We start from the raw sequence: 57,671 nt of genomic DNA, 5'->3' as shown, positions 1-57,671 counted from the left end.
GCGGCTATCCTGTCACTGGCGGCTTTGCACGCTCGGTGGTTAACTTTGACGCCGGCGCAGTTACCCCCGCTGCGGGTATGTTTACCGCCGTGGGCATTGCCGCTGCCGCCATGTATTTCACGCCTTATTTGGCTTACTTACCCAAGGCCACCTTAGCGGCCACCATTATCGTCGCGGTCTTATCGCTGGTGGATTTCTCCATCATTAAAAAGTCGTGGGGTTATGCGCGCAGCGATTTTATAGCGGTGGTCACCACCCTAGTTGTAACTCTGATCATGGGCGTAGAAACCGGCGTAGCCTGCGGTGTGTTTGCCTCCCTCGGCCTGCACTTATACAAAACATCGGTGCCACATATGGCGGTGGTTGGCGAAGTGCCCGGCACCGAGCACTACCGCAATATCAACCGCCACAAAGTCATCACCCACAGCAATATTCTGTCGCTGCGCATTGACGAAAGCCTGTACTTTGCCAATGCCGGATTTATCGAAGACAAGGTCTACGAACTCGTCGACGGCAATCCCGATATTCAGCACGTTATTTTGATGTGTACCGCAGTGAATGAAATCGACCTCAGCGCATTAGAAGTACTTGAGTCAATCAACCTGCGCTTGAAAGACAGCAGCATCAAACTGCATTTATCGGAAGTAAAAGGCCCAGTGATGGACGTATTAGCCCACACCGAGTTTATGAAGCACCTTAGCGGGCAGGTGTTTTTGTCTCACCACCTTGGGGTGCAGAATATTGTCGCGGCGAGTGCTGAGCAAAAGCCAAGTACTACGCCAAGTTGGGATATCTGAAATATCGCTATATGCTTAATGGGAGACGTAAGACGCAAAGGCCTTGAGCGCTAAAGATTAAGGGAGTGCTTTTGCGTTTCCCGTCTCCCATCAAGTGTTAAGCTTTACCCCGCGGCCAACTGCAAAACCGCCACACACAGCGCCAAGCCAAAAACATACGTGCCACCCGCGCCAATCTGCCGAAGCGGGTTTGGCCGCGCCATAGTTCTTGGAAAAATTAAACCCGCCACTAATATTATGCGACACACCGTTACCAGTATGACCGACCACAGCACCCAAGCCGCCATTTGTGACTGACTTAAGATGTAGATCAACACCATCAACGCCGGTGCAAATTCCACGGTATTGGCGTGGGCGCGAATCACTTTATGCAATTGGCTTTTAGGGTCGTCTGGGCAGCCCGTGCCCTTTTTCTCTTTTATCCGCTGCAGGCTCACCATTATTCCTAAGCCAATACTTAAGGCGCCAAGTATGGCGATACACATAAGTGCGATATTCATCGTAACGTCTCCAAATATAAATTTACCATCAACGCTAAGCCGGCTTAATGAGTTACAAACACCGCAAGCACTATGTAATAACCCAACACGCTCACCAAGCCTATGCCGAACAGATTCAACAACAAACCGGCATGCATCATATCTTTAATACGTAACTCGCCGCTGCCAAATACCACCGCATTAGGCGGTGTTGCCACCGGCATCATAAACGCGCAAGACGCGGCAATCGCGGCGGGAATTACAAACAGCATTGGCGATACCGACTTCGCCACCGCCAGCGCGCCAAGTAAAGGTAAGAAAGTCGCCGTGGTCGCGGTGTTACTGGTGATCTCGGTTAGGAAAATAATCACCGCCACAATTACCAGCACCACCGCAAATAGTGGCCACGCATTTAACAATGCAAAGTTTTGCGCCAGCCACTCCGCTAAGCCAGAGTCTTTAATCATCACTGCCAAAGCCAAGCCGCCACCGAATAATAGCAACACGCCCCAGGGCAATTTTTCGGCGCTCTCCCAGTCGAGCAAGGCTTGGGAATCTGGACCGCCGGAGCGCACCGTAAACAACAGCACCCCCGCGGCCATCGCAATCACCGTATCGCTAACACCCGGCACATAATCGTTTAATAGAGGCCGAAAAATCCACGCCGCTGCCGTGCCCACAAAAATCAGCAATACCCGCGCCTCGGCGCCACTGAGTGGCCCCAATTTGTGCAACTCTGCACGCAGCAAATCGCGACTGCCCGCCGTTTCTAAACCCGCGAAACCCTCGCGACACAGCCACCACCAAGTAAACACCAACATGCCCACCGCCACCGGCAGGCCAATCAACATCCACTGGGCAAAGCCGATGCTAATCTCGTGGGTCTCTTTTAAATACGCCGCCAACATCGCATTGGGCGGCGTGCCGATTAGCGTCGCAATACCACCAATGCTCGCGCTGTAAGCAATTGCCAGCAACAAAGCCACCGCAAAGCGGCGGCGCTCCGCCTCGTTGCCCGCAGGTAAAAAACTAATCACCGACAAACCAATTGGCAGCATCATAATACTGGTCGCGGTATTGCTCACCCACATACTCAAAAATGCGGTGGCAATCATAAAGCCCGCAATTTGCCGATTAGCCTGCTGCCCCACTGCCAACAAAATATTCAAAGCAATACGGCGGTGCAGATTCCAGCGCTGCATCGCCAAACCTAAGAGAAAACCGCCTAAAAACAAAAAGATAATGCCGTTGGCATAGGCATCCGCCAAATCCCCCACCTTGGCAACACCCAACACCGGCACCAAAATTAAAGGTAGCAACGCCGTCGCCGGAATCGGCACCGCCTCTGTTGCCCACCATGTCGCCATCCACAATGCTGCACCTAGAGCCAACCATGCTTCGGTGCTCATACCAGCTGGGGCAGGGATTAACAGGGTTATTACCAACATGGCTGGGCCGATGATTAAGGCTAGCAAAGAGGGCTTGGTGGTTTGGTGGGATTGATTAGTCGTCATTGAGGTTTTTGGTCTTTAGATTAATCGCGAAGATAGGCTTGCAGTATAGACCAGATGCCAGAGGACAAAATAAAACCATCAGGAAAATAAAGTTTCTAAAATAGCCCTCCACAACCTGATTGCTGCCGCCCCAGCTTACTATGGCATATTACTGCCAGCTTCGGTTTCGTCCTCTTGGACGACTCACTTTTTTGCTTGCCCAAAAAGAAAGTGAGTAAAGAAAAGCGGCACCCTGCATCACAGTCGAGGTTAAATGCAATTATTGGTCTAATGTCCGAACGTGGCACTGCAGTTGGTCCCGCTTTTGAACTCACCGAGCATCGCAGAAATTCAATGGGATGCTTTTAGCGAGGACTGTCTGAGCCAAAGGCGAGTTCCGCAGCGATCCCATTGGATTTATGCGAGCGCAGGGTACCCGAAGGGTGAGTGATAGCGGGCGAATTTCTTGCTTACTTCTTTTTTCGTTAAAAGAAGTAAGTCGCCCAGCTGGGCGAAATAAAGCTAGCAGAAACATAGAGATTCTAAAATCGGCCACCATCACCGAACATCATCACCTTTTCCCCAAAACCACCCCAAAAAGTGCCATCATTACGCCTGTCGCTAAGACACCCCCATAAACAAGGCACTACACTGCCTTATATTTGCTACATTATTTTAGTATGACTGTGTAAACCCTATGAAAAACAACTACGCCTGCATTGGCTTATTCAATCCAAAATCTGTTGAGAATGTTGGCTCAGTGATGCGCGCCGCGGGCTGCTACGGGGTTAATTCGGTGTTTTATACCGGCGTGCGTTACGACCGCGCCAAGCCCTTTTACACCGACACCAAAAAAGTATATGAAAAAATCCCGCTGATTAATGTTAAAGACCTAATGGACACTATTCCCCTAGGTTGTGTGCCAGTGGCGGTGGAGCTGGTCAAAGACGCTAAACCGCTAACCACCTACAAACACCCCGCCCAAGCGTTTTACATATTTGGCCCAGAAGACGGCACTTTAAAGAAAGAGATCACCGATTTATGCCAAGACGTTGTTTACATTCCCACTGAAGGCTGCATGAATTTAGCCGCCACGGTGAATGTGGTGCTTTACGACCGCCTCGCCAAGGGCGATGATTTCTCTCATCATCAAGTTGCTCTGCGCAAGAAACCCAAGTGATAAACTCACCCCGAATAACAGAGATGGCAACCTTAGCTTAAATTACGAAATATGTTTTCAGCGAAACCATATTTCCAAAATTATTTTTATACTTTCTAGCCCAAAACAGCCTTTCGCCACGCTCATAATTTAAGCGCATTCAACCCCATATTTATATTCAAAGCGCAGATTCCATAAACTTTCAAACCAATTAATAATTCTAACCAACAAGCTATGCTGTTAACATCGTCACAGTTTTAGCAAACAAACTAAAACAAATCGAAGCTAATACTCAATATTTTGTTTTTATCACAATTTGTGAAGTAGCTAATCGGCCGAATGCCTAAGTGTATATACGTATACCTAGTGCACATCCTTCGTTTTTCGGTACATTGTGATTTGCAGGCCGTGAAATTTAGTAATTATTCTAAAAGTTAATAAACGCCTCCTCCTATAACTAACTTATTGATTATGCTGAAACAGATTTTATAAATCGTTAATAAAGCCAACTTGTAAGCCACGATACTTTAGCTTGGCCAACACCGATTTCTTTAAATTCTGCTAGTGTTTTTAATGACCCATGTTGGGGTCGTAGCTCTAATGGAACCATAACAACACAAGGGGTACATAAAATGAAAACTCAAAAGGGCCCGCGCTACGTCGCGGTTTTAGTGCTTGCCTCCACTGTCTCGTGGTATGCCGCGGCTGATGCCGACTGTGACGCTGAGGTAATGACGCTCAATAATGAAATTGCTGCGCTTAACGGCAGTAGCAGTGATGAAATTGAGCAGGCAAAGCAAATGTTGGATGTGCTGAGTGTAGATTGCGCAAGTGGATCGAGCTTAGCGTCAGTGGCCTCACTCGCGGATTCGATTCGTGAGTTACTGGGCATGGGAGCAAGATCATGAACTATTCCCTAATGAAGAAGACGCGCAGACTCACAAGCGCGGTAGGCTTTTTAATCATCGCAATGTTTAGCGTTGCAGCAAGCGCCCATACAGTTCAAATCTGCTGGCGCGATAATGGCGGCGTAACCACATTTTACGCAGGTACCTATCACGGTCCAAATGAAGCGCCTTCACCAGTCGGTAGTATTATTATTGATGGTTTCGATTACCCCTTCACTGGCTATATTTTGCCAGCCGCGTTACCAGCGGATGCCCATTGCTGGGCCACGCCGAGCTACAGCGGTGGCGTACCGGGAAACCCAGATGGCGTTGTTAAATCAGGTGTCCAGCACTTTCAAACCTTTACCGGTTCATTTGCGAGCGCCTTGCACACATTTTCCTTCACTACGAGCACAGCGGTAGAGTACCCATACCCTGGTGAGACTTTCCCTCCGCAGGTGTTTGGCGGTGGCGCGTGTTCCGACGCCGACTTTGACGGCATCTGTAACGACGAAGACGCCTGCCCACTTGATTCGGCAAACGACGGTGATGGCGACGGCCTCTGCGCTAATAATGATAACTGCCCGCTAAATTACAACCCTGGGCAAGCGGACGTTAACTTTAATGGTCAGGGCGATGTCTGCGAGGGCGTTGTCTGCGGTAATGGCCTATTGCAGGGTTCAGAGCAATGCGACGACGGCAATATTCAGGGCGGTGACGGTTGCTCTGGCATCTGTACCCTTGAAGTATCTGACAACCCACCAATTGCCAATGCAGGCGCCGATTTTTCTGTAAACGAAGAAGATTTGGTGCAACTCAATGGCACCGGCAGCAATGATGCTGACGGCGACGTGTTGAGCTTCGCTTGGTCACAGGTGTCGGGCACTACCGTTACCTTGTCTGATCCGAGTGCGGTGCAACCGAGCTTTACAGCGCCAACTGTAGCGCTGGGTGGCGAAACACTAACCTTTAATTTGCTGGTAACTGCCAACGGACTTTCTAGCAATGCCCAGGTAAGTATTACCGTGGTAAATATCAACCACGTGCCGGTAGCCGAAGCTGGCGATGCACAGGTTGTTGGTGAAGGTTCTCCGGTAAGTTTGGATGGTAGCGCTAGCTTTGATAGTGACAGCGATCCAATCACCTATAGCTGGACGCAGCTTTCTGGCCCAGCAGTAGCGTTGACTGGTGTAAATACTGCAACTCCGTCCTTTACCGCTCCCTTTGTGGATGCCGGTGGCAGCCCAGGTGTTGTGGCAACATTGGTGTTTAATTTAACAGTCGACGACGGCTTCTCGCCCGATGCGGCGGCACCGGGGTATAACATTACCGACAATCAGGCGACGGTTTCTATTGATATTACCAATATCAATAACGACCCCGTTGCTGATGCCGGTAGCGATATCACCATTAACGAAGCCAACCCTTTGCAGCTTAATGCAAACGGTAGTTCCGACCCCGATGGCGACGCCTTGAGCTTCGCTTGGGTACAAGTTGGTGGTATCAGCGTTGCACTAACCGATGCGAATACGCCAACACCATCGTTCACTGCGCCGTTTGTGAGCCCAGGCGGCGAAACCTTGACCTTAGAAGTTACCGTTCAAGACGGCTTTGGCGGTAGCGCAACAGATCAGGTTTTGGTGAATGTTCAGAATGCAAATGATCCACCACTAGTGAGCGCGGCGCAGCCTTCTGTAAATTGCATGTGGCCACCAAACCACAAGATGACCGAGGTCAGCATTCTTGGGGTAAGCGACCCTGAAGACAACGCAAGTATTGTGATTGACAGCGTAACGTCTGATGAGTCAACCAATGGCACTGGCGACGGTGACACTTCGGTAGACGCGATAATCAATGCTAATGGCACCGTGTTGCTACGCGCTGAGCGTTCAGGTAATGGTGATGGCCGTATTTATCGGGTCAACTTCACCGCTACCGATTATGAAGGAAGCGCTTCTGGATCCGTCGATGTATGTGTTCGTCATAACAAGAAACAGACCGCTGTTGATAGCGGACAAAACTATGACGCAACCGAGTAACACTTGGCTGCTGCCCGCTAGGGCCTTAGCGGGCTAATAGTGATACATGCTCCATATTGAAGGCCGGGATTACCGGCCTTTTTTGTGGGTGCTATATTCGCAAAATGGCATTATCGCTAAGCCCCTTGTTGGCAATCCAGAACGGATAGCAGAAATGTGGAGTATTTAGCACAAGACCTTAGACCTAGCGCGGCCGCACCTTTCCTCGCACATCACCGCCACCGTCGCAGCAGTGTTTATTTGCCCATTCTCGCTAAATTCACATTAGGCGGTTTAATCATTGCGGTCATTCCCTATTATGGGCAAGATGTAAGTACGTTATTATTACTTTGCAAGTAATGCACTTTGGCAAGAATTAACTTGCATGGGTCATCTTAACGCTCGCAAAGAGAGCAATCATATAAGATGTGCAGTAGCAGTTTTTCTGCATATCGCATCTCAATTTATCGTAACAATCTCATTTATAAGGATATTAAAAATATCTGTAGCAGCGACACCAATGGGTGACGACGCGGGGTAGATCTGTGCACAAAAAGAGTAGTAAGACCAGTTCAGCAAAACTCGCTTCTGCCAACGCGGCGTTGGCCACTGCCAACTCCGAATTGGCTTTTCAAAACAAAGAAAAGGATAAGCGCGCAGCAGAACTGGATATTGCCAACTCTGAACTGGCTTTTCAAAACAAAGAAAAGGGTAAACGTGCCGCCGAACTCGCAACCGCTAACACCGAACTCGCTTTTCAAAATAAAGAAAAAGACAAACGCGCAGCAGAACTTGCTGCAGCCAATACTGAGCTGGCATTTCAAAACGCTGAAAAAGGTAAGCGCGCCGCCGAGCTTGCCATTGCCAATGCGGAGCTGGCGTTTCAAAATGCCGAAAAAGGTAAGCGTGCCGCTGAGTTGGCGATTGCAAACGCCGAACTGGCTTTTCAGAACGCCGAAAAAGGCAAACGAGCTGCCGAGCTAGCCACGGCTAACACCGAGCTGGCGTTTCAAAACGAAGAAAAAGGTAAACGCGCCGCCGAGCTTGCCGTTGCCAACTCAGAGCTGGCCTTTCAAAACGAAGAGAAAGGCAAACGCGCTGCTGAACTAACCATTGCCAACGCCGAACTGGCGTTTCAAAACGAAGAGAAAGATAAGCGCGCTGCTGAGTTCAATACCCTCGCTTTTTATGATCCACTTACCGGCTTACCCAACCGGCGTCTATTAGTAGATAGACTGCAGCACGCATTGGCTTCTAGCTTGCGCAAAGGCTCGCAGAGTGCGGTAATTTTTATTAATTTGGATAATTTCAAAGATATCAACGACACCCTCGGTTATAGCCACGGTGATTTGCTGCTCGAAAAAACCGCGCAACGTTTGAACTCCTGTTTAAACGACGGAGATACCTTAGCGCGGGTGCGGGATGATGAGTTTGTGGTGATTCTAGAAGATCTAGATAATGAACCCATTGAAGCGGCCGCAATGGCGAAAGCCATGAGCGACACCATTTTCTCGGCACTCAATAAACCCTACCAACTCTATCTTCACAAATATCGCGGCACTGCGAGTATGGGTGCTGTATTTTTTGGGCATGACGGTAAATCTGCAGACGAGCTGCTTAAGCAAGCTGGCATTGCCATTCATCACGCTAAGGAAGCCGGCCGCAATACCCTGCGCTTCTTTAACCAAGATATGCAGGACATTATAAATGTTCGCGCCAGCCTCGAACATGAGCTGCGCATAGCGGTTGATAAATCGCATTTTGAATTGTATTACCAAGTTCAGGTGAACGCGGCCAAGCAAGCCTTAGGTGCAGAAGCATTGATCCGCTGGCCCCACAGAAAACACGGCCTGGTGTCGCCGGGTAAATTTATTCCACTGGCGGAAGTTACCGGATTAATTGTGCCTATTGGTCGCTGGGTTGTTGAAACAGCCTGCGCACAGCTTGGTGAGTGGCAAAAAGACGCACTGACACGAGACTTAAGTCTTGCGGTTAACGTAAGTGCTCTGCAATTTCGGCAGAGTGATTTTGTGACGCAAGTTCAAGCCGCAGTCCAGCGCCATGCTATACCCCCAAGTTTACTCAAGCTGGAATTAACCGAGAGCCTGCTGCAAGAGGACATAGATATTACGGTCGCCACCATGACCGCATTGAAAGAAGTTGGCGTTCAATTTTCTTTGGACGACTTCGGTACCGGCTATTCGTCTTTGCAATACCTGAAGCAACTGCCTCTCAATCAATTTAAAATAGACCAATCCTTTGTCCGCGACATTACGACCAATAGCAGTGACGAAGCCATCGTGAAAACCATCATTTCAATGGCCCAAACCCTCCATATAGAAGTGATTGCCGAAGGTGTAGAAACAGAAGAACAGCGCCAATTACTGTTAGCCTGCGGATGCACCGTTTTCCAGGGGTATTTGTTCAGTAAGCCAGTGCCGATGGATGAGTTTGAAGCCATGCTTCGAGACGACCAGAATATGGATAAAACCCTGTAAAATATCTGCGCACTACCCTACTTTTCTGGATTAGTCTGTTTCAAAACTCCTCTTTAGTATAATGTAATCACTCGCTTTTGAATTGCCGTACGGCTTTCTCGAATTAGCCTTAGCTTGTTCAATACAAGTAGGCCTTGGTGTATAACAACAATAACGTCTAAGCCAAATCACCACCTCGGCCAATATACGGCCACGCACGAATTTATGAGGTAAAAATGGAAATAGCCAATAAGACCATTTGGGTTACTGGGGCGAGCTCGGGCATTGGTATGGAGTTGTGTAGACAACTCGCCGAGCGCGGCGCGCGAATGGTGCTGTCTGCGCGCAGTAAAGACACCTTAATTTCTTTGGCGGAATCACTGCCTGGCGGCCTCAGCCGACATTGGGTTGTGCCCTTAGATTTGGCCAACGCAGATAATCTGCTAGCCGCGGTCGCTGGCCAATTAGCCGAGATAGGCCCCGTGCATGTATTAATTAACAACGGCGGTATATCACAGCGCTCGCTCTTTGTGGATACCGAGCTGGCGGTGTACCGGCAGTTAATGGAAGTTAATTATCTCGGTACGGTGGCAATGACCAAGGCGCTGTTACCGGGCATGATTGCCCAGCAGCAAGGTATGATTGTTAGCATTAGCAGCGTAGCCGGTAAAGTCGGCTCCAAATTGCGCACCGGTTATTCTGGCTCCAAATACGCGGTAGTGGGCTTTATGGATTGCCTGCGCGCAGAAACCGCCCAACAAGGTATTCGATGCCTTACTGTTTGTCCCGGTTCAATTAAAACCAATATTGCAGTTAATGCCTTGAATGGCAGCGGCGAGGCCCAGAATAAAGACGACGAGTCGATTATTAACGGCATGCCGGTAGCAAAGTGCGCACAAGATATTATTAAGGCCATGCTTAACGGCCGCGACGAAATCGTGGTGGGTAAAGGCATTAGCGCCCTCGCCCCCACCATAAAGCGGTTTTTCCCGCGCTTTTTCAACCGTATGTCAGCGCGAATGGAATATCGATAGCCATCGGCTCGCCGCCACTTTTGGGCGGCAAACGCGGATATGCAAGCACCTAAAAATACCTAGCAGCGGTTTGTCTGCCCTTGCGCGAGGCTTTATGTTTCACTGGCCGCCAATAAGGGGCTGTCTGTATGGAATTGTTGCTTGATTATCCGTTTTTATTAGTACCGCTAATCTTTTTTGCTCGGGTTGCGGATGTTTCACTTGGTACGTTTCGCACCATCGTTGTGTTTCGGGGCAATAAACTACTGGCCTCTGTTATCGGCTTTTTCGAAATTATGATTTGGTTAATCGCAGCCAGACAGGTGCTAACCAATCTTGATCACTGGTATTTAGCGGTGGCCTACGCCAGTGGTTTTGCGGTGGGCAATTACGTAGGTATTACGATTGAGAGCCGCTTTGCTATTGGTAAAGAACTTATCCGCTGTATTTCTTTTAACCGCGATGTACTTGCCGATAAACTGCGCGCGACCGGTTATAAAGTTGTTTCTGTAGACGGCGATATGGGCGAAGCACATCCAATTGAGGTGCTGTTTATTATCGAAAAGCGGCGCAACATCGGCGAACTTATTAGCCACATTACCACCCTCGACCCGAGTGCGGTTTACTCCGTGTCTGATATAAAAAGTGTATATGACGGCCCCGAGCTTCTGCCCCGACATCGCTTATTGAGAAAATAGCGCTTAGTAGTTTAGCGATAATCCGATTCGGTCAGATCTCTGAATTATGGTAGTTTAGGCAATTATAAAAATACACCTGAGCCCCGTGGCTCTATAGGAAAACATCAAGCATGCCCCTGTTATTTGAAGAAATTGATAGCCAAGCCTCCGCCCTAGGTGAGATCTCACTGCGCAGACGGCGTATGCCCGCCTTTGGCGATCGGGATATTTATGAGGTTAAGCTAGGCGACGAATTTTTAATGTCGAGCATGTTTGTCGATGCCGAAGAGGCCTTGTCTACCCTCGGTTTAGCGGCAACTCAGGGCGATACGCTGAGTGTGGTTGTGGGCGGTTTGGGGCTAGGCTACACCGCCGTTGCGGCGCTCAAAGACACACGAATTAGCGAGCTACTGGTGGTCGATGCTTTAAACACGGTTATTGGCTGGCATAGAGACGAACTGGTGCCACTGGGGAAAATACTCAACGCCGATACCCGCAACCGCTATGTGTTGGGCAGTTTTTTTGAACTTGCTACTGCGCCGAGCACGGGCTTTGATCCCCAGTGCGCGGGCAAAAAGTTTGATGCCATCCTGCTCGACATAGATCACTCCCCCACCGAATTCTTAAACCCTGCCAATGCGGGCTTTTACACCACCGAAAATCTCGCACTTATGGCTGAACAGCTTAAAGCGAAGGGCGTGTTTGCCATGTGGTCGCAAAACCTGCCGGAACCAAGCTTTGAAGCTTTATTGAAAACTGTGTTCGAGAGCGTCACTTCCCACGTGGTGTCTTTTTACAATCCTTTTCAAAATGGCGAATCGACTAATTCGGTGTATGTTTGCGTAAAGGCTGAGTAACTGTGACCACCTAGCGTTTGGCAAGCCACTGCCGCTGAACCAATGCACGGCGACCCCACCAGATACCGGATAAAGTCCGGTATGACGTATAAGAATTAGTCATTTTGAACCCTCTACATCGTCATTCTGAACTTGATTCAGAATCTGTTGCTACGAAGCCGCTAAGGTGCCGCCCAATGAGATACCGGATCAAGTCCGGTATGACGTATATGAATTAGTCATTTTGAACCCCCAACACAGTCATTCTGAACTTGATTCAGAATCTACCACTACGAAGCCGCCAAGGTGCCGCCCGATGAGATACCGGATCAAGTCCGGTATGACGTATAAGAATTAGTCATTTTGAACCCTCTACACCGTCATTCTGAACTTGATTCAGAATCTGCCACTACGAAGCGGCCAAGGTGCCGCCCAATGAGATACCGGATCAAGTCCGGTATGACGTATATGAATTAGTCATTTTGAACCCTCTACACCGTCATTCTGAACTTGATTCAGAATCTGCCACTACGAAGCGGCCAAGGTGCCGCCCAATGAGATACCGGATCAAGTCCGGTATGACGTATAAGAGCCAGTCATTCTGAACCACCCGCATCGCCACTCTGAATACCGCACACCGTCATTCTGAACTCCCCACACCGTCATTCTGAACTTGATTCAGAATCTGCCGCTACGAAGCGACTAAGCTGCCGCAAGAATGCAACCAATGCCGGAATCTTTCATCTGAGCATGCTGTAGACTCACTTTGATCTTTGCCTGTATAAAAAGGGCAGGCAGAACTCACCTTGGAACTTGGCATGGCGACAAAAAATACAATTGCACGGATGCTCTGGCGCGCTGTACTTATAGTGCTATTACTGAGCGTTGCCCTGGTATTGCCGTTTCGGTGGATCAACCCACCAGTCAGCATGGTAATGCTCGAGCGCAGTTTGCAGCAGCGCGGTAACGACTACCACATAAAGAAGCAGTGGCTCAGTTGGGATGAGATACCCCGCCATGCCGCGCTGGCTGCGGTGGTATCTGAGGATCAAAATTTTCCCAAACATTATGGTTTCGATTTAAAAGCCATTCAAAAAGCCTTTGCTGAGCGTGAGCGCAGAGGCAGCCTGCGCGGCGCTAGCACCATTAGCCAGCAGGTCGCACGCAATATGTATCTGTGGACAGGCCGCAGCTGGGTGCGCAAAGGCTTAGAGGTTTGGTTCACGGGCCTAGTGGAATTGTGCTGGCCCAAACAGCGTATTTTAGAAGTCTATTTAAATATCGCTGAATGGGGCGACGGGGTGTTTGGCGTGGGTGCGGCCAGTCGCTACCACTTTGGAATTCCCGCCGCTAACTTGTCTAGTAGGCAGTCGGCACTGCTGGCCTCTAGCCTGCCTAGCCCGCTCAGATACAATCCCGCTGCGCCGGCACCGCATTTAATTGAGCGCGCCAATTGGAATCTTAGCCAGCAGCGCAGATTAGGCGGAAACTCATGGTTAGCCAGCTTAGAGTAGCTTACAGAAAATAAATGCCTACTCTTAAATCCCCGCTTGGGCAAAAACCTGCAAGAATATTTCCGGTTCCGGACGTACTCGATAGTTATCAGTAAGATCGGCAAACAAAATCTTGCCGGCGGAGTCAGTCATAATCACAGTGGGCATGACGGTGTCGCTGTCATAACCCAAGACCTCCATCCCTAATGGCAAGCCATTGGCCGCGGCGATCCCTAGGCGCTTGGCCATTGCGTTATCTGTATCGACCAAAAAGCTCATAGGTGCTTCAAAGCGCTGCGCCAAGTCAACAGTGTGACTTTGCGACTGAGGGCTAATCAGCATGATCTCGACACCTTTGGCAGCTAACTCTCGATACTGGCCAGCAATCTCTTTAATTTGCGCCATGCACAGCGGGCACCAGTTGCCGCGGTAGAAAATCATGAGCATGGGTTTATTCAATTTGCCGGTTTCGATCTCTTTACCAGCGGCGTCAATAAATTCTAAATCGGGCAGTATTTGACCGACACTGAGTATTTCATTATGTCTCTCGCCAAAGCTGGAGTACCACCACTCGTATAAAACCGTGCCGAGCACCCCAGCACCGAGTATCCAGGCAAGGGCCTCAATAATTACTGGCGACAATACTGCGCCGAGCAAGGTAAACAGCGTAATACCTAAAACTGCTTTACTAGCCACTTGCGTGCGCGCAACATTAAACGTAAATATCCACGCAAAAAATGCTAAGGGGGCAAGCATGCAAAACAGCGCCCAATACCAAGCCGCCGCGCTAGGATCTTTGTAAATAGCCCAGCCACTCCGCGCAGCGCCCAGCATGAGCAACGTCATCCACGCTGATATAAATAGTGATTTTAAGCGGTCCATACCGAATTCCTTTACATTATTAGTTAATTGCACAGTAGGCGCGCATGAGCGTATTAAGCACGGAGCAGATGCGTTAATGCAAGTCGCCCGTTCACTGCAGCACCGTCGTTCTGAACTTGATTCAGAATCGCTTGCTACGAAGCTACTAAGGTGCAGCACGAAGAGATACCGGCTCAGGGGCCGGTATGACCAAAAGAGCTTGTCATTCTGAACTTGATTCAGAATCTCTTGCTACGAAGCTACTAAGGTGCAGCCCGAAGAGATACCGGCTCGGGGGCCGGTATGACCAAAAGAGTTAGTCATTCTGAACTTGATTCAGAATCTCTTACTACGAAGCCGCTAAGGTGCCGCCCGAAGAGATACCGGCTCGGAGGCCGGTATGACCAAAAGAGTTAGTCATTCTGAACTTGATTCAGAATCTCTTGCCGCGAAGCTACTAAGGTGCCGCCCGGAGAGATACCGGCTCGGGGGCCGGTATGACCAAAAGAATTTGTCATTCTGAACTTGATTCAGAATCTCTTACTACGAAGCCACTAAGGTGCCGCCCGAAGAGATACCGGCTCGGAGGCCGGTATGACCAAAAGAATTTGTCATTCTGAACTTGATTCAGAATCTCTTGCTACGAAGCTACTAAGGTACAGCCCGAAGAGATACCGGCTCGGGGGCCGGTATGACCAAAAGAATTTGTCATTCTGAACTTGATTCAGAATCGCTCGCTACGAAGCCGCTAAGGAGCCGCCCGAAGAGATACCGGCTCGGGGGCGGTATGACCAAAAGAATTTGTCATTCTGAACTTGATCCAGAATCCTATACCACTAAACCTATGCACGGCAGCCCAACCTCACATTAGCGCAAGAATTTAAGTACCTCGCACAGTGAATTCAGTAAACTGTTTGTCTGGCACTAACTGCGCCGCCAAGTCTCATCCATGGAGTACACAATGTCGCCCCTGCGCCTGACGGTCCTTACTCTAATGACCATGTTGGCCTTTGCCGCTAATTCGCTGCTGTGCAGGGAGGCTTTGGCGGCTGGTCATATCGACCCATCTAGCTTCACCTTAGTGCGTATCGTTTCAGGCTCGCTAGTGCTCGGTATACTGTTGCTCTTCAAATTCCGTCGCTACACCCTAGGTGGTAGTTGGTTAGCGGCAGCGGCGCTGTTTGGCTATGCAGCGGCATTCTCCTTTGCCTATGTAAGCTTAAGCGCAGGAACTGGCGCACTGCTGCTGTTTGGCGCGGTTCAAGCAACGATGATTGGCTATGGTTTATGGCGCGGAGAACGCCTTAGCCGCCTGCAAATTATTGGTGGTATTGCGGCCACCGGCGGACTCATTTGGCTAATGCTGCCGGGTATCGATACACCACCTTTGCTAGGCGCCCTTATTATGATCAGCGCCGGTGTTTGCTGGGGCGTTTATTCGCTAATGGGGCGACGCACTAGTGAGCCAAGCATTGCAACCGCGGGTAATTTCATACGCGCGATTCCCTTTGCAGTCATCATGCATTTACTGATGGGCAATTCACAGCAAGTAACGAACCTTGGCTTAGCCTATGCCGTGGCATCTGGCGCGTTGGCTTCTGGATTGGGTTACGCCTTATGGTACGCGGTGCTGCCCGCTCTGCCGGCAAGCCGCGCCGCGATGATTCAATTAAGCGTACCAATACTTGCCGCAATCGGCGGCATGCTATTCTTAAACGAGGCGGTAACGCTGCGCTTTGGCTTGGCGTCGCTTGCCGTGTTGGGTGGTATTGCGCTTTTTATAATGAGTAAAAAGCAATCAAAACATGCAGAATAGTTAAAGCCCAGAACACTGACTAAACTATTTTGTGTGGTTTATCGCGCTGAATAAAAAAGCTAATCCTTGGTGTATGACTATGATTTACATTTTTTTGATCAATACCATTGTTGTAGCATTATCTGTCATCGTGCATTACGAGTTCCTGTATCGAATCACACTTCATATTCCAAGAATGAACATAGCCCACCGCTATAGAATAGTGATTGGCGTTTTTGGATCCTTGATCGCACATGCCCTAGAGATTTGGATTTTTGCGGTGGCATATTATTTTATGAATCGCGCTGACGGTTGGGGTCACTTAGAGGGAAACTTCAATGGCTCCTTAATGGATTGCGGCTATTTTTCCTTCACCGTATTTACAACGCTGGGCTTTGGCGATATTCAACCCAACGGCGGCTTGCGTTATTTAACCGGTATAGAGTCTTTAACCGGATTAGTACTAATCACTTGGACCGCGTCATTTTTATACTTTGAAATGCAGCGCCATTGGGGCGATGAGACAAAACTATAACTGCCTAAGCTGCTAAGCAATTTGCTCTGCTCGCGGCCTCAGGTCGCAACCTTACCGCTATTGTCTTCATTTCTTCCTGCTGACACCTGAAGCCTTGCCACCGCCGCTTCTGCACTTTCGAACTCTGAACGTTCACTATCTGAAACTTCTGAATCTTGACGATGCGTGTCACACTCCAAACGCGATAGTATTTTTATAGCCTTATACCACTGTTCATTAAGCTGCTTAATCTCAGTAATAAAGTCGATAGCATTAATCATTTGTTCAAGGCTAATTAGTCCTCTAGTGCCAGTACTCAGCAAATTTTCTTTTAATACATCACGCTCGTTTTTAAGCGCGTGATACGTATTTTCTAATTTTTCAAAATAGAGTTCCGAGTCGGCACTTATTGCGGAGTTAAGAAAATCTCGTGACCTATTGCGGTAGGCCTCGATCTCTTGCTCTAAGGTAAAATTGGGTAAGCGACCTAGCTTAGTTCGAGTTTCCAGCGCAGTGCCCAGCACCACCGCGCAACTCATAAAATACTGATCAACGCGCATCAAATCAGAAAGTTGATGGGTAACTTCTTCACTCAAAGAAGCGCGCTCCAAATTTACTATAAAATTAGAGATTACATTTGAAAGCTGATGAACCGCATTAATTTTCTGTTCAAGGTCGTGATTAGCGATTTCAGTATCTAAGGTTTGCTTTGCAGCATCGCCGATGTGAACCGCAGTGCGCTGCAATTCCAATATCAACGCATTTACTGCCAGCATAGGTGCAGCCGCGGTCGTTCTATCTAGGTATCTTGGCTTAGCTAGAGACTCGCCAACCGTCACAAAACGTTTTTCTAAAAACGTGACTAATCGGTTGTTGAACGGCAAAACCAACAGCACGCCGAGGCAATTAAAAACTGTATGAAATAGCGCCAATGACACACCGACATTGGGTGCCAGCTTCATTATTTCCCGCGCCGCTTCCACCGCGTAAAACATCACCGGTAATAGCAACACCGCGACGATAGCAGTGCCAATATTAAAAATCACTTGGGCAGTCGCTAGTCGTTTGGCATTGGGGGTTGCGCCAATCGACGCCAATACCGCAGTAGAGGTAGTGCCAACATTCGCACCAATTACCATTGCCGCCGCCGCATAGATACCAATCATATTCGCAGAAGCCGCCGATATGGTGATCGCAATTGCAGCGCTAGAAGACTGGGTAAGAATGGTCATCACGATACCGATTAGCAAATAGCCAACGACCTCTGCATTGCCCGCCAAGGTTATGGTGCCGAGATCAAAGTTAGCTACAACACCTTCAAAGGCCTGCTGTAGTGTAGATATACCAAGGAAAAACAAACCAAAACCAACCAGCGCGCGGCCAACACCTAAACGCGGGCCTTTATTTTTGGCCAGCATAATAAACGCGCCAACCCCAATGGCGGGCAGCGCAAAGGCATGAACGTCGAGCTTAAAACCGACCATCGCGACCAGCCATGCCGTCATGGTTGTGCCAATATTGGCGCCGTAGATCACGCCTAGAGCTTGGCGCATCTTGATTAGCTCGGCGTTCACAAAGCCTAAAGACGCCACGGTAACGGCGCTAGATGACTGCACAAGCGCGGTCATCAATATTCCCGAAAATACACCGCGAATCAGGGTGTTAGTCCAATTACTTAGCAGGCGACGCAGTGAATTTCCCGCAGCAAGGGTTAAGCCATCGGTCATTAACTCCATGGCAACCAAAAACAAGCCCAAGCCGCCGAGTAAGGTGGCAATAACGGTATAACTGTCAGACATAATTCAGACCTATAAACCCCGCAGCTAAACAATGTTATTTCATCTTAGTCGATTTTCCTGAGAGCGCAGTTGCGGTAAATCAACTTAACCGTATCTAGTAGTCAATAGAGCCCTAACTAGTTAGCTAATGCGCTCAACTACAATCGGTCTTGTGATCTCATGCTGCACGCTGTCAGTAAAGCAAACCGACACTTGACTTTACGCCTCGCCAATGCGGCAATCAGGTTTTATATTTGCGCCGGTTTAACATGATTTTACTACTGATCTATATTGGCATTGCCTTAGGTGTATCTTTTGTCTGCTCTGTATTAGAGGCCGTGCTGTTGAGTGTTACGCCCTCGTATATTGCCGCCGAAGAGCGCGGCGGACACCGCAATGGTCGCCTATGGCGCGGCTATAAGACTGATATTGACCGGCCTCTTGCGGCAATACTCAGCTTAAACACCATTGCCCATACCGTGGGGGCCGCAGGTGCTGGGGCCCAAGCGACAGCCTTGTTTGGCGAAGTGTATTTTGGCGTTATTTCGGCGGTGCTAACCCTGCTTATTTTAATCGTCTCAGAAATTATCCCCAAAACCTTAGGCGCCCTGTACTGGCGTAAACTCGCGCCAACTTGTGGCCTATTACTGCGCTTTGTGGTGTGGTCGATGTACCCTTTGGTGATTATGGCCAAAGGTATTACGCAGCTAATGTCACGTGGCGGACACGGCCACTCTATTAGTCGCGAAGAGTTTGTCGCCCTTGCCGAGGTAGCCGTAAGCGAAGGGATACTCGACCAAGAAGAGTCTGATGCAGTCACCAGCCTTATTCGCTTTCGCTCACTGCAAGCCCGTGACGTAATGACCCCGCGCCTAGTCATTTTTAGCCTTGCCGAAGACGCCAGCGTAAGAGCGATTGTAGAAGCCGACGGTGAGATTCAGTTTTCTCGCATTCCAATCTACAGCGGCGACGCCGATAATATTACTGGGTACATCCGTAAAGACGAGCTAATGCAGGCGATGATTCGCACGCCAGATGCGCCACTCTCTCAGTTGCGGCGCGAAATATTGGTCGTGCCCGAGACGTTGCCAACACCCGAGTTACTGCAAAACCTAATAGAATCCCGGATGCAGATGACTCTAGTGGTAAACGAATACGGCAGTGTTATGGGCTTAGTCACTGTTGAAGACCTCGTCGAGACGCTACTGGGGATGCAGATCATTGACGAAACCGACACCACCGAGCACATGCAAACCTTGGCTCGGGAACTGTGGGCAAAACGAGCGCGGCGTTTAGGTTTTTTTGACGACGAGAAAATAAATGCAGCAGCGGGTGCCAATTCCGCAGCATTGAAGCCATAAGCGCATTGTTAGTACTAACTAATATTGACCGAATGGCTCGGTAATTTGCCGCACTCCGCCATGCAAGCTACCATTAGGATCGATACTAATAATGTTTCAGGACACACCATGCGCATATTAATTTTACTCCTTGCCGTCACAGCAATGATCTCTATCAGCGGCTGTGAGTCCACGTATTACAACGCCATGGAGAAAGTGGGTGTTCACAAACGTGACATTTTGGTCGACCGCGTTGGCGAAGCCAAAGAAGCCCAAGAAGATGCTCAAGAACAGTTTAAAGATGCGCTGAGTGAATTTAGGTCGGTAGTCAGCTTTGACGGTGGCGACTTAGAAGCCCACTACAAGCGCTTAAACGGCGAATTTGAAGACAGCGAAGCCGCCGCCCAAGAAGTAAGCGACCAGATCAACAAGGTAGAATCAGTAGCCGACGCGCTGTTCGACGAGTGGCAAGACGAACTGCAGCTGTATACCAACGCCCGCCTGCGCAGCGACAGTGCCAACAAGCTGCAAGCCACTAAGCGGCAGTACGCCGCCCTGATCAAATCTATGCGCCGCGCCGAAAAGAGCATCGACCCCGTGCTTAATGCCCTTCGCGACAATGTGCTGTACCTTAAACACAATTTAAACGCCTCCGCGATTGGTGCACTCAAAGGTGAGCTGGCCGGTATCGACCGCGATGTGCAGCAGTTAATTGGCGCGATGGAAAGCGCGATTAAAGAGTCTGACGCATTTATTAAACAGCTGAAGTAGACGGGAGCGGTAGCCGTTAACGCACCAAGCCCGTCATGCTGAACTTGATTCAGCATCTCCAGAACACTGCGCCCACGCTCTGCCGCGCCGCAGAGATACCGGATCAAGTCCGGTATGACGTAATGTTGGAGCCGGTATGGCGTAATGTTAGGACTCGTATGACCTACTCCCTGAACTCCCCCAACCCCGTCATGCTGAACTTGATTCAGCGTCTCCAGAACACTGCACCCACGCTCTGCCGCGCCGCAGCGATACCGGATCAAGTCCGGTATGACGTACTATGACCTATTCCCTGAACTCCCCCCAACCCCGTCATGCTGAACTTGATTCAGCACCTCCAGAACACCGCACCCACACTCTGCCACGCCGCAGAGATACCGGATCAAGTCCAGTATGACGTAATGGTCGGGGCGGTATGACGTAATGTTAAGACCCGTATGAGCGATCCCTGAACTCCCCCCAACCCCGTCATGCTGAACTTGATTCAGCATCTCCAGAACACCGCACCCACGCTCTGCCGCGCCGCAGAGATACCGGATCAAGTCCGGTATGACGTAGTGGTCGGGGCGGTATGACGTAATGTTGGAGCCGGTATGGCGTAATGTTAAGACCCGTATGAGCTATCCCTGAACACCCCCAACCCCGTCATGCTGAACTTGATTCAGCATCTCTAGAACACCGCACCCACGCTCTGCCGCGCCGCAGAGATACCGGATCAAGTCCGGTATGACGTCATGTTGGAGCTGGGAAGACGTAATGGTGGAGCCGGTATGACGGAATCGTGGGGTCGGTATGACGGAATCGTGGGGTCGATATGGCGTAATGTTGGAGCCGGTTTGACGAACAGAGGCGACGTGGGACTGGCATGACTATTACTTAAGCTGTCCGAAATTCTACAGTTATGTCCGCCATGCGCATGGTGGTTTTGGTCTGGCCCTTTAAGATATTGGCTCGTAATTCGCTCTGCACCAAAACAATAATAGGCTACAACTATGACCCATGTTGCGCTAGGTATCCCCAAGAGCTGTATTGAAACTCGCATTATTATTATCGGTACCGGCTTCGCTGGGCTGGGTATGGCCATTCGTTTAAAGGAAATGGGCATTGACGATTTTATTATTATTGAGCGCGCCAGCGACGTAGGTGGCACTTGGCGAGACAATCGCTACCCCGGCGCCGCTTGCGATGTGCCGTCGCACCTCTACTCGTTCTCTTTTGAGCCGAATAACGAGTGGTCGCGGGTTTATCCCACCCAGCCTGAGTTAGAAGCTTATTTACAAAACGTCACCGACAAATGGGATTTACGACCCCACATCCGCTTTGCCCACACGCTCACCGGCGCCCACTACCAGCAAAACAGCGGCCACTGGCTGGTCAACACCAGCGGCGGCGACTTTCGCGCGCGCTTTGTTATAAGCGGCAACGGCGGTTTAGCGGAGCCGAAATTACCCGACATTCCCGGCGTTGAAAACTTTAGTGGCCATCACTTTCATTCCGCCACCTGGGACCACAATTATTCTCTAGCGGGAAAACGGGTTGCGGTGATTGGTACTGGCGCGTCCGCCATTCAATTTGTGCCAAAAATTGCGGATGCGCCCGCGAAACTGTCGGTTTATCAGCGCACCCCAAACTGGATTATTCCCCGCAAGGATCGCGCCTATCACCGTCTTGAAAAATGGCTGTTTAAACGCCTGCCAATCACCCGCAAATTATTGCGCGGCAAAATTTACTGCCAGAACGAAATACGGGTTTTAGGCATGGTCTTACACCCCGCGTTAATGAAGATATTTCGTATGATCGCGAGCCGGCATATACGCCGCCAAGTGACCGACCCGAGCTTACGCACCACCGTAACACCAACATTTCCCATTGGCTGCAAACGCATTCTTATTTCCAACGATTGGTATCCGGCGCTGCAAAAGCCCAATGTTGAAGTGCTAAGCAGCGGTATAAAAGAGATCACCGCCACCAGTATCATTGGCAAGGATGGCAGTGAGCGCGCGGTCGATTGCATTATTTTTGGTACCGGATTTTACGCCACCGACAATCCGATCGCCGCCATGATTCACGGCCGCGACGGCCGCGTGTTGGCCGATGTGTGGGCAAATGGCGAAGAGGCTTATCTAGGCTCTAGCGTGCATGGCTTTCCGAATTTTTTCTTTATTGTTGGCCCTAATGTCACATTGGGGCACAGCTCTATGGTATACATGATCGAAACCCAGATTGCCGCCATCAGCCGCGTTTTAACCGCAGCCAATGCGCTAGCTGCCGATGCCGTAGAAGTGCGCGCCGAGGTTCAGCAAGCCTACAATAAAGAACTGCAGAATCGACTCGGCGGCTCAGTGTGGGCAACCGGCTGCGACAGCTGGTATAAGCACCGCTCAGGTAAAATTACCCAGCTGTGGCCGGGCTTTACCTTTAGCTTTCGGCGGCGCAATCGCGATTTTAAACAAGCCGATTATACTTTCTCTAAAGCGCGCGTAGAGGCAACAATATGACCCAGCACTTTGATTACGATGTGATTATTATTGGCTCCGGTTTTGGTGGCAGTGTCTCGGCCCTGCGTCTTAGCGAAAAAGGCTATAAGGTTGGCGTAATGGAAATGGGCCGCCGCTGGAGCCCAGAAAATATGCCATCGACGAATTGGAAGGTATGGGATTTTCTGTGGCGGCCACTATTGGGTTTAAAAGGCTTTTTCAGCCTGCGTTTTTTTCGCCATGTAATGGTCTTACACGGCAATGCCGTTGGCGGCGGCTCCGTTACCTACGCCAATACCCTGCTGGTACCGCCAGAGTCGGTGTGGACCGATGGCAGTTGGCGCGGCCTAGATGACTGGCAGGCCGTAATGCCCGCGCACTACGCCACCGCAAAAAAAATGCTCGGCGTAAATAAAAACCAGCGGCTTGCCGCAGCGGATCACGCCCTTAAAGAAATGGCCGAGCATCAGGGCCGTGGCGATACCTTTTACACCACCGATGTAGGCGTTTTCTTTGGCGATGCCGGCGACACCAGCGGCGGCAAACGCTACCCCGACCCCTACTTTAACGGCGCAGGCCCAGAGCGCCACAGCTGCATTGGCTGCGGCAGTTGCATGACGGGCTGCGTGCACAACGCCAAGAATTCGCTGGATAAAAATTATCTTTATCTCGCCGAGGCCAAAGGCACAAAAGTGCATGAGCAAACCCGTGTTAACGATGTGCGGCCTTTTAATAACAGTAATGGCAAGGACGGCTACGAGGTGTTTACCCAACACGGCACCGCCTTATTTTCTAAACAGCGCAAACGCTTTACCGCCAAAAAAATTATTTTTGCAGCAAGCTCGCTGGGCACTCAGGAATTATTATTTAAACTTAAACAGTCTGGCGCCATGCCCAATATTTCCGACGAACTGGGCAATCGGGTGCGCACGAATGCCGAGTCTTTACTGGCGCTGCGCTTCCCCGGCGGCGAGGATATGTCTAAAGGCGTTGCCATTGGCTCGGGGTTTTATCTCGATGAGTTCACCCACATTGAAGCCACTCGCTACGGCAAAGGCCACGATTTACTCAGCGTATTGTTCACGCCACTCACCCTTGGCACACCGGGTATTGGCCGAATATTTTTATGGTTTTTTACTTTGTTAGGATCGCTGCTGCGCCACCCCATTAAGACTCTGCGCGGCTGTAATCCCTTTGGTTTTGCCAAGCAAACAATTATCTTTTTATGTATGCAAACCGTTGAGGGGCATTTAAATATGCGCTATCGCCGGCCTTGGTATTGGCCGTTTAGCAAGGTATTGCAAACCGAGGGCGAGCCTATTCCCTCGTTTATCCCGGCGGCCAATAAATTTGTTGTCGACAGCGCCAAGCAACTCAATGGCGTTGGCGCGAGCATGGTGTCGGAATTATTTTTTAATATTCCCACCACTGCCCACTGCATGGGCGGCTGCGGCATGGGCAGCTCCGCGCAGACGGGCGTGATCGACAGTCAGAATCGCTTGTTTGGCTATGACAACGCCTATGTCTGCGACGGTTCGATGTTGGGCGCTAATCTCGGCGTAAATCCCAGCCTTACCATAACGGCTTTGGCTGAGCGGGCAATGACGTTTATACCTGCCAAGGACGCGATTTCTGCGGTGAATGAACCCACCAATATTGAAGAAAAGGTCTGATTACACCTGAGCGTAAACTGCGCAATCACGAATCCAAACGTCGGCCCTGCTTGCGCAGCATACCCGGCGTTTGACCGCTCATGCGTTTAAAAGCCTGCGAAAAACTGGATGCGTCGGCATAGTTTAAGCGCTCGGCGATTTGCTCAACACTGAGACGGGTGCCCGCCAACATTTCTTCGGCGAGACCAAGCCGAATTTCATCGGCCAATTGCCGAAAAGACGTTTTCTCGGCGTCTAATTTACGGCGCAAAGTGCGCGAGGTCATGCACAGCACGTCGGCCACAATTTCCATGTCCATCGACATTGGCCGCTGACGCAATAATATATCCCGCACTTTTCCCGACAAGCCGCGCCTTGCACTGCGTTTGGCGATCAGTTCGGAACACTGTTTATCAAGTAAACTGGCCGTCGCCAGATTGCCAACCGCGCGTGGCTTATCTAAAGCACTGCGTGGAAACAGCAGCTCATTGCGGTCGGCAGAAAATTCGACTTTGCCACGAAAACACTGCTCGTATAACCCGGCATTGGCGGGCCGGGGATGTTGAAACCTAACCCACTCCTCGCCCATATTTGCGCCAATCATCTCGCGGATAATAATCATCGCGGCGTGAATTTCACGCTCAATCGAAAACAGCCGCACATCCACCGGCACATCGGCATTATCAAAAACCAGAATGGCGTGATCACCCTGCTCTTCCACCGTAAAACCAGAAAATACAAAGGTGAGTTCTTGATAAGTTTGCGACAATTCCACCGCCTTGCGCGCGGTGGGGCTGCTGGCCAGTGCAAAGCCCCAAATGCCATAAGCAGACAGCGGATAACGTTCGCCAGCGCGCAGCCCTAAATGGGGAAGATGCGGCAGCTCGCGGAGTAAATTGCGAATTACCGTCATTTCCGCACTGGCTTCCACCACGGTTTCGGGGTTGTTCAGACTATTCTGATCCAATGGCGTGTTCAGCAATAATTGCTCGAGCGCGGCGCCATGATCTAGACCCAGCGCCACTAAAATTTGGACACTGGTGATACTCCGACAAAAATCCCAACTTTTCATATTGAAGCTCGCCTAGGGAATCTACTCCACCCCAACCAACGTAAGGTTTGCAGATGAAAGCGTTAGCGTGAACAGTTTTTACCCAAGCTAAAATTAATGTCCGCAAGGTGCCAAAAATGTCCGAAATTCTACATAGCTTATCAATTAGACTGTACTTCGCCTACAACAAATGCAATTCGCTACCACGCCAGCGAATTGCATCCTTAAATAAGATAAATAATAAAAGCTAAACCCTGTAATTAAGCGCGCATCAATCCCAATGGCTGGTGGCCAGCGCCGTATTGCATCGTTAATCCGAGGAGAAAACTGTGGCCCGTTCCATTTTAGCTCGTCCGTCTTACACCAAATTATTGCTCAATACCGGCATCACCAGTTTCGCCCTGCTCGCCGCCGTGCAAGCTGGCGCCGCGCCCGCACTAGAGGAGGTGCTGGTTACCGCCCAAAAACGCAGTGAAAGCGCCCAAGACATTCCCATTGCGGTAACCGGTGTGACTGCCGACATGCTCGACAAACTCGGTTTTGAAAATGCCAACGACGTGTCTGCGCAGGTTCCCAATATGCAGGTCAGCGGCCCCTATGGCGATGTGCAGCCGATATTTTCGATTCGCGGCGTCAGCATGTCTGACTACAGCTCCAACCAAGCCAGCCCTATTGGGGTCTATGTAGACGAAGCCTATTTGGCACCGGTTTACAGCCACGGCGCCAGCTTCTTTGATATTGAGCGTTTAGAAGTATTGCGCGGGCCACAGGGCACCCTCTACGGTAAAAACACCACCGGCGGCGCCATTAATATTATTACCCGCACCCCTGGCTTTGGCGGCGAGGGCGACAGCTTTATCAAGGCCGGCGCGGGCAGTTACGGCGCCACGTCTATCGAGGGCGGCACCGAGCGCGAGCTAATACCCGATGTGTTAGCGGCCCGTATCGCCGGTAGCCTTAAACGCGACGACGGCTATGTGAACGTCGTCGGCCAAGACGCCAACGCCGCTCAGACCGACTTTAGAGGCTTGCGCCTGGGCTTAAATTGGATAATTAACGACAAAATGGATGCGGTGTTAAAAATCACCCAATCCAAGAACGATGGCCTGAGCACGCCGCCGCGCAATGAAGCCCGCACCGACTTACGGGGCAGCGGCCTAGAGGGCGACTCCAACGGCTTTATAGACTACACCGGCTACTCACGTGGCAGCCGCAATCTCGACTTTCACGAGACCGAATCCAACGCCGTCGGCGCATTGATTACCAATAGTGATCTCGCCGTACTCACCATGAACTACAACACCGGCAGCTACACCATTACCTCGGTCAGCTCCTATCTCGACGCCGACTACTACCAAATGGCCGACACCGATGGCAGCCCCAACGGCTTGCTCGAAATTAAATGGTCGTCCGACTCGGTGAGCTTTAGCCAAGACCTGCGCTTCACCTCGAATTTTGAGGGCATGTTTAATGTTATTGCCGGGGTGTATTACGGCAGCGAAGATTTATACATGCAGAATATTTACGATATTTTTAATCAAATACCCGATGCCCGAGTTGGCTACGCCAAGCCCGACACCATTCCCATTTTTCCCTACTTGATCGACTTCGGCATGATCGATCAACGCCTTGCCACCGAAAAAACCAGCGCGGCGGCCTATACCCAAATGCGCTTCGATTTCAGTGCTAATTTCGGCATGGACATTGGCCTGCGCTATACCCGCGACGAAAGTAAATTAAGCTACCTAAACATCTCGCGGCTTGCTAATGACGGCACACCCCAGGGCAGTTACGTGCCGGGCAATACCACCGGCGTCGACAATGCTTGGATCACCCTGCCCATTACCGTGTTTGATATTCAAAACCTACTGGCCAACCCCGGTGATTTAGCCACCTATCAAAACACCGGCTACACCCACGGCGCTTACACCCTCGATTCTGCACCAGAATTGAATGCCCCAGAAAAAGAGTTCACCGGCAAAATTGGTTTAGATTACCGCGTTAACGACGACTTCATGGTTTACGGTAGCGCCAGTCGCGGTTACCGCGCGGGCAGTTACAACGGCGGCGTTTACTACCAACCTCGGCCACTGGAAACCGCCTACGCCTCGCCAGAATATATCGACGCCTATGAAGTCGGCTTTAAAGCCGATATGGCCGAAGGCAGCATGCGCTTAAATGCGGCCGCGTTCCTGTATGACTACACCAATCAGCAGTTCATTAACGTAGTGGGCATTTCCAACTTTTTGGAAAACGCCGGTGGCTCGCAAATTATGGGCCTAGAGGCGGAATTGTGGGCGCGCATTACTGAGCGCCTCACCGTGCAATCGGCCATTGGTTTGCTCGACACCGAGTACACCGAGCTTACCCTCGCCAATACCGAAACCATTGCCGACCAAGAAGATCGCGTGGATCTGTCTGGCAATGAATTAATTTCGGCGCCAAAACTTAACTTCAGCGTTTCCATTGATTACGACTTGCTGATTACGGAATACGGCTATTTAAGTGTGAATGGCAATGCCAACTTTCAAGACGATCAATGGTATAGCGCCTACAACGACCAATACGGCTACGACAATATTCGCCAAGACGCGTATTGGCTGTATAACGGCCGCCTGAGCTGGTATGCCAACGACGGCAGTTACAGCGTGTCGGTGTGGGGTAAAAACCTGCTAGAAGAAGAGTACGACAGCTACGCAATAAACCTGCAAGCGGGCTTTGGTTTCGACCAGTACCTGGCAGGCCAACCGCGAACCTACGGCATGGAAGTGCAAGTTAAATTCTAGGCCTGCCAAGCGCCCGCTAATCTGGCCGCCACGGCCTTATTAGCGGGTACGAGATTCCCCAGCCAAAAATACGCTTCATTCCCCATTCCAATATCAAACAATTCCCCATGTAGTATTTCCTTATTACCCCCGCAATTGGCCGCTGTGATCCAATGGATTTTCAAAATGCTTTACTGATTGAGCCAGCCTCATTCAGCAATGCGGCTAATTCCAACACTAAGAGGGTTTACACATGGCTAAAGTTTTAATCATTACCGGTGATTTTGTTGAAGACTACGAGAACATGGTTCCCTTTCAGGCGCTACTAGCCATGGGCCACGAAGTGGATGCGATTTGCCCTGATAAAAAAGCGGGCGACAGTATTGCAACGTCTATTCATGACTTTGAAGGTGATCAAACCTATACCGAAAAACGCGGCCATAACTTTGTGCTTAACGCGTCTTTTGACGACATCAACCCCGAAGATTACCAGGGCTTGTATCTGCCTGGTGGCCGCGCGCCAGAATACCTGCGCCTAAATGCCAAAGTGATTGAAATTATTCGTCACTTTGCTGCAAACAATAAACCTATTGCCTCGGTTTGCCATGGCCCACAGTTACTCAGCGCCGCAGGTGTAATTGAAGGTAAAAAAATATCGGCCTACCCAGCCTGCCAACCCGAAATGGTCATGGCGGGTGCGCTGTGGGTGGAACTCCCCATGGATGGTGCCATCACCGACGGCACCCTAGTCACTGCGCCGGCTTGGCCTGCGCATCCTGCCATGTTGAAACAATTTGTGGCATTGTTATAAGTCTTAATTAGCATCGAGAGCCTATTTATGTGTCAGCTTTTTATCAATGCCGATAGCAAACTATGGAGCTATCGCACCAAGTCGCTGCGTATTGATGGTGTGGTTACCTCTATTCGCTTAGAAGAATTCTTTTGGGACACCCTAGAAGAAATATCATTTCGCGACCAAATGACGGTTAACCAAATGATTACCAAGCTCTACCTAGAATCCCTCGATGCTGATCACGATATTAGTAACTTCACCTCGTTTTTACGAGTGTGCTGTTCGCGTTACTTATCTCTGATCGCCGATGGCAAGCTCACCAGAGAAGACGAGCTGCCCCTCGGTGAGGTGAATGCGAAAAATATATTAGAGCAAGAGCAATTACGCAGCCGTCAGCGTAAAGCGCTGTTCAGTTCACCTAATTATAAGCCCTCCATTAATTAGTCAAAATTAGGTTTGATAAATAATGTCACGTTCGCCGCTCATTACGTGCTTTAAAAAAATTGTTGGCTCACGCCATGTACTGACCAGCGAACGTGCCACCGCCCCTTTTCGCACCGGCTTTCGTGAGGGGCAAGGCCCCGCCCTTGCCGTTGTCAAACCAGCGACGCTGTGGCAGCAATGGCAGCTACTCGAGGCCTGCGTTAAAGCCAATGTCATTGTTATTATGCAAGCCGCCAATACCGGCTTAACCGGCGGCTCAACGCCGAGCCAAGGCTGCGACCGCGACACGGTAATCATCAACACCTCGCGCATTAATGACATACATGTTTTAGATCAACAACAGCAGATTCTTGCCTTTCCTGGCGCCAGTTTATTTTCATTAGAAAAGACCCTCGCACCCTATGGTCGCGTACCCCATTCGGTAATTGGCTCCTCGTGTATTGGCGCGTCAATCGTAGGCGGTATTTGCAATAACTCTGGCGGCGCGCTGGTCGAACGCGGCCCCGCTTACACCGAGCTCGCGCTCTATGCGCAGGTCAACGACGATGGCACCCTCAGCTTAATCAATGAACTCGATATTGAGCTGGGTATTACACCCGAAGAAATTCTGACAAACTTACAGAACAAAAATTATTCATTAGAGGATATTAAAACCACCAATAAGCTGGCGTCTGACCGCGATTATGCGAATTGGGTGCGCGAGACAACACGGGACACCCCCGCGCGGTTTAATGCCGACCCCAGACGCTTACACAAAGCCAGTGGCTGCGCTGGCAAGCTGGCTGTTTTCGCGGTGCGGGTAGATACCTTTGTAAAAAATGAAAAAGAACACACTTTTTATTTAGGCAGCAACTCCACCCAGGCCCTGCAGCTCCTCCGAAAAGACTTACTTGAAAAAACCGCCAGCCTACCGATTTATGCGGAGTACTTGCACCGAGATATCTTTACCCTCGCCGATGACTACGGCCGAGACACCGTGCTATTAATTAAATACCTAGGCACAAACTGGCTGCCTAAATTCTTTAATATTAAGCGCCAGCTAGATTCCGTTTGCAGGCGCGTACCTTTTTTAAGCCCGGGTTTTATCGACAACATGGTTTACCGGCTGGCCAAGCTATTCCCGAGCCAAACACCTAACGTATTGCACCAGTGGAATAATAGGTATGAACATCAACTAATTCTCAGCGTAAAAGATGCCGCAAAAGCAGAGACAGAATTATTATTAGAAAATATGAAACAACAACACGATGTGGATTATTTTCTTTGCAGTGAGGCCGAGGCAAAATCGGCTTACTTATTGCGCTTTGCCGCCGCAGGCGCTGCCGTGCAATATGCCGCCATACACCATAACCGCGTAGAACCCATCGTCGCCCTAGATATTGCCTTAAAACGCAACGACACAGACTGGTTCGAAACCCTACCCGATGAGCTTAACCGCAAGCTGCTGAATAAATTTTATTACGGCCACTTTCTATGCCACGTATTTCATCAAGACTACTTGGTGCGAAAAGGTGAAGACGTACAAGCTGTAAAAGACGCCTTGCTAGCGTTGCTGGAGAAACGCGGGGCCGAATACCCCGCCGAGCACAATGTTGGGCATCACTATCACGCCAAGCCTGCACTGGCGAACAACTATAAAGCCCTAGACCCAACAAACACCCTGAACGCCGGGATTGGCGGCATGTCTAAAAAATTAAATTATGACGAGGCCTAAGTCTTAGATGACGAAAGCCCTTGATCACGAACACTCACAAAACCAAACCGTTGCCTTATTGCTTCATACTCGCTTTATTGCCCGCCAGAAATCCAGCATCAGACATAGCGGGCATCGCACAATATGTGGAGTCCTCTAGCAAACTTGCACGCTGAAAATCGGCGGTCAAATACACCATCACACTGCAATGCAAATCACTCGATTCATGACGATAGACCGCCAACATAGTGGACGGCCTACCTTCTTCCTCATAAACCCGGGCAAGATGAGACTCAAGATCAGCGAGCATGCCCGTTGCGAGCATGGCATCACCTAGGTTTACTTTTAGCCATGTATTCATTGCTTGTTATGGGACACTGTTAATCATCCCGCAACCAGGGAATAACCAGTGCGGGGAAAGTGGACATGCAGCGTTCCAAATTCGCTACTCTCCCGAGCGACAATAATTCGATTCTCAGTTACCGCCGCTAGCGTTCCGCTGACGGGCACCACGCCGTAGTCCAGTGGCGCAACCTGAACCACTTGCCCAATTTGCAGCGAACCATGCTCGGTACTGGTCGGCAGTGCCCGAGGTTCCGATACTCTGGCCACTTCAAAGGCCTCCGCCTGTGTTATTTCCTTGCGTTGGCCATGCCCAAACTCTTCGACCGCCTTATACCAGCGCAGAACGTTTGCACCCGCCGCCAAGGGCTTGCGATTGCAACTCACATGAAGCCACAGCGGGTGGTAGCACGCAAAATCCGCGACCGATGGCGCATCGCCCCCGACCCAAGGATATTCCGCTAGCCTAGCCTCCAAGGCGTCGAGAAAAGACTGCAGAACACCCGCCGCCTTGGCCGCCGCTGGCGGCCGGCTTGTGCCACCGCGTAACAAGCTAGACCGGTCCTTGGCAAAACGGTAGGTGCCGATGGGGCCGAAGCTTCTGAGCATAGTGCCCAGCAGCCGCAATGGCGGCACCGCTCCGACCGCCGCAAAAAAAGCCTTCTCTTCCGCCTGTTTCATCAAGGCCAAGGCATCGCCTTCGACTGTTGCGGGATCAAGCGCTGCGCAGCCCGTTACAGTCGCCACTTCCTGAGCAATCAGTGCGGTGTCACAGAAAATGTCGGCGCCAATCTGGGCTACCGGAATTCGGCGGTAGCCACCCGTTAAAGGATCGACATTCGGCCGGGGCGGATAAACCGGTGACAGCAGTGAATGCCAGCGGGTATTAGTAAAACCGAACATCAGCCGAATTTTTTCCGCGTAAGGCGAGTTCTCATAGTGATGCAGAATGATTGAATCGTTCATTGTTTCGCTCGGTCTCTTAATGAATAAACGGCTACTCGCAAATTAATAAGTAGAGTTAGGCGTATTCTCAGGGTTTATTTCGCCATAAACCTCATCAGGGTCTACATCATTAATCAGTAATATTTCTCTCACTGTTTCAACATGATCTAATACTTTTTGGTAGCCGTCACCATACTCATATTTAGTGACTTCAATGGCTTTTGGCATGTAGGTGAACGCGATTTTTAATGCGTTTAAAGCAGTTGGGCTTAGTTTTTCAGTCATTTTAATACTCATTCTCTGATTGTTGGTATTCAGAACGCTCGCATTTGCGATTGGTTTGGAGCGCAGCGGAAAACCAATCCGACAACACGCGTTCGTTACATTTATCCTGATATATACTCTAGAAGTTCAGCGTTTGCTGCGTTTTTCATAATGCGGGCTCTTGCCGGTCCAACACCATAAATTTTTTCAATTAAGCTTTCTTCAGTATTAGCGTGCAAATTTTCGATTGTTTGAATACCCGCAGACTTAAGCTTCTCCTTTTGCCATGATGTAAGCAGAGCTAAAACATCAATTGATTTCTCAAGTAATGAATTCAAGGACTTTTTGTACTGAAGCTCATCATTGGCCTGTAGCAATACATCACTTCCCGAATATGAAGGATGGTTTTTACCAAACTCAGGGAATTTTTTAATTGAAATATTTTTATAAAATTCCAAAGATTCCCCATGCGGATTACTCTCAAGTGAGATCATACAGCCATATTTAATTTCATACCTTGTTCCCAGTTCTGCTCTAGTAGCCCTGACTGCACTGTCAACCATTCGAATAATCCCTGTATAAGTCAACAATCTTAAAGCCTCTTTAACAGCCTCTGGTGAATCTTTGTGCACCCAAAAGTAAATCGTTGATTCGTCTACTCCTTGTTCTTTTCTAGATTTGTTATAAGCTTCAACTCGCGGGATTGCTGTGTTTTCTAGAAAATCTCGCCCCCAATCAATTACTGCTTGATGCCCTTTATATTTATCACCTAGTTCAGTGTGCTCTCAGAGTAAAAGGGGTCAGAGCCCTTTTACTCCATTCTTCGCTGGCCGCCCTCGCCTCGCGTACCCTACCTTGCATTGTAAACGTTGTTGCACCCTCTCTTTAAACCAATCGTTACCTAGGGGAGTACCCGACTGCCAAGATTCTCGAATCAGTTTGATATCTGCTTCATCCATCGTACCTTCAAACATATCGCAATACGCTCGGTGGCGGTCTTCGCGGGTTTTGCCTAGCTTTTCGTATAGAGAATGAAAACGAAGGAAGCTGATCTCTCTGACGCCCGCATTATGACAAAAGCTAGACCAGCGGTATTGACCTGGCCGCACAACCATTGCTGCCCTCACGGGGTTTAACTCTATGTACCGCATCACCGTAAAAAGATACGCCTCGTCCTGAACTAGACTAGCTTTGTATCGCCCTTCCCACGCCGAGCCGCTCCGGCCATATTTGTGATTGAGATACGGTACGTAACGTCTTCCGATAAATTGCATCAACCGGCTTATCTGAATTCCATCCTCAGGTGTAACGAGCAGATGGATATGGTTAGTCATAAATACGAAGGCATGTATGGCGATATCATACTTTTGAGCCCCTTCACCTAACCAATACGCATACGTCGCATAGTCCTGCGCTTCAAAAAATATTGGTTCTCGCGAATGACCTCGCTGAACTATATGAACAGGTACGTCCGGTAAATAATAGCGTGGCTTTCTAGGCATCGTTTCTTCCCTGAAACAACTTCGACAAAGTCAGACTAGCAAAGCGTCAATGCGCAGTCACCCCAGCCGATCAAAAAAGGGCTCTGACCCCTTTAATTTCGTATAGAGAATGAAAACGAAGGAAGCTGACCTCTCTGATACCCGCATTATGACAAAAGCTAGACCAGCGGTATTGACCGGGCCGCACAACCATTGCCGCCCTCACGGGGTTTAACTCTATGTACCGCATCACAGTGAAAAGATACGCCTCGTCCTGAACTAGACTGGCCTTGTATCGCCCTTCCCACGCCGAGCCGCTCCGGCCATATTTGTGATTGAGATACGGTACGTACCGTCTTCCGATAAATTGCATCAACCGGCTAATCTGAATTCCACCCTCAGGCGTAACGAGCAGATGGATATGGTTAGTCATAAATACGAAGGCATGTATGGCTACATCATACTTTTGAGCCCCTTCACTTAACCAATACGCATACGTCGCATAGTCCTGAGCTTCAAAAAATATGGGTTCTCGAGAATGACCTCGCTGAACTATATGAACAGGTACACCCGGTAAATAATAGCGTGGCTTTCTAGGCATCGTTTCTTCCCTGAAACAACTTCGACAAAATCAGACTAGCAAAGCGTCAATGCGCAGTCACCCCAGCCGATCAAAAAGGGCTCTGACCCCTTTTGTTCTGATCCCTTTAATTATTACTTCGACGGACATTGATGCTCCTTCAAAAATGCATAGCGCGGCGCTCTGCGGCAAACTTCGAGTACAGCGGAAATTTTTTCCGACAGCAGTGATTTGTTAGCCTTATAGTACGACAACTCTTGCACCTGACCCTCTGAGTGATTTCATGCCCTCACAAGGAGATATAGAAAGAACGCCGAACCTATATTTCACTTGTCCCTGATACCTATCACCAAGTGGGAATGAGCCCGCTAGCTTTATAACGTACCTAGATTTTTTACTGTAACTAAGCCCATTTGATTCCAACGATGAGTCTGAGCTTAGTGTTACCAGCAAAATTTTGGTAAAAACACCAGAACCACCCCCATTGCTCCAAGTTTGCACAATGTGAACACCGCTAAAGGATCTGCCGATATACTTATACGAAACCCAGCCTTCTTCAGTAGAGGATTTGACAATAGGATACCCATCTGTTTCCTCCGCAGTGACTTCACCATGATACCGATTTGAATCATTTGATCCGGTAATATTGATAGATACGATTTGATCCCCTGCGTCACTAAGCCAACCAGATAAATCATACAATATTTGGGGGTTAATAAACTCCGGATTAATAAAGGAGAATCTAGCCGATTCGAGGTCTCGAATAAGCTGATTCTTTGGAGTTAGTGCAAATACGTTTTTACCTATAACACCATGTATGTCATCACGAAAGAACCCTGCAATAGTAAGCAGAAGTGCAACTACTGGCTCTGGGCTTTGATCTAGAAGAAGCCAAATAATGCAACCTATGAAAGCCAAATAGTTAATTACTCTATACAAGACCTGAAATTCCTTTGGTAGCTAACGCTCTAAACAGCCGCGCGGATTTTTCTTATTAGGCACACAGCCCCGCTTGAAGTTATTTTTTTCGCCATATAACCTCGCCCGGCCCTCCCGTACTTGGGAATTGCCACCCCATTAGCGTTACGCTATCGATTACGCTGCAAATTAACTCGGAAACGTGCGATTGGAGTCGCTGTAGAAACTGGACATCAATTGCAGTTTCAAACTTCTCTCCCTTCCGATCTACGTAGAACGGCAACGATGCCTTACTTTTGTCTGGCTGATTCCACGAACCATGACAAAGCACATTGCGGATTTTTGCTGATTTTCTCAAATCTTCTAGCAGTTGATCGGCATGTCCTAACCTAGTATCAGTATTATCTTTCAAAGCTTTCGCATATGTATCAATCAATGCATTCAATTGATCTGATAGTGATCTTTCGACTTTTGGAATCCATCGCTGGTAGGCACCTGCAATCTCATCTTCGCGATATGTGGTCGTTGCTGTTATCGCAAATATAGCCTTTACAAGCGTGCCCTCTAAAAAACCAAACGTTGCCACAGCGCGCCCCAAGCATTCCCAGAAATAGTCATCATGCAAATGAGTGGGGTAATGTGTTGGCAACGAATCACGATCGACCCTGTATGCTGCTCTATCATTCATGTGACTTTACTCGCTTACCTAACAGTTTTATCAAAAGACCTGCGCCATATATACCTTTAGCCCCTTTATATTAAAGCTAGCGCTTTAGCAGGGATAAAAAAACATGAGGGAATTCAAGAAGGTGACTACATCGCTATTGGCGAGTGCCGAACAAACGAAGACTACTTCCCTATATCTCTGCCAAACATTCCTTTGCCGTGATCATATCCCGTTTTTTATAAACTTCAATGAGTTAATGCGTGGGTACTGCTAGTGTCAGCGACGGGCTTCCAAACTGGCAAGTACCTAATAGTGGGCTTGATCCAGTGTCTGGTTGGGGGGATATGAATTACTTCGGTGGTATATGGATTCTGAATCAAGTTCAGAATGACGAGACGGGGAGCGCAGATTGGCAATGTGACACGTTCAGAGTGACGAAGCGTGATGTTCAGAATGGCGGTACGCGGGATTCAGAAAGGCGGTGCGGAGATAGCGACGGGGTGCGGAGATTTACCGAGCGAGTGGGGTAACGCCAAAATAGGCAAAGCCGTCTTACCGAACTTGATCCGGCATCTAGTGAGGGGGATATGAATTACCTCGGTGGTATGTGGATTCTGAATCAAGTTCAGAATGACGGTAGGTGGGATTCAGAAGACGATGTGCGACGTTCAGAGTGACGGTAGGTAACGCTCAGATTTACGGCACTTACATCGCTGGCTGGCGATGTGTGACTCGCACAATGGTTTTTGGGCCACCGTCTGCGCCAAAGCCAATAAATGCCACTCTGTACATATTGTCGAATTTCCATTTAAACCGTATAAAGGCGCACCTCAATTTTCTGTAGTCAATCATGGCTTGGATTTCATTCGATATTTTCCGCACTCTTGGTTTTAACGACACTAAGCAGTTAAAACCCGAGCAAATTTTTAAGCATAAAGACGAAATTAGCGCGGCCGATTGGGTTTTATACCCTGAGTATTGGCAGCTCAACGCCTTAATTTACGGTCTTAAAGCGCGGGTATTCCCCAGCCAAGCCAGTTACCTGCTGGGCCACAATAAAATTGAGATGAGCCGCGCCTTTGAAATGGTCGCGCCCGGCAATACTCCCCATACCGAGATTAGGGCTAATACCCCCAGTAACGCGGAGGAATTGTGGGAGCTTATGCTGCACCCCTTTGTTGCCAAGCTTCCCAAAGCGTCTCAGGGCAGTGGCGTTTGGTTGATAAAAGACCGGGCCGAGTGGCGCGCGTATTTGGAAAAGACCGATGTTTTGTATGTTCAGGAATACTTGCCCATTAACCGCGACATTCGCGTGGTAATTATTGGCGATACGGTAGTGAGCGCTTACTGGCGACTGCAATCTGACCAAGGGTTTTACAATAATGTCGCCAAAGGCGGAGTGATTGAACAAAGCGCAGTGCCCGCGCAGGCGGTGAATCTGGCGCTGCATTTAGCGCAAACCCTGGACATTGACCACGCCGGTTTTGATATTGCCATGGTCGGCGACCACCCCTATGTGTTTGAGTTTAATCGCCTATTTGGCAATCAGGGCATTGAGGGTGGCGAGCAAAAGATTCGCGAGGCGATTATCGATTATTTAATGCGCAAACAGGAGCCAACGGGGCCGAACTTCCCCAAAGCGCCAGCCAGCGGCCGAAAGCGTTTGCGCAGCGTGGCGTAATACACTCGCTGCAGAACTGAGCAAATGCGCCTCTCTGCAGGTGTGCGTCGACAGTGTTACCATGAGGGCTTGTTCGTTCCTTGAGGCCTGAATCATGCAAGCAGCTACATCGTCCTTTGTCCGTCGCAGTCATACCCTGTTTATTTTGCTTTTGGCCAGCCTACTGCTGAGCGGCTGTGGTATTAACAATATTCCCCGTTTGGACGAAGAGGCCAAAGCCGCTTGGGCGCAGGTAGAAAATCAGTATCAGCGCCGCGCCGATCTTATCCCCAATTTGGTCGCTACCGTGAAAGGCTTTGCCGCGCAGGAGCAAGAAACCCTAACTGCGGTGGTTGAGGCCAGAGCAAAAGCAACCTCGATGCAGGTTGATGCCAGCATTTTAGATAACCCCGAGAAACTGCAGCAGTTTGAAGCGGCCCAGGCCAAGCTCAGCGGCGCGCTAAGTCGCTTGATGATGGTTCAGGAGCGCTACCCCGATTTAAAATCCAACCAAAACTTTTTGGCGCTGCAATCTCAGCTGGAAGGCACCGAGAATCGCATTAGCGTTGCCCGCCGCGACTTTATTCTGGCGGTAGGTCGTTATAACACCGAGATTCGCACTTTTCCCGGCAAGATCTGGCACAGCATGATGTATAGCGAGCTAAAAGAGCGTGAGACCTTTAAGGCCACTGCACCGAAGGCGGAAGAAGCGCCCCAGGTTAACTTTTAATGCGCTTATTCCTAACGCCTTTATTACTCGTATGCAGCCTGCTGTTCAGCCTGTCTGCCCTCGCCGCCGAGCCGGAATTTCCCAAGCTTAGCGGCAGGGTGGTAGACAATGCCAAGCTGCTGTCTGCCGCCACTGAGCAAGATCTGAATCGACAGTTGGCGGCGCAGGAGCAACGCACGGGCAATCAGATTGTGGTGGTTACCCTACCCGACTTACAGGGCTACGAGATTAGCGACTACGGTTTTCAGTTGGGCCGCCACTGGGGCATTGGTCAAAAAGATACCAATAATGGCGCCCTGCTGATTATTGCGATGAAAGAACGCAAGATGCGCATTGAAGTGGGCTATGGCCTTGAGGGCTTACTCACCGATGCCCGCAGCGCCGAGATTATTCAGCAAATCCTAACTCCCGCCTTTAAATCTGGCGATTTTGACGGCGGCGTGAAAGCTGCCGTTGAGGCCATGGTGCTTGTCATCGACGGCAAAACACCGGCGATTGCCAAAACCCAGGAAACGAAAAAGCAGACTCCACCAAAACTTGGTGGTCTCTTACTGCTCGCCGTTATCTTTATGATGATGGGCGGTGGTCGCGGTCGCGGCGGCCGGGGATTCTTGGGCGGTGCCCTACTCGGCGCGGCATTGGGTAGTCGCCACGGTGGTGGCTTTGGCGGCGGTGGTTTTGGTGGTGGCGGTTTCGGCGGCGGTGGCGGCGGCTTCGGTGGTGGCGGTGCATCTGGTGGCTGGTAGCGAAGCCACCTTCATTCTGTAGCTAAGGCTTTGAACCTAGAACCTAATACGGATTTCACTATGTCGCTAATCAATGAACAAGAACAACAGTTACTCACCGAGGCCATACAGCGGGTAGAGGGCCAGACCAACGCGGAGCTGGTCACGGTGCTGGCCCGCCAAGCCGATGACTACCGCTATATTCCGCTGCTCTGGGCGAGCTTGCTAGCGCTGCTGCTACCCGGCGCAGTGAACTACTACCCGGCGTGGCTTAACCCTCATCAGCTAATACTGAGCCAGTGGGCATTATTCATTGGTCTGGCGCTGCTATTTCAAATACCGGCTTTGCAATACCGGCTAATTCCCCGCCAAGTACGCTTTTGGCGAGCCAGCAATTTAGCGCGTCGGCAATTTTTGGAGCAAAACCTTCATCACACCAAGGGTGAAACTGGCATATTAATTTTTGTTTCAGAAGCGGAACGCTACGTAGAAATTTTGGTTGACCGGGGCATTTCTGCAAAGATACCTGACGCGTATTGGCAGGCCATTGTGAAGCAATTTACCGCGCAAGTGCGCAGTGGCAATACCGCCAAAGGGTTTGTTGAATGTATTGAAGCTTGCGGCGTTGAGTTAAAGCGTCAGCTGCCCGCCACCAGCGAAAAGAATGAATTGCCCAATCATTTAGTGATTTTATAATTGGATTTCTTCGCGCTCGTTTAAGCACTCGTAGGAACCGGTCGCAAACTCCCGACAGATAAAGGGCCGGTTTTCATAAATGGAGCACAGCATGGTGTGACGGTCTAGTGCCGCACACCAGCCATCACTCAGCCGCGCCATTACTTCACCACCCCATTCATCGCGCTGAATAAAACGCTCGGGCACACCGGTCTCAGTAATCAGCATCACCTCTAAACGACAACAAGACGCTTTACAAGTAGAGCAGCTCACCGCTGACGGGGTAGTCGCATCGGTGGCGATAGGGTGTGTTTTATTTAACGCTTTAATAGTAGAACCTATAAAAAATTAGTAAACAGATTTGTGTGCAAGCGACTTCTTTACCCCTTGCTCTGCCATGAGAATACCGCCGACCACCAAGCTCAGCGCCAGAAAATGATAGGTCTTAAACTCTTCAGACAAAATGACAACCGCCAACACCGAGCCAAATACCGGCACTAAATTAATGAATAAGTTGGCGCGATTACCGCCGATTAGGTCCACCCCGCGCATATACAATGACTGAGCGATAAGTGACGGGAATATCGCAATATACAATACGACGCCAAAGCCACGGGCGTCGGGCATTATTGTGTAACCGGCCATATATTCGTAAGCACTAAAAGGCAGCGACGAGATAAACGCAAAAAATGCTAACACCATAATCATGCTGCGCCAGTGCAGTGGTGGCCGAAAGCGCAGGGCAACGGTATAGCCGCCATAGAGCAGAGTCGCCAACAGCATTAGGGCATCGCCCCGATTCAAATCCAAACTTAATAAGCTGCTTAAGTCGCCGTGGGCGACGGTGATTAATACGCCCAACAGGGTCAAGCTAAAGCCCAGCATTTGCAGTTTTACCGGCCGCAAACCAAACAAGAGGAAATTGCCCAAAAACACAATCAGCGGCATGGCCGACTGTTCAATGGTCACATTGATGGCACTGGTGTAGTTTAATGCCCAATAAAACAGCGCATTGAAGGTGGTAAACCCCAAGGCGCCGTACAAAAATAAAGTGAGCCAATGTTGGCGAATCAGCGACCACTCTCGCACGGCGTCTTGCCATGCAAAAGGGACAATAAATACACAGGCAAACAACCAGCGCAAGGACGTGAGCAACATCGGCGACACATGGCCAACCGCCAATTTACCGGCAACGGCATTGCCACCCCAAAGCAGGGCAACCACGATTAAAAGAATGAAGGGATTGCGGAACAGCGATTTCATTGCCTGCCAAACTAGCCGTTATTGAGGCGAGCCAGTTTAACAGTAAGACAGTGGGAATACTTGACGGCCAATATATTTTCAAAAGACGATAAGCACAGGGGGTATTCACCCCCTGTGCAGCGGCTTAACCGAAGTCAGGCATTTGCGGATGCGCAGCGCCGTCCTTTTTATCGGCGGGCTGGTCTGCAATCATCGCGTCGGTAGTGAGCATTAAGCCCGCAATCGACGCCGCGTTTTGCAATGCGGTGCGGGTGACCTTGGTGGGGTCAATAATGCCGAACTCCAACATATCGCCGTAATCCCCGTTTTGGGCGTTATAGCCGAAAGCGGCGCTGTCTTGGGCGCGGATCTTGTCTAACACCACACTGGCCTCGACACCGGCGTTGTTGACGATCTGCCGGAAGGGTTCTTCCATTGCCCGCAAGGCGATTTTAACCCCTACCTTCTGATCTTCGTTGGCGGCCTTCACGCCCGCCTTGCGCAAGACGTCAGCGACTCTTACCAGACTAACACCGCCACCGGGCACAATGCCCTCTTCCACCGCCGCGCGAGTGGCGTGAAAGGCGTCATCGACAAGGTCCTTCTTCTCCTTCATTTCGACTTCGGTCGCCGCGCCAACCTTGATTACCGCAACACCGCCAGCCAATTTCGCGACGCGCTCTTGGAGTTTCTCGCGGTCGTAATCGGAGCTGGAATTTTCGATTTCGGCGCGAATCTGCGCTACGCGTGCGTCGATGTCGCCGCGCTTCCCGTAGCCGTCGACCACGGTGGTATTGTCTTTATCAATCACCACCCGCTTAGCGCTACCCAATTGCTCTAGGCTAACGTGTTCAAGGTCGAGGCCAACTTCCTCTGCGATCACGGTTGCGCCCGTTAAAATGGCGATATCTTGCAGCATCGCTTTGCGACGGTCACCAAAGCCCGGCGCCTTAACGGCCGCCACTTTGAGAATACCGCGCAAGTTGTTCACCACCAGTGTTGCTAAGGCTTCACCCTCAATGTCCTCAGCAATCAGCAGAAGCGGACGGCCCGCCTTCGCCACGGCTTCGAGGGTTGGCAGCAGCTCGCGAATATTGCTGATTTTTTTATCGACCAACAACAGATACGGGTTGTCGAGTTCGACCTGCATTTTCTCTTGGTTGGTGATGAAATACGGCGAGAGGTAGCCACGGTCAAACTGCATGCCCTCAACCACTTCCAGCTCGTTTTGGAGTGATTTGCCTTCCTCAACAGTTACCACACCGTCGCGACCAACTTTGTCCATGGCCTGGGCGAGTATTTCACCAATGTCGGTATTCCAGTTCGCCGATACCGTGGCAACTTGGCCAATGGCCTTGTTGTCATTGCAGGGCTTAGACATTTTGCTAAGTTCGGTAGTGGCGTCGGCCACGGCGGCGTCAATGCCGCGTTTTAAATCCATAGGATTCATACCGGCGGCAATGGCTTTGTGGCCTTCCCGCAGGATCGCTTGCGCAAGTACGGTGGCCGTCGTTGTACCGTCACCGGCAACATCGGCGGTTTTCGACGCGACTTCCTTCACCATTTGCGCGCCCATGTTTTCGAACTTGTCTTGCAGTTCAATTTCTTTCGCGACCGAGACGCCGTCTTTGGTGATGCGCGGTGCGCCAAAACTCTTGTCGAGTACAACGTTGCGGCCTTTGGGGCCGAGGGTGACTTTTACCGCATCGGCGAGAATATTCACGCCATTCAACATGCGCTCACGGGCATCGTCTGAGAATTTAACGACTTTCGCACTCATGCTGCTTTCTCCTGTATTTCTGCTTGTTCAACAACGGCAAAGATTTCATTTTCTTTGATAATCAGATAGGTCTCTCCGTCGATTTTTACCTCGCTTCCGGCGTACTGGCCAAACAGTATCCGGTCGCCAACCTTGACCGCCAACGGCCGCTGCTGACCATTCTCTAATATGGCGCCAGCCCCTACCGCTACCACTTCGCCCTGGGTGGGTTTTTCTGCTGACTTATCTGGAATGACAATACCGCCTTTGCTTTTGGTTTCTGCGGCAAGTCGTTTTACGAGTACCCGATCATAAAGAGGCTTGATACTCATGAATTAATCCTCCAACAAAAAAATGACAAGCGTATATCTCATTTCCCTAGCGGGAATGAAGGAAGCGCTTATTCACTCACCACTTCCTTCTGAATTCCAAAATGGGATCCCTTAGCGATTTTTCAAGTCGGTTTTTTATATCTTTTTTTTATAAATTCAGGTGTTTTTTATAATTAGATTTTTTGATTATATAGCTATAGAAAAGCATCGCAGATGGTGGAGAAAAGCATGGCAAATGACCCTAGCCTATCCCTTAATAGCAAGCTGGCCGACTATTTCCATCTAAGGTTACAAGAGCTTGGGCAACAGCAATCTGCGCCACCTCAAGACGACACGCTCTGGTATATAGGCGATATGTTGGCGCGCTTTGGTGACAGCGATCAGTTATTTAGCTACGAGTACGGCCGCATTGGTTTACGCCCCCTCGCCTTACTTTATAAAGATGCCCATGAAACCAATAACCTTCGCGAACGCGGCTTAATTCTTCGACAACTCGGCGATATGGCGCTTTTTGTGGGCGCCTTATTTCCGGAAAACTACCAGCGCCGAGGCATTAAGAAAGATTATTTTGTGGGGATGGGCGGTGGCGCGTACAGCTATCTTTCTGAAACAGAATTGAAAAACCGTCACATATTTGCTGAGCTAGCAACAAGTTTTACCCTAATACTAGAATTGATCGCACAAGCCTGTGAGAAACAAACCGCCTTCGATCACGGCGATGTATTGACCCTGTACCAGCGCTGGCAAAAAACTCGTGAGCCGAGAGTCGCAGCGCAGTTACGCGCCTTGGGCATCGCGATACCAGATAGCAATTTTTTACACTAGGGCCAAAATCGGAATCTAAAAATAAGCCTCGCCCAATTGCTCGTAATAGCAGCTAGCTTTCTATATGCAGTGCCTCGTCGCCGCGATCTGGGGCTTCATCGCTCCAGCGCACCGAGCCCGCCGGCCGGTCTAGCCAGCGCCGCACTTTAATAGGCTCAATGCCAATATGCATTCTGGCCGCTTCGCGATGAAGTTTGCTGTCTTCAACCGTGCGCCGCTCGCGCAAGCGTAGGTAGTCGTGCCAGGTTGGGCAGCTGAAGCGCTCTAACCAGCGTTCTGGATCGGCAATATCGCGAGATATCGACCAGCCGTAGGCGCCATTGCGGGAGCGAACTTGCTGCTGCTGGCGCATGAGATTGTAAAAATCACGAGCCTTGTCTTCGGGAATAAGATATTGCAGTTCAATACTAATTGGGCCGCTGCGGCCGCTAATACCCAATTTAACATCGGGGTCCTCGGCGAGTTGCTCGTCGAGCTCAGTGGATTCTGTGCGATCGGCAACTGGTAAAAAATAACCGAGCAGTAATGACAAAGTGAGGCCCACCGCGGCCGCCTCAAAGGCCAAGATTAGGCCGTAGTCCCGCGCCACAAGCCCCCACATCCAAGAGCCAATAGCCACGCCCAAGGTAAGTGATGCACTGCAGGTGGCAATAGCGCGCCCGGTAACCCAGCGTGGCACCAACAGCTGCACCAATACACTGATGGTGGTGGTAATCATCATCCATGCCATGCCAGCCAGCATTAATATAATAAGGTCGAGTATTAAGCTGCGGCTGTAGGCCAAGGCTACTAAGCTCGCGGCGATCACCAAGCAACACAGTCGTAGAGTGTTCTCGTTACCGATTTTAGTCCGCATGGGGTGCAGTACGAATATGCCGCACACCGCACCAACACCAAAGGCACCCAACAACAACCCAAAGGTGCCGGCATTGCCCACTAACAGCTCGCGGGCGATAAGCGGCATGAGTGATGGCAGCGCAGCGCCCAGCAGACAAATGACAAAGGCCCGCGCAATAGCTCGGCGCACCGGCTGCATATTTAATACATAGCGCACCCCAGAATTGATGGAGCGCAATAAGCGCTCTGGCGGTAGCCGCGAGGTTTCCGGTACCCGCTTCCAGCGCCGCAGGGATTCCAGCATTGGTATAAACGATAATGCATTAATGGCAAACGCCGCCGTAGCGCCAAAGGCAACCACAATCAAACCACCAATGGCAGGTCCGACACTGCGCGCTAAATTAAAGCTGATATTGTTCAGTGCTACCGCTTGGGAAAGCAGGCCAATAGGCACTTGTTCTGCAATAGATGCACCCCGCGCCGGCGCGGCCAAGGCGCTACCGGTACCCACTAAAAAACATAATCCCAGCAAGATCCAAGGCGTAATAAGGCCGAGCATCGACACCAACATCATTAGGGCCGCGGCAACCAGCGACAGGAAAAAGAACAGCAACTGCACCTTGCGACGATCATATATATCGGCAATTGCCCCGGCCGGAAGCGCAAATAGGGCCATGGGTAGAAAGGTAGCTGTTTGCACCAGCGCCACGTGATCGGCGGTTGAGATACTGGTCATTATCCATGCAGCGGCCACGCTTTGAATAAGACCACCGGCATTAGACACGGTATTGCTGAGCCACATATTTCGGAATGAGGCGTGCTTAAGCGGCGAAAATATCCCGCTATTATTGTCGTTTTCGCTTGCCAGTGTTGGCATCGTACCTCCGCTCGCCAGTGACTATGCGGCAAAAATAGGCTGTGAATACGCCTGTGCACAGAAAAGCCGCAAACTATTTTGATCGCCACCGCACATGAAAGCCAGACCCGATGTGGCCTTGCAATGAAAAACCGATGAACAGCTATTGGAACAGTGTAGCGCGCTAAGCAGGCAGCATTGGCCACAGGGGTGAAATAACAGACGAAAAAAACCCCGAACCGGTTTAGTGGTTCAGGGTATAAAACTGAGGCTAGCTTAAATGAGGGTTTAAAATTCGAGTTTTAGTTTGGCGCCATAGAGCTTTGGCGAACCGTAGTTTGCTTGAATGCCGTAGTCGTTTTCGAGTAATTGCACAAAGTAGAGCTCGTCTTTGGCATTGCTCACGTATCCGGTCAGCGTTAACCCAAGCGGTTCGTAAATCCAAGAGATACGCCCACCCCACAATTCATATTGCGGCTGCAGGGCATTGGGGTTGCCAGAGGATGTGAGGTAGAAATCACTTTTATAAGCGTAATCAAGGCCGATTTCGATGTCGCCAAATGCACCAAACTGCAGAAATTGGTTGATCGCTACATTGGAGCTAAACCGTGGGGTGCGGGCAACTCGGTTACCGGTAAAGTCGCGACCAGGTAGCTGGGTTAAACCGCCGGGGCCATAAAATAGGCCGGTGTTTTCGTCAAAGCCAGAGCCGTTCTTATAGTCGGTGTAAACTGCGTCGATATAAGAGGCCCCTGAGTTGATCGCTAAACCAGGATTGAGGTTTGGCATCGGCTGCCACAGCGCCTCTAGTTCAACGCCCTCGGTTTTCGATTCGCCGGCGTTAAAGAAACGCACCACACCACCAGAGGTTAAGGATACCACCGAGGTAATTGGGTTTTCTGTTATCGACTGGAATATGGCGCCATTAAATCGTAGGGTATCGTCGAACAAGTCTGATTTAAAGCCTAATTCAAGCGCGGTGGTGGTGGACTTATCTACCGCATCCGGTGCCGAGAAAAAGTTGAGAATATTGTAAGTCTGGCTTTTAAATGCCCGCGAGGCTGACGCAAAAATCTGCACACTGTCGCTGGCGAACCACTGCAATGCAAAACGCGGTGCGACCGATTCATCACTGAGATCAGGAACGGTAAACGTAGCAACACTGATATTCTGGCTGCGGTCGTCGCTTTGAAAATATTCGGGATTGCTCTCTCTTGTTAACATGGGATTCACAACGTCAAGGTAGTTGCGCACCAAGCCGCGGGTCTCCTCTTGATAACGCACACCCACAGTCGCGGTGACGGTATCCGTAAGGCGATAATCACCCTGCGCGTACACCGAATCAGATTCAATGGTGATGTTACCGCCGGACTCCAAGGTTACTCGCGTACCAACAATTGGGCTGAGAATATTGGCGATTGGATCTGGCACTGCGTCCAAAATACTGCCCACCGCCGTTTCACCAGACACATCAAAGAAGATTCGGTCAAAACCACCGCCGGCCTCTAAGTGATACAGACCCGCCACCCAAGTTAATTTATCAGAATGCCAAGTGTCTTCATTAGAGCTAATTTGTAATTCAAAAGTCTCTTGAAAGGTAGGCTCATCGTAGGTGTGAAAGCTGGTGCGTTCAAACTCGGTGCCGTCGTAGTCGGTGTGGGCGCCAAGATCGTTTTGAACATTAGACTTTTGGTCCGAATATACAAACTTCAAATCTACTGGCCCCGCCGCCCACTCCGCGATAAAGCCAAGTAAATCACTTTCGCTGGATACAAATCCGGTCACATTATTCTTTGAAATACGATCTGGCTCGTCAGGCGCTGAGCCCAAGGCTAGGCCCAAGGGGCGAATATTTTCATTGCGCAACGATTCGGCAATCACCTGCTCAGACTCTTGGTAGATACCGGTTAAGGTAATCGAGTCACCCAAGAAGTAACGCAATTTAACGCGAATACTTTTTGAGTAATCGTTTAAGGCCTCGGTCTCAACACCGAAGAGAGTGTTTTTGCCGTAGGGTTCACGTTCGTCGTCATAATAGGAAATAGACGCTGCAAAATCTTCCGTTAAGGCCGCATCTGCATAAAACAGAATATGTTCTGCTTCGTAGTTACCTTTGTTGTACGTTAGCTCCGCGGTATAACCTTCGGTTGGCAGCGTTTTAGAAATAATACTAATAGCACCGCCAGTGGCTGAGCGACCAAACAAGGTGCCCTGCGGCCCCTTGAGTACTTCTATACGCTCCACTGGGCCAATGGCATCTTGCTTACCGTGGGAACCGGCAATATTGATATTATCAATATACGTGGCAACACTTGGCTCGGCGTTAGGCAGAAAGGCCTCGCTGCCCACGCCGCGCAGGTAAATTAGGGTGTAACCATATTGTTCGGTAAAGGTTAGGCCGGGAGTAATTTTTTGTAAATCAGCAGTATCTTCAATACCAAAGGCTTCTAATTTTTCACCGCCTATCGCCGCCATGGTAATGGGTACATCTTGGGAGTTTTCTTCTCGTTTTTGGGCCGTCACCACAACCTCTTCGAGGAGGCGATTGCTCCTTTTCTTGGTCGCTGGGGCGTCATCTTGCGCTTGGGCAGAAATTGCTAAAAAGGGACTACTTACCACCAGTATTCGCGCCGAGGTTTTAAAGATAGCGCCGAATCGACTTGGCCTTTTGAATGCTGTTATCACCTCAAGTACTCCCATACCTAATTTTTTTATTGGCTGTATTGTGTATTTAGCGGCGTGACTATACCCAAACCCTAAGTTTGGTTTTTACCCAGGCTCAGAATAATGCGCAGTAGATTCGCAATTAAATTAAAGGGCTTGAGCTGCCGCCCTTGGTTAGAGCACTGTAGTTATTTATTAGCGCTCCGTCGGCGACGACAGTAAGCGCTCGCATCGATTGCTTGCCGGTTTGGCAATTTAGCGGCCGCAGAATTTAGCTACTTCGCGCTTTATAAAGGCGCTGACCCCAGCTTTGAAATCTGCCGTTTTTGTGGCTGCGCAAAAAGCGACGCGCTCGGCCTTGAGCTGTTGCTGAAGGTTTTTGTCGCGCCCCTCGCGGACTAGATTTTTATATTGGCTATACGCTAAGCTCGGCCCTGATGCTATTTTTTCCGCCAGTTTCGCAGTGGCGGTTTCAAGTTCATTTGCAGCAACCAGCTTGTTCACAAAACCGTATTGCAGAGCCTCGGCGGCAGACCACGTTTCACCTAAATACATCAGCGCTGCAGCGCGGCGCTCGCCGAGTAAGCGCGGCAAAAAATAACTGGCGCCACAATCTGGCGGCGCACCTATTTTGTCGTAGGCCAGCATAAATCGCGTGTCAGTGGCGGCGATAGCAAGATCGGCCGCCGCCATTAAGCTAATACCCGCACCGGCTACAGCGCCATGGACACTCGCTAACACCGGCGCAGGATGCGCTTGAAAGGTTTTTATTACCGGTTCCAACGCATCCAACAACTGGTTAACCGTATTATCTGCGGTGGCAAAGTCACTGGCGAAGCCCGCCAAATCGCCACCCGCCATAAACGCGCGCCCCGCGCCCCGCAAAATAATACAGCGTAGGTCTGGTCGCGCATCCAGCTTAGCGGCAACCGCTTGCATCGCCTCGGCGGTTGCAACGTCCAGTGCATTTAAGACCTTGGGGCGGTTAACGGTTATGGTCGCGATTAAACGCGTTTCGTCTATTGCTAAGGTCGCTAGTTCCATTGCCATATCACCTCAGCCCGTAGGCATAAACTTGTCGGCATGAATGCGCTCGGGGTCCATACCCATTGCCAGTAATTTTTGCTCAACTGCATTAACCATGGGCAAGCCGCCGCAAATAAATGCCGCTGATCTGCGATAATCGACACCGAGCTGATCGTCGAGGGGCACTGTGACCAAGCCCCGTGCGCCCTGCCACGCCGAGCCTTCTGGCTCGTGGGATACAATTGGAATAATACGCAGCCGGCCTGGAAAGCGAGCTTGCAGAGCTTCTAATTTATCCATGGCGAATATTTCATTCGCGAATTTCACACCGAAGATCACCACAAATGTAGCGTGCACGGAACTTGATAGGCGCTTCTCTAAAATAGAAAGTACCGGCGCTAGACCCGTGCCACCCGCCACGCACAAGCCCGGCAGGTCTGCGTCATCAACACCCATCACGCCATAGGGGCCGTGCAACCACATTTTTACGCCTGTGCGGTCTTCCTTAAAAAGCCATTCTGAAAACTCGCCGCCGGGAAGACGCTTAATTAGAAATCCTACTTCCGTGGCGCCGACACCCTCCGCCGGCGGTGCGTCGCTAAAACTAAAACAGCGACGCACAAAAGATCCTGATTCGGCCAGAAAGCCATATTGGCCAGCCTCGTATTGAAATGGGGTTTCTAGTGCCATTCTCAATTCAATCACTTCGCCAGGTAGCTGCTTCCACAGCACTATTCGGCCCGCGACTTGTTGCTCCGGCACAACGTGGTGCTGGCCCAACTTTATCTGGATATTAATATTGCCGCGCACCTTGCCTTGGCAAGCCAAGAAATAACCACTTTCGATTTCAGCATTGGTCAGCGGCGACAGCGCAAGGTCTACCATTGGCGTTACTTTTCCGGAAATCAATTTAGTCTTGCACTGGCCACAAACCCCTACGCGGCAATTGTGGGGATAATCTATACCCTGATCGAGCGCAGCTTTAAGTAGCATGTCATTTCGGTTAACCGAGAAGCCGTCTTTGTTTGAATCACCAACTGACACGGAGCAAATTTGCTCGGCAGCTAAATTGCGCTGCGCGCGTACATCATTCATTACTTCTACCTCATTCAAGCGCACTGCTATGCAAGCGCCATTGCACCTGAATTAAAATTAGATGAGTCGTCATTTAACTCGTCCCAACCCGCGCGCGTATTTTCTCTCGCGGCAATTTCCCGCTCCTGAGGATTGGCGTAATGCTCGTCCCAGTTTTTTAACAAAGGCTTCATAGCCATCATGAACAAGGGCGGGATAAACGCCATAATTACGCACAAAATAAAGGGCGGTTGCTTGGGGCCAATTTCGTCTGGCGCCAGCTCGTAGAAGGGCTTATAACTGTCGTCGTGATGACCTGCATGATTAGTAATTTCTAAGGCCAAAATTCTTGTAAAGGGTGTTAGGTGATTCCATGTGTGGTGCTTTTTAAAACGGCCAGGCGTTGCCGAAACTAGCCCGTAGTGATTGCAGTAGTTAAATACTTCAAGCTGCATACGAGGGCCGAGAATCAGTGTTGCGCAGGCCAAGCCGCCACCCACTAAACCACCAACGGAAAACAGCACAACAAGAAACAGCGAGAAGTACGCAACTTTAAATACCCAGGCATTGCGAAGGTCGTACCATTTGCGGCCGCGCTTGGTCCACATCATTTTTTCAAGGTGGTAGGACTCTTTCCACTGACCGGGAAAAGTACGAGTAAAGTGGCCGTAAACGGTATCGCCGCGACGGGCGTAGTCTGGATCGGTTGGCGTGGCGGTATGCATATGGTGGGTGACCACATGGGTAATTTCGCGCCATGGATCGAACACCAAACACTGACCAATCCGCCCTAAGGTTCGCAGCGCTATGCCCTCGCGGTGAAACAGTTCGTGCACTGGCGGCGCGCCAATCACAAAACCAATCATCACCGTGCCTAAAAAGGCACCGGTCTGTGCAGCGCCGCCAACAAAATGCCCGCTACCCGCTAAGTAAGCGTAGAAAAATATATTGGCAAAGCACGCCAATACCGTGCAGGTTATAACGGCGTCGTACAGCCAGGGATAGCGGGTATCACGAACATGATGGCTGGGCTTTAGAAAAGCATCAAAGCACAGAACCCACATAAGCACGGCAAAACCTACCCACGCATAGGCACCACCGAGCGCCATGCCCCAGGCGTGAAGTGTGAGGATAAATGGTGAGAGTAAGTATTTTATATAATCGGTCATGGCTAATTTCCTGTTGTCATTTCCCGGAAGTAACAACCGGTAAAAACGTTACGGTAATAGCTTGAACGAAGTTGTGAAAAGGCGCCCCATCCCTAAGTTTGGCAATCGCCAAACTTAGGGACCTAAAAATCAACAACGGGGTAAGGTTAGTGAGATATAAGGCTAAAACTACGCGCTTTTGAAATTGCCGAGGAGCGATTGGCAACGCCCAATTTATTGTAGAGATTGTACAAATGCCATTTCACCGTGGCCACAGAAACATATAGGCGATCGGCGAGTTGCTGATTAGTCAGCCCCGCATCAATCAAATGCAGTAGCTCAAGCTCCCTTGGTGTAAGCGCCTCCAAGAGTTTTGGCTCTGCATCAAGGCCGTCGAGTTGCTCAAGAACTGCGATATTGGCAATGGGCAGGCTTTGACATATTTCAGCAAAAAACTCTTTTTCTTTGGTGTCGGCAAAGCCCCAGCTTTTGGGCTTGGTTTCATTTACTAAGCCAGCGATAAGATCGGCTCGATCCCTAAACGGGCGAATATAACGGCGTTTCGCCGCATAGCTGATTGCTCTTGTGAAATAGCGAGGCGCATTTTCTGGGTTAGTGCCGCGCATTGCGCAGGTCATTTGCTGTAGCGACAATTCCACCAAGTGACCGCTGCGGCCCTGCGCTTTAGCAAGTTCAATTGCCTTGGCAATTCTGACTTCCGCCTGCGCGAAGCGACCTTGCGCAAGGTCGAGGTCGGCTAGGGTTTGATCAATTAAAAAATTAGTGATCGCGCAGTGTTTTTCGCTAATAGCATCGGCGCTCAAACCCATTCGTCGCGCTTCTTCCAGCGCACCGTCGAGACGCCCCAATCTAAGCAAACGCTGAACGATAAAGCATGACAGCATAATCGACAGCCGCCACGGAAAGCCGGACGCAATATCTCTGAGTTTTGAGATCGAAATACCATCACCCAGCGGCGACGCCCAAAGTTTTACCGCGCAATTAAGTGCATGTGCGGCGGTGTCGAGCAAACCATGGGTTTGCAGCCTGTCCATACTCGCCCGCAACAGGTCTGCGGCTTCGGCGTCTCGACCAGTCTCTACCGCAGTTAATGCGGCCCACGCCGACACGGTACTACTCATTCCAGAATAGTCGCCAGCAAAGCTGCCAATACGACTTAGCGTTTCGTTCGCCTTATCATAGCTATGGCCGAAATCGCCTTCGTAGATGCCGACCTGGGCAGACAATACCGCAACCCACGCCGCACCGTAGGCGCTATTAGCCTGGCCAATACTGTTTTGTGCATCGCCAAAATACTCTCTGGCCCGCAGGAAATTAAATTGATTACTGAAGTGTACTCCCACCGCACAAGATACGGTTGCCACATCAAAGGGATCATCGTCTTGTTTGCCGGCCAGCCAATCCATACCCATTTGCTCAACCGCGCCGAAATCATCGGTGTAGGTTGCACAGGTGATGCGAATAACCTCTACGCGGCGGCGCATTTCCGGCTCTGCGCCGCTAGAATCAGTTTCTAAACGCGCCGATAGGCGATCTAGCTGCCTAGCGGCATAATCGTAGCGACGGTGAAAGACCAAGGCCCATACATACCAGTAATCTGTTTCTAGGCCCGGCTCAGTGCCTGCGGCGAGGATCTGCTCTACCCAATTAATATATTTGCTGAGGTCACCACGATCGCGCACAAAATTTTGGGCAACCCGCTCTAAGCACTCTACTGCTACTTTGCTATCGCCCGCTTCTAAAGCGTAGTCGATGGCCTCGGTCCAGCGGCCACGTTCCTCAAACCACTGCGAGGCGCGCAGCAATAGTTTCCCGCGGCGGCTTTCGCTTATATGCTGGCGCGCTTGGCCAAGCAAATACTCTCTGAACAAGGAGTGCAGTCGATATTCGTCGCGGTTTCTACTCAGTGGAATAACAAACAAATTGTCGCTTATCATTCTTTTTACGTAGCTTTCAGCGGTGCTGCTAGAGGTGAGGAACTGACACAGCGACACCGTGAAACTCTTGAGCAAGGAGATACTGAACAAAAATTCGCGGAATGATTCTTCGAAGCCGCTGATTAGTTGGTCGTTGAGCATTTGCGCAAGATCGACATCGGCACCGGTAAAAACCTGTAGTAGCGCTGAAGGATCTTCGGCCTTGCCCAAAATTATTTGCATTAAGCGCAGCGCAGCTGGCCAGCCCTCGCTGATTTGCAGCGCCCGATCGATATCCTCGGTGTTTAAGCGACTATTCAGTGTATCGGTAAACATGGCGCGAACGCCGTCGCTATCCAGCATGAGATCTTCATAACCATACTGGCTCACCATGCCCTCTAACATAGGCCGATACAGGCTAATACTGGGCTGCCGCGTGGCGGCCAGCAATAAGTAAAACTTGTCGCTAGTTCGGGAGATTAGTATTTCGATCAGCGCGCTGAGGGTTTCATCGTGGCAGGAATCCAGATTGTCGATAAACAGAAAGACCGGCTCGTCGGTGCTAGAAAACAGCGAGGTGACGCGCTCTATACGCTGTTCAATTGGGTCGTCACTGCGGTGGACATCTTCGGAACGGTAATAACTTTCGCCGCGTGGCGCCAAGAAATACTCTAGGCGCGCTAACACCCGCTCGGCACTATCGTCGTAATCCGACAGGCAAACCCAGTAACTGCTCGCGCCATTGCTAACCGCAAAATTGTACAAAGCGCTCATTAATACGGTTTTGCCATACCCCGTGGGCGCAATTATTTGCGACACCTTAGTAGGAGGTAAACCTGACTCGGTCAATTTTTGATAGGCCTTGGTGCGCACCAGTGGAAACGCAAAACTGGGTGGCTCGTGGCGTGCTAGGGTGTTTCGCATGGCATTTTGTTGATTATTATCGGGCGGAAACAATAGCATGAACCCTCAAAAGCTTACTAGGTACGAAACCTTGCTACCCCCAGCGGCTTGGCAGCAAGTATCAATTATCGCATTGCCAGCATCTGAAAAGCCGACCCTGCGCTGCGGGATACCAGTGGCTTTAGCTGGTAACGAACGCGGGAAAGTACAGCAAGCTAAGCCCAGCAATAGCGGCGGCGCCATGCCCCACATAGGTCCAAATAGGCGCGCCTTTCGTAAATAGAACTCTGAAGAAAATCAAACCACCGATCAGGCCCAGGGAAAACACACCTAGTGACCACCAAACATAGGTCCCGCCCTGCGCGCCAAATTTCAGATTAACAATGAAGAACGCCGCCAAGCCAAATAACGCCGCTAAGCCATGCACCGCGCCAATCCAGCTGGGTAGGCCCAACTTGAGTAATCGCATAACCGCAATCGAAACGCCCGCGAGAGATATGCTTGCAAAATAAAGAAACAAATAGAAGTACGGGAGCATTGGCATTCCACTATTATTAAATTTAGTGCTGCTAGCCTAGCAAGCCCACTACTGCCCAACCCCAACCAAAGGTTTGGTTCTGCACCCAGGCCGAGGGAATGTTTCTGAGCCCGCTTCCGATACCTTTTACTGTGCCAAACGTTCTTGAGCGCGCGTTAAAATCCGGCACAGACTCAAATCACCCAACATAGATGTCACACAGCATTAGTGAAAAAGCTGAGCTGGCAATCGCGGTAACCAAACTTTGGTTTGGTGCTAGCCAAACCCTATTAGGCGCAAACTAACCCCGATAGAAAATAAACACGTAGTGTTATAAGCATAAAAATCGCTATCTGGGTATACCAAGACCAAGGAATACAATATGAATAAACGAATTCTTCCCGCCCTAACGCTGGGCGCGAGTATGTTTTTAAGCGCTGCGAATACACACGCCCAAGTACCCGTGGTGGGTATGCTGCCAACCGGCGCCGGCTTTAATTTTCCTGAACTTGGCGCTCTCGGCTTAGACGGCAGCCTGCCGGGCATTGATGCCCTAAGTGTAGATACATTAAACATGGGCGGGCAGGACTTAGGGCCACTGACCGGAGCCGCGTTTGCGTTAAATAGCCTGCTGCCAACCCTGAGTAAGCCCGGCGAGCTCGCTCCCGCTACGCTGGGCGGCCCCGATATTTTGTTTGGCTTTGTGCCCTCGGCAGAAGTGCTCTATAAAAATCCAGTCGCTATTATTAGCTATGTTTTAAATGGCGGTACCATTTTGTCGCCAAGCCTGAACCAAGTTCCGCCGATTCCCGTTTTATCGCAGCCATTAGCAACCGACGAGCTAGCGGCGATTGACGCTATTGGCTTACCCCTGGATGGCGCCTTGCCCACTGATATTCTACCCTTAAATCTACTCAGCCCGAATAACACAATAGATCAAGCTTTAGGCCTTGGCGCGCAACTTATATCTGCTGCGCCGAGTTTTTAGACCTTGTTTTACGCAATGTAAATATTGTAAAACTTCACCATTTTGAGCCGCGTAGCGGCTCTTTTTTCTGGAAATCTGCAACAAAATTAAGCAATTACGCAGCTCTGGCCTGTGCTAACTGGCGGGCTTTCTCCACACCCGCTGCTCTTAGGGTGATCACGCTCATGGTGATAATCCAACCAAAAAAAACGATCCACACAAACCAAAACGAGATCGCCCCATCATAGGCAAAGGGACCTGTGTAAAAGAATTCTACAAGCCCTGCCGGAACAATGAGCAGTGCTGTCCATAGATTAAAGAATCCAACCCAGCGCGGAAAAATTGGCTCGGGGTTTTTGTCTCCGAGTACCGCCACAGCGATCAGCACCATAAATACCGCGAACGGCGGCCAGCTTAGAATAAAGACAAACCACACGTAGTCATTGGCTAGCTGTAAAAAGGCAGGATTAAGAGACTCTGGTCTAAACGCCAAGGCAGCCCAAGTAATTGGCATAAGTAGAAAAAACACATAGCCGCCACCCGCGTTGGCAATCGCGGTATAGCTAAGCACAGGCATGCCCCGCTCCATTTTTTTCATAAAAAAGATAATAGACATCGACCAGGTTAGATAGAAAGTAAAACCGACACATTCAATTAAAGTGCCCACGCGGATAGCCAATTTTCGGTCGATGTAAATTTGCGCGATTTCTTCGGCGCTCAGCGCCGGCGATGGCGGCGGTATAAAGCCCATCAACCAACCTTGCGCAACAATTAAAGAGATGACCAACACAATACCCGACCACGCCATTAAGCTGACTACCCGCGTATTCATATATTCGTGTTGCATAAGGCTTTTTCCTTTTCATTATTATTAAAATTACGAAAACTAAGCACAACGCCAAAGCAGCAGAATATTTTTTAAAAGACTTACATCAATATCTGCCGGTGGCTGCGATTCGTGAAATTCAATGCTTATGGGAGTGGTTATCAACATATGCAGGCCCTCATAACACCGTATTTTATATTTATAGTTACGGTATAGAGTAAGGGACCTAGCCCCAAGGCGGGCTGTACTAAAGTACGGGTTTTGAAGATATTAATAGTGCGGCGACGCGTTCATTTGCTTTGAACTGAATAGCCCCCAAAACTTTAGACCACTCCGTTATTCAATTTGAAACGGTCTTCATACTGCCTTGGTGACAGCAATCCGTTTGTGAATAGCCCCCAAAACTTTAGACCACTCCGTTATTCAATTTGAAACGGTCTTCATACTGCCTTGGTGACAGCAATCCGTTTGTACCATGCTTGCGTGTCGAGTTGTAAAACATTTCGAT

At 50.1% G+C, this 57,671-nt stretch carries 51 protein-coding genes (1 of these 51 running past the window's edge); 26 read left to right on the top strand and 25 right to left on the bottom strand.

The features are described from left to right. Positions 1-797: the 3' end of a SulP family inorganic anion transporter gene (locus AB4876_RS12970; RefSeq protein WP_368382165.1), read on the top strand. The gene continues 964 nt to the left of window position 1, outside the view; 797 of the gene's 1,761 nt are visible here — the last part of the coding sequence; its start codon lies off the left edge, out of view; its stop codon occupies positions 795-797. Between the two features lie 104 nt (positions 798-901). Here AB4876_RS12970 and AB4876_RS12965 read toward each other — a convergent pair whose 3' ends face one another. Both AB4876_RS12965 and AB4876_RS12960 read right to left on the bottom strand, forming a co-directional pair. Then, complete coding sequence (locus AB4876_RS12965; RefSeq protein ID WP_368382164.1) at positions 902-1,297, bottom strand: MAPEG family protein; 396 nt, start codon at positions 1,295-1,297, stop codon at positions 902-904. A gap of 44 nt (positions 1,298-1,341) precedes the next feature. After that, positions 1,342-2,790 carry an SLC13 family permease gene (locus AB4876_RS12960; protein ID WP_368382162.1) on the bottom strand — a complete coding sequence of 483 codons (1,449 nt, stop codon included), beginning with the start codon at positions 2,788-2,790 and terminating at the stop codon, positions 1,342-1,344. A 676-nt stretch (positions 2,791-3,466) separates the two neighbouring features. Between AB4876_RS12960 and AB4876_RS12955 the strand changes: the two genes are divergently transcribed. The 8 genes from AB4876_RS12955 to mtgA all read left to right on the top strand — a co-directional run bounded on the left by AB4876_RS12955 (position 3,467) and on the right by mtgA (position 13,350). Further along, on the top strand, positions 3,467-3,949 hold the full coding sequence (locus AB4876_RS12955; protein ID WP_368382160.1) for an RNA methyltransferase: 483 nt from the start codon (positions 3,467-3,469) through the stop codon (positions 3,947-3,949). 611 nt (positions 3,950-4,560) lie between these two features. Continuing rightward, on the top strand, positions 4,561-4,836 hold the full coding sequence (locus AB4876_RS12950) for a hypothetical protein (protein WP_368382158.1): 276 nt from the start codon (positions 4,561-4,563) through the stop codon (positions 4,834-4,836). Next, complete coding sequence (locus AB4876_RS12945) at positions 4,833-6,854, top strand: PKD domain-containing protein (RefSeq protein ID WP_368382156.1); 2,022 nt, start codon at positions 4,833-4,835, stop codon at positions 6,852-6,854. The genes AB4876_RS12950 and AB4876_RS12945 overlap by 4 nt, the downstream gene beginning before the upstream one ends. Positions 6,855-7,378: 524 nt before the next feature. Beyond that, the gene (locus AB4876_RS12940; RefSeq protein ID WP_368382154.1) at positions 7,379-9,331 is read left to right on the top strand and encodes a putative bifunctional diguanylate cyclase/phosphodiesterase; all 1,953 of its coding nucleotides are present in this window, start codon (positions 7,379-7,381) and stop codon (positions 9,329-9,331) included. 215 nt (positions 9,332-9,546) lie between these two features. Then, a complete protein-coding gene (locus tag AB4876_RS12935; protein WP_368382153.1) occupies positions 9,547-10,344 on the top strand; it encodes an SDR family oxidoreductase in 798 nt (265 codons plus the stop codon). Between the two features lie 128 nt (positions 10,345-10,472). Beyond that, positions 10,473-11,021, top strand: a complete 549-nt coding sequence (locus AB4876_RS12930) for a DUF2179 domain-containing protein (protein WP_368382151.1) — start codon at positions 10,473-10,475, stop codon at positions 11,019-11,021. A 110-nt stretch (positions 11,022-11,131) separates the two neighbouring features. Beyond that, complete coding sequence (locus AB4876_RS12925; protein WP_368382149.1) at positions 11,132-11,857, top strand: spermidine synthase; 726 nt, start codon at positions 11,132-11,134, stop codon at positions 11,855-11,857. A gap of 797 nt (positions 11,858-12,654) precedes the next feature. Beyond that, a complete protein-coding gene (gene mtgA / locus AB4876_RS12920) occupies positions 12,655-13,350 on the top strand; it encodes a monofunctional biosynthetic peptidoglycan transglycosylase (RefSeq protein ID WP_368382148.1) in 696 nt (231 codons plus the stop codon). Positions 13,351-13,374: 24 nt separating this feature from the next. Here the strand turns inward: mtgA and AB4876_RS12915 are convergent, their stop codons facing one another. Beyond that, positions 13,375-14,211: a peroxiredoxin family protein gene (locus AB4876_RS12915; protein ID WP_368382146.1), complete on the bottom strand. Its 837-nt coding sequence runs from the start codon at positions 14,209-14,211 to the stop codon at positions 13,375-13,377. A gap of 940 nt (positions 14,212-15,151) precedes the next feature. Here AB4876_RS12915 and AB4876_RS12910 point away from each other — a divergent pair. Together AB4876_RS12910 and AB4876_RS12905 are read left to right on the top strand one after the other, a co-directional pair. Continuing rightward, on the top strand, positions 15,152-16,006 hold the full coding sequence (locus tag AB4876_RS12910) for a DMT family transporter (protein WP_368382145.1): 855 nt from the start codon (positions 15,152-15,154) through the stop codon (positions 16,004-16,006). Between the two features lie 79 nt (positions 16,007-16,085). Further along, positions 16,086-16,520, top strand: a complete 435-nt coding sequence (locus AB4876_RS12905) for an ion channel (RefSeq protein WP_368382143.1) — start codon at positions 16,086-16,088, stop codon at positions 16,518-16,520. A gap of 38 nt (positions 16,521-16,558) precedes the next feature. On the opposite strand, the gene AB4876_RS12900 is transcribed toward AB4876_RS12905, so the two are convergent. After that, a complete protein-coding gene (locus AB4876_RS12900) occupies positions 16,559-18,298 on the bottom strand; it encodes a Na/Pi cotransporter family protein (protein ID WP_368382141.1) in 1,740 nt (579 codons plus the stop codon). A 248-nt stretch (positions 18,299-18,546) separates the two neighbouring features. On the opposite strand from AB4876_RS12900, the gene AB4876_RS12895 reads away from it, so the two are divergent. From AB4876_RS12895 to choxAB, 5 genes are all read left to right on the top strand, one after another. After that, positions 18,547-19,638, top strand: coding sequence for a CNNM domain-containing protein (locus AB4876_RS12895; RefSeq protein ID WP_368382139.1), 1,092 nt, complete (start codon positions 18,547-18,549; stop codon positions 19,636-19,638). 108 nt (positions 19,639-19,746) lie between these two features. Then, positions 19,747-20,388, top strand: a complete 642-nt coding sequence (locus AB4876_RS12890) for a DUF2959 domain-containing protein (protein WP_368382137.1) — start codon at positions 19,747-19,749, stop codon at positions 20,386-20,388. A gap of 35 nt (positions 20,389-20,423) precedes the next feature. Next, positions 20,424-20,672: a hypothetical protein gene (locus tag AB4876_RS12885; protein ID WP_368382135.1), complete on the top strand. Its 249-nt coding sequence runs from the start codon at positions 20,424-20,426 to the stop codon at positions 20,670-20,672. Between the two features lie 708 nt (positions 20,673-21,380). Beyond that, positions 21,381-22,886 carry a flavin-containing monooxygenase gene (locus tag AB4876_RS12880; protein ID WP_368382133.1) on the top strand — a complete coding sequence of 502 codons (1,506 nt, stop codon included), beginning with the start codon at positions 21,381-21,383 and terminating at the stop codon, positions 22,884-22,886. Continuing rightward, on the top strand, positions 22,883-24,538 hold the full coding sequence (choxAB, locus tag AB4876_RS12875; protein WP_368382131.1) for a cholesterol oxidase: 1,656 nt from the start codon (positions 22,883-22,885) through the stop codon (positions 24,536-24,538). The genes AB4876_RS12880 and choxAB overlap by 4 nt, the downstream gene beginning before the upstream one ends. 25 nt (positions 24,539-24,563) lie before the next feature. On the opposite strand, the gene AB4876_RS12870 is transcribed toward choxAB, so the two are convergent. Continuing rightward, entirely contained in the window at positions 24,564-25,589 is a 1,026-nt protein-coding gene (locus AB4876_RS12870) for an AraC family transcriptional regulator (RefSeq protein ID WP_368382130.1), read from the bottom strand. Positions 25,590-25,897: 308 nt separating this feature from the next. Here AB4876_RS12870 and AB4876_RS12865 point away from each other — a divergent pair, with 308 nt between their 5' ends. The 4 genes from AB4876_RS12865 (at position 25,898) to dld (ending at position 31,284) form a co-directional block, all read left to right on the top strand. Further along, entirely contained in the window at positions 25,898-28,354 is a 2,457-nt protein-coding gene (locus AB4876_RS12865) for a TonB-dependent receptor (RefSeq protein WP_368382129.1), read from the top strand. Between the two features lie 232 nt (positions 28,355-28,586). After that, complete coding sequence (locus AB4876_RS12860; RefSeq protein ID WP_368382127.1) at positions 28,587-29,144, top strand: DJ-1/PfpI family protein; 558 nt, start codon at positions 28,587-28,589, stop codon at positions 29,142-29,144. A gap of 27 nt (positions 29,145-29,171) precedes the next feature. Further along, a complete protein-coding gene (locus AB4876_RS12855; RefSeq protein ID WP_368382125.1) occupies positions 29,172-29,570 on the top strand; it encodes a ribbon-helix-helix domain-containing protein in 399 nt (132 codons plus the stop codon). A gap of 22 nt (positions 29,571-29,592) precedes the next feature. Further along, complete coding sequence (gene dld / locus AB4876_RS12850; protein WP_368382123.1) at positions 29,593-31,284, top strand: D-lactate dehydrogenase; 1,692 nt, start codon at positions 29,593-29,595, stop codon at positions 31,282-31,284. Between the two features lie 55 nt (positions 31,285-31,339). Here dld and AB4876_RS12845 read toward each other — a convergent pair whose 3' ends face one another. The 8 genes from AB4876_RS12845 to AB4876_RS12810 all read right to left on the bottom strand — a co-directional run bounded on the left by AB4876_RS12845 (position 31,340) and on the right by AB4876_RS12810 (position 36,481). Continuing rightward, positions 31,340-31,624, bottom strand: coding sequence for a hypothetical protein (locus AB4876_RS12845; RefSeq protein ID WP_368382121.1), 285 nt, complete (start codon positions 31,622-31,624; stop codon positions 31,340-31,342). Between the two features lie 23 nt (positions 31,625-31,647). Then, positions 31,648-32,571 carry a glutathione S-transferase family protein gene (locus AB4876_RS12840; RefSeq protein ID WP_368382120.1) on the bottom strand — a complete coding sequence of 308 codons (924 nt, stop codon included), beginning with the start codon at positions 32,569-32,571 and terminating at the stop codon, positions 31,648-31,650. A gap of 42 nt (positions 32,572-32,613) precedes the next feature. Then, complete coding sequence (locus AB4876_RS12835) at positions 32,614-32,835, bottom strand: penicillin-binding protein (RefSeq protein ID WP_368382119.1); 222 nt, start codon at positions 32,833-32,835, stop codon at positions 32,614-32,616. A 101-nt stretch (positions 32,836-32,936) separates the two neighbouring features. Next, complete coding sequence (locus tag AB4876_RS12830) at positions 32,937-33,446, bottom strand: hypothetical protein (RefSeq protein WP_368382117.1); 510 nt, start codon at positions 33,444-33,446, stop codon at positions 32,937-32,939. A gap of 168 nt (positions 33,447-33,614) precedes the next feature. Continuing rightward, on the bottom strand, positions 33,615-34,316 hold the full coding sequence (locus tag AB4876_RS12825) for a transposase (protein ID WP_368382115.1): 702 nt from the start codon (positions 34,314-34,316) through the stop codon (positions 33,615-33,617). 70 nt (positions 34,317-34,386) lie between these two features. Beyond that, entirely contained in the window at positions 34,387-34,896 is a 510-nt protein-coding gene (locus AB4876_RS12820; protein WP_368382114.1) for a transposase, read from the bottom strand. Between the two features lie 219 nt (positions 34,897-35,115). Beyond that, the gene (locus AB4876_RS12815) at positions 35,116-35,814 is read right to left on the bottom strand and encodes a hypothetical protein (protein WP_368382112.1); all 699 of its coding nucleotides are present in this window, start codon (positions 35,812-35,814) and stop codon (positions 35,116-35,118) included. Positions 35,815-35,893: 79 nt separating this feature from the next. Beyond that, on the bottom strand, positions 35,894-36,481 hold the full coding sequence (locus AB4876_RS12810; protein ID WP_368382111.1) for a hypothetical protein: 588 nt from the start codon (positions 36,479-36,481) through the stop codon (positions 35,894-35,896). A gap of 829 nt (positions 36,482-37,310) precedes the next feature. Here AB4876_RS12810 and AB4876_RS12805 point away from each other — a divergent pair. From AB4876_RS12805 to AB4876_RS12790, 4 genes are all read left to right on the top strand, one after another. Beyond that, positions 37,311-38,141, top strand: a complete 831-nt coding sequence (locus AB4876_RS12805) for an ATP-grasp domain-containing protein (protein WP_368382110.1) — start codon at positions 37,311-37,313, stop codon at positions 38,139-38,141. Between the two features lie 94 nt (positions 38,142-38,235). Further along, complete coding sequence (locus tag AB4876_RS12800; RefSeq protein WP_062384726.1) at positions 38,236-38,850, top strand: LemA family protein; 615 nt, start codon at positions 38,236-38,238, stop codon at positions 38,848-38,850. Next, a complete protein-coding gene (locus AB4876_RS12795; protein ID WP_368382108.1) occupies positions 38,850-39,596 on the top strand; it encodes a TPM domain-containing protein in 747 nt (248 codons plus the stop codon). The genes AB4876_RS12800 and AB4876_RS12795 overlap by 1 nt, the downstream gene beginning before the upstream one ends. Before the next feature lie 60 nt (positions 39,597-39,656). Beyond that, positions 39,657-40,271, top strand: a complete 615-nt coding sequence (locus AB4876_RS12790) for a TPM domain-containing protein (RefSeq protein WP_368382106.1) — start codon at positions 39,657-39,659, stop codon at positions 40,269-40,271. Here AB4876_RS12790 and AB4876_RS12785 read toward each other — a convergent pair. The 4 genes from AB4876_RS12785 to groES all read right to left on the bottom strand — a co-directional run bounded on the left by AB4876_RS12785 (position 40,266) and on the right by groES (position 43,583). After that, complete coding sequence (locus AB4876_RS12785) at positions 40,266-40,523, bottom strand: YkgJ family cysteine cluster protein (protein WP_368382105.1); 258 nt, start codon at positions 40,521-40,523, stop codon at positions 40,266-40,268. The genes AB4876_RS12790 and AB4876_RS12785 overlap by 6 nt on opposite strands. Positions 40,524-40,598: 75 nt before the next feature. Beyond that, entirely contained in the window at positions 40,599-41,513 is a 915-nt protein-coding gene (locus tag AB4876_RS12780) for a DMT family transporter (RefSeq protein WP_368382103.1), read from the bottom strand. A gap of 124 nt (positions 41,514-41,637) precedes the next feature. Beyond that, positions 41,638-43,272: a chaperonin GroEL gene (gene groL, locus AB4876_RS12775; RefSeq protein WP_368382101.1), complete on the bottom strand. Its 1,635-nt coding sequence runs from the start codon at positions 43,270-43,272 to the stop codon at positions 41,638-41,640. Then, positions 43,269-43,583, bottom strand: a complete 315-nt coding sequence (gene groES / locus AB4876_RS12770; protein WP_368382099.1) for a co-chaperone GroES — start codon at positions 43,581-43,583, stop codon at positions 43,269-43,271. Before groES ends, groL begins: the two co-directional genes overlap by 4 nt. Positions 43,584-43,811: 228 nt before the next feature. On the opposite strand from groES, the gene AB4876_RS12765 reads away from it, so the two are divergent. Next, positions 43,812-44,408 carry a hypothetical protein gene (locus AB4876_RS12765; protein ID WP_368382098.1) on the top strand — a complete coding sequence of 199 codons (597 nt, stop codon included), beginning with the start codon at positions 43,812-43,814 and terminating at the stop codon, positions 44,406-44,408. A 52-nt stretch (positions 44,409-44,460) separates the two neighbouring features. Here AB4876_RS12765 and AB4876_RS12760 read toward each other — a convergent pair whose 3' ends face one another. The 7 genes from AB4876_RS12760 to AB4876_RS12730 form a co-directional block, all read right to left on the bottom strand. Beyond that, positions 44,461-46,122, bottom strand: coding sequence for an MFS transporter (locus tag AB4876_RS12760; RefSeq protein ID WP_368382097.1), 1,662 nt, complete (start codon positions 46,120-46,122; stop codon positions 44,461-44,463). A gap of 267 nt (positions 46,123-46,389) precedes the next feature. Beyond that, the gene (locus tag AB4876_RS12755) at positions 46,390-48,786 is read right to left on the bottom strand and encodes a TonB-dependent receptor (RefSeq protein WP_368382095.1); all 2,397 of its coding nucleotides are present in this window, start codon (positions 48,784-48,786) and stop codon (positions 46,390-46,392) included. 234 nt (positions 48,787-49,020) lie between these two features. Beyond that, complete coding sequence (locus AB4876_RS12750) at positions 49,021-49,809, bottom strand: enoyl-CoA hydratase/isomerase family protein (protein ID WP_368382094.1); 789 nt, start codon at positions 49,807-49,809, stop codon at positions 49,021-49,023. 12 nt (positions 49,810-49,821) lie between these two features. Continuing rightward, on the bottom strand, positions 49,822-50,886 hold the full coding sequence (locus tag AB4876_RS12745; protein WP_368382092.1) for a 2Fe-2S iron-sulfur cluster-binding protein: 1,065 nt from the start codon (positions 50,884-50,886) through the stop codon (positions 49,822-49,824). 26 nt (positions 50,887-50,912) lie between these two features. Next, the gene (locus AB4876_RS12740; RefSeq protein WP_368382090.1) at positions 50,913-52,034 is read right to left on the bottom strand and encodes a fatty acid desaturase; all 1,122 of its coding nucleotides are present in this window, start codon (positions 52,032-52,034) and stop codon (positions 50,913-50,915) included. Positions 52,035-52,180: 146 nt separating this feature from the next. Continuing rightward, positions 52,181-54,913, bottom strand: a complete 2,733-nt coding sequence (locus AB4876_RS12735; RefSeq protein WP_368382088.1) for a winged helix-turn-helix domain-containing protein — start codon at positions 54,911-54,913, stop codon at positions 52,181-52,183. Positions 54,914-55,034: 121 nt separating this feature from the next. Next, a complete protein-coding gene (locus tag AB4876_RS12730) occupies positions 55,035-55,322 on the bottom strand; it encodes a hypothetical protein (protein ID WP_368382087.1) in 288 nt (95 codons plus the stop codon). A gap of 430 nt (positions 55,323-55,752) precedes the next feature. On the opposite strand from AB4876_RS12730, the gene AB4876_RS12725 reads away from it, so the two are divergent. Then, positions 55,753-56,358 (top strand): hypothetical protein, encoded by a 606-nt coding sequence (locus AB4876_RS12725; RefSeq protein WP_368382085.1) that lies wholly within the window; start codon positions 55,753-55,755, stop codon positions 56,356-56,358. A gap of 94 nt (positions 56,359-56,452) precedes the next feature. Here the strand turns inward: AB4876_RS12725 and AB4876_RS12720 are convergent, their stop codons facing one another. Beyond that, on the bottom strand, positions 56,453-57,184 hold the full coding sequence (locus tag AB4876_RS12720) for a hypothetical protein (RefSeq protein WP_368382083.1): 732 nt from the start codon (positions 57,182-57,184) through the stop codon (positions 56,453-56,455). Positions 57,185-57,671 lie beyond the last annotated feature (487 nt).

The organism is Zhongshania guokunii, from assembly GCF_040892635.1.
Lineage (GTDB): Bacteria > Pseudomonadota > Gammaproteobacteria > Pseudomonadales > Spongiibacteraceae > Spongiibacter > Spongiibacter guokunii.
This window is presented reverse-complemented; position numbering and strand designations above follow the sequence as displayed.

Coding starts and splice junctions, on each gene's coding strand:
- AB4876_RS12805 (WP_368382110.1), top strand. CDS start 37,311: ATGGCTTGGATTTCATTCGATATTTTCCGCACTCTTGGTTTTAACGAC.
- AB4876_RS12745 (WP_368382092.1), bottom strand. CDS start 50,886: ATGAATGATGTACGCGCGCAGCGCAATTTAGCTGCCGAGCAAATTTGC.
- AB4876_RS12870 (WP_368382130.1), bottom strand. CDS start 25,589: ATGAAAAGTTGGGATTTTTGTCGGAGTATCACCAGTGTCCAAATTTTA.
- groES (WP_368382099.1), bottom strand. CDS start 43,583: ATGAGTATCAAGCCTCTTTATGATCGGGTACTCGTAAAACGACTTGCC.
- AB4876_RS12780 (WP_368382103.1), bottom strand. CDS start 41,513: ATGAAATCGCTGTTCCGCAATCCCTTCATTCTTTTAATCGTGGTTGCC.
- AB4876_RS12720 (WP_368382083.1), bottom strand. CDS start 57,184: ATGCAACACGAATATATGAATACGCGGGTAGTCAGCTTAATGGCGTGG.
- AB4876_RS12760 (WP_368382097.1), bottom strand. CDS start 46,122: ATGCCAACACTGGCAAGCGAAAACGACAATAATAGCGGGATATTTTCG.
- AB4876_RS12925 (WP_368382149.1), top strand. CDS start 11,132: ATGCCCCTGTTATTTGAAGAAATTGATAGCCAAGCCTCCGCCCTAGGT.
- AB4876_RS12900 (WP_368382141.1), bottom strand. CDS start 18,298: ATGTCTGACAGTTATACCGTTATTGCCACCTTACTCGGCGGCTTGGGC.
- AB4876_RS12750 (WP_368382094.1), bottom strand. CDS start 49,809: ATGGAACTAGCGACCTTAGCAATAGACGAAACGCGTTTAATCGCGACC.
- choxAB (WP_368382131.1), top strand. CDS start 22,883: ATGACCCAGCACTTTGATTACGATGTGATTATTATTGGCTCCGGTTTT.
- AB4876_RS12945 (WP_368382156.1), top strand. CDS start 4,833: ATGAACTATTCCCTAATGAAGAAGACGCGCAGACTCACAAGCGCGGTA.
- AB4876_RS12765 (WP_368382098.1), top strand. CDS start 43,812: ATGGCAAATGACCCTAGCCTATCCCTTAATAGCAAGCTGGCCGACTAT.
- AB4876_RS12800 (WP_062384726.1), top strand. CDS start 38,236: ATGCAAGCAGCTACATCGTCCTTTGTCCGTCGCAGTCATACCCTGTTT.
- AB4876_RS12845 (WP_368382121.1), bottom strand. CDS start 31,624: ATGAATACATGGCTAAAAGTAAACCTAGGTGATGCCATGCTCGCAACG.
- mtgA (WP_368382148.1), top strand. CDS start 12,655: ATGGCGACAAAAAATACAATTGCACGGATGCTCTGGCGCGCTGTACTT.
- AB4876_RS12950 (WP_368382158.1), top strand. CDS start 4,561: ATGAAAACTCAAAAGGGCCCGCGCTACGTCGCGGTTTTAGTGCTTGCC.
- AB4876_RS12820 (WP_368382114.1), bottom strand. CDS start 34,896: ATGCCTAGAAAGCCACGCTATTATTTACCGGGTGTACCTGTTCATATA.
- AB4876_RS12860 (WP_368382127.1), top strand. CDS start 28,587: ATGGCTAAAGTTTTAATCATTACCGGTGATTTTGTTGAAGACTACGAG.
- AB4876_RS12915 (WP_368382146.1), bottom strand. CDS start 14,211: ATGGACCGCTTAAAATCACTATTTATATCAGCGTGGATGACGTTGCTC.
- AB4876_RS12790 (WP_368382106.1), top strand. CDS start 39,657: ATGTCGCTAATCAATGAACAAGAACAACAGTTACTCACCGAGGCCATA.
- groL (WP_368382101.1), bottom strand. CDS start 43,272: ATGAGTGCGAAAGTCGTTAAATTCTCAGACGATGCCCGTGAGCGCATG.
- AB4876_RS12880 (WP_368382133.1), top strand. CDS start 21,381: ATGACCCATGTTGCGCTAGGTATCCCCAAGAGCTGTATTGAAACTCGC.
- dld (WP_368382123.1), top strand. CDS start 29,593: ATGTCACGTTCGCCGCTCATTACGTGCTTTAAAAAAATTGTTGGCTCA.
- AB4876_RS12935 (WP_368382153.1), top strand. CDS start 9,547: ATGGAAATAGCCAATAAGACCATTTGGGTTACTGGGGCGAGCTCGGGC.
- AB4876_RS12885 (WP_368382135.1), top strand. CDS start 20,424: ATGCTGAACTTGATTCAGCATCTCCAGAACACTGCGCCCACGCTCTGC.
- AB4876_RS12795 (WP_368382108.1), top strand. CDS start 38,850: ATGCGCTTATTCCTAACGCCTTTATTACTCGTATGCAGCCTGCTGTTC.
- AB4876_RS12890 (WP_368382137.1), top strand. CDS start 19,747: ATGCGCATATTAATTTTACTCCTTGCCGTCACAGCAATGATCTCTATC.
- AB4876_RS12965 (WP_368382164.1), bottom strand. CDS start 1,297: ATGAATATCGCACTTATGTGTATCGCCATACTTGGCGCCTTAAGTATT.
- AB4876_RS12955 (WP_368382160.1), top strand. CDS start 3,467: ATGAAAAACAACTACGCCTGCATTGGCTTATTCAATCCAAAATCTGTT.
- AB4876_RS12735 (WP_368382088.1), bottom strand. CDS start 54,913: ATGCTATTGTTTCCGCCCGATAATAATCAACAAAATGCCATGCGAAAC.
- AB4876_RS12930 (WP_368382151.1), top strand. CDS start 10,473: ATGGAATTGTTGCTTGATTATCCGTTTTTATTAGTACCGCTAATCTTT.
- AB4876_RS12910 (WP_368382145.1), top strand. CDS start 15,152: ATGTCGCCCCTGCGCCTGACGGTCCTTACTCTAATGACCATGTTGGCC.
- AB4876_RS12725 (WP_368382085.1), top strand. CDS start 55,753: ATGAATAAACGAATTCTTCCCGCCCTAACGCTGGGCGCGAGTATGTTT.
- AB4876_RS12840 (WP_368382120.1), bottom strand. CDS start 32,571: ATGAACGATTCAATCATTCTGCATCACTATGAGAACTCGCCTTACGCG.
- AB4876_RS12810 (WP_368382111.1), bottom strand. CDS start 36,481: ATGAATGATAGAGCAGCATACAGGGTCGATCGTGATTCGTTGCCAACA.
- AB4876_RS12960 (WP_368382162.1), bottom strand. CDS start 2,790: ATGACGACTAATCAATCCCACCAAACCACCAAGCCCTCTTTGCTAGCC.
- AB4876_RS12905 (WP_368382143.1), top strand. CDS start 16,086: ATGATTTACATTTTTTTGATCAATACCATTGTTGTAGCATTATCTGTC.
- AB4876_RS12835 (WP_368382119.1), bottom strand. CDS start 32,835: ATGACTGAAAAACTAAGCCCAACTGCTTTAAACGCATTAAAAATCGCG.
- AB4876_RS12740 (WP_368382090.1), bottom strand. CDS start 52,034: ATGACCGATTATATAAAATACTTACTCTCACCATTTATCCTCACACTT.
- AB4876_RS12855 (WP_368382125.1), top strand. CDS start 29,172: ATGTGTCAGCTTTTTATCAATGCCGATAGCAAACTATGGAGCTATCGC.
- AB4876_RS12730 (WP_368382087.1), bottom strand. CDS start 55,322: ATGCGATTACTCAAGTTGGGCCTACCCAGCTGGATTGGCGCGGTGCAT.
- AB4876_RS12825 (WP_368382115.1), bottom strand. CDS start 34,316: ATGCCTAGAAAGCCACGCTATTATTTACCGGACGTACCTGTTCATATA.
- AB4876_RS12895 (WP_368382139.1), top strand. CDS start 18,547: ATGATTTTACTACTGATCTATATTGGCATTGCCTTAGGTGTATCTTTT.